The organism is Terriglobia bacterium, from assembly GCA_035712365.1.
GTDB lineage: Bacteria > Acidobacteriota > Terriglobia > UBA7540 > UBA7540 > SCRD01.
This window is the reverse complement of record DASTAW010000021.1, coordinates 1-57671: the sequence shown is the minus strand read 5'-3', so window position 1 is coordinate 57671 and position 57671 is coordinate 1. Positions and strand designations below refer to the sequence as shown.

The window sequence follows — 57671 nt, the reverse complement described above, 5'->3', positions numbered from 1 at the left end:
GATCGGGGTAGCCCTGCTGAAGCGGACGCCTACGTGGGGATCCCCTGGGGATACGAGCTCCATAGCGTATGTCGACCGATACTCGCTATTGTCAACTTCGATGGTGGCCTGAACTACTCCGTTAAATGAATAGGATTTCAGATGTCGATAGGTATCGCCGACCTGGCTGAGGATGGCTCCGGCGTCCTGCGGGTAGGCGTTGGCCGGCCGTGCAGGCAATGTGGACAGTGACCAAACGACCACCATGATTGTGACAGCGAGTATCTTCGTTCGCAGGTCCGGTTTGCCCACGGGCCCGACGTGCCCGGTTTGATCTTTTATAGTGGTGAAGGAAGAGCAATCCGGGATTCCCATTTCGGCCTCCGAACGTCCTGACACTGAAGCGCTGCAGACTCAGTATCGAGCGGCTGGCTCGCCTTGCCCGTAGCACCGGCACTCATGCCGGTGTATTTATCCCAATGCCACAGCCAGGAGTGGCTGTGCTACGCTACCGCCGCGCTTCTTCCACGGTGATCTGGTTGTGGGCGCCTTTGGACTCATTCATGATGTTCTGTTTGAACGGGCCGGTGAAGGTGTTCTGGCTCAGGGTGATGAAGTCCGTCTGGGGAGCGATGTAAATTCCGACGAGTTGCGGCGATTTGCTTTTTGCGTCGTCGGAACCGATGGTGTTGTCCAAAAACTTCAAGTTCTCGACCATGCCGTTGATGTGGATGTTGGCGGGCTTTTCGCCATTGCGTCCGTTGTCCGCGATGGTGTTGTGCTCAAAGGTGCAGCGATCGGGGGCGTTCGACCTCGACTGTTCGCGGAAGTAGATTCCGGCGCGGCCATTGCCGGTCGAAGTATTGTTCACAAACAGGTTGTCGGAATCTTTGTGGCCCAGCGAGATTCCGTCGCGGCCGTTGTTCCAGCTTCGGTTGTCGGCGTAGCGGGCGTGCTGGACGCGCCAGCAGAGATAGATGCCGTCCTCGCCGTTTTGGTGGGCCTGGTTGTGTTCCACGATGCCGCGCAGCGCGCCGGTGCCGAGGTGGATGCCCAGATAGGCGTTGTTGTAGGAATCGCAGTGGTCCACGATCGGGTCTTCCACAAACTGCAGGCTGATGCCGTCGCCGGGATAATCGCGCGCCACCGCATTGTGAACGGTCATGTGCGTGGAGTGGAAGAAGTAGATGGCGCCTGTCTGGCAGCCGTCCAGAATGCCGCTGCCTTCGCGGCTGCCGTCTGCCGTCAGGTCTTCCACCTTCACGTCCGTCACCTCAAAGCCGGCGATCAGAGGGAAAGTGTTGAAGACTTCGCCGTCCAGCGCTACGTGGTAATCCATCTGCAAAAAGTTGTTGAAGTAGAGCGTATCGCCGTCAATGCGAGTGATGGTGCGCACGCTGGGCGTCCAGCCGCTGCGCTGCTCTTTGTCAACTACAGTCACGCCCATGCCCGGACGGAAGCCGCTGGCGTCTTCCACCGTGGCCTTGTATTCCCCGTAATCGGCATCAAGCTTCAACTTGCTCTCGACGCCCGCCGCTTTCTTCAGGATCGTTTTGTCGGGGCCTTCGCCGCGCAGAGTCACGTGGCTTGCCAGGCGCACGGAGTTGGCCAGAGTGTAGGCGCCGGCCTTGACGAGCACCGTGCCGCCGTCGGCCGCAGCTACGCGGTCAACGGCTTTCTGGATGGCGAGATTGTCCGTGCCAATCACGTCCGCGTTTGCAGGGCCGACGGTGACGGTCATGCCGGCCCCTTTATTGGAGCTGCAGCCCGGATAGAGCACAACTCCCAGAAGAAATGCCGCAGCAACGACCAGCGGCCCCCGGTAGATTTTCCGGACGGATGGCACAGGCATAAGCCACTCCCTGTTGAGAAAGAATTGAGACGCATTCGCAGCCGCAGTTTACCATGCCTCGAAGACCATGAATCGGATTTATTCTTCCGGGTCATTCATCAGCGTCATCAATCTGCTGCCGCCGTTACGGGGTAACTCTCGATATGCCGCTTCCTGAGCCGGCTGCCCAGCAGGGCCAACAGCACGAGGGCAGAAATCATGCTGGCAAGGCCGTCAGTAAGCAGAAGCCCACGCACGCCAAAATGCTTGAAGCCAAGCCCATCAGCCCAGGTCATGTAATCGATCGCGAAGTTGGTGGCCGCGGCAAACAGACCCAGTTGCGTACTGGCAACGGGGCTTTCCTGGCCCACGAGCTGAAAACCCAGCGCGTTGAACGCCGCATAACAGACTCCGGCGAGGCCGTTGTAGACGAGTGCTCCCAGAATAAAGGTGAGAGGTACGCGCGGAGCAATGGCCATGGCCAAGGAGACGATGCTGGTGGTCAGTCCCGCGCCAAGGTAGAGATAGCCGCGGGAGACGCGGTTTGCGGCGCGCCCGCCGAGCAGCGCCCCGATCGAAGCGGTTATCGCGCACCCGCCTCCCGTCACCCAGATCACCGTCGAGGCGCTGGTGTGGAAATCATTGCCCATGCCGGAGAACAGGTTGATGGCCGCTTCCGCGCTGGCCGGCACCAGGAAAAGACAAAAGCCCGTCAAGACCTCTTTGGTTTTGCTCGCCTGCCACGTGGTCTTCAGGGTATCGGTGAAAATCTGCCGTAATCGGAACGACGATTTGACGGCTTCAGGAAAAAACAGAATCGGCAAGGTGCTAATGATGATGCAGACGGCCAGCCCCAGCCCAAGCCAATGCAGGGCGACGTGCGGCGCCAGAGACATGACTGCCAGCGAACCCAATGCGCCCCCGCCGAGATTGGCGACGTTGGTCCACCCGCTCACGGAACCGCGCAGGTGATCGGGCGTGAATTGCGCAGTCCAGCCGCCGATCGCGCCTGAGTAGAGCACGATCGATAGCTCCCCGATCAGAAGCAGCCCCGTTGCCGGCCCTAACCGAACGGGGGATAGAACGAACAACGCTGCCGCAAGACAAATCGCCGCACACGCGGCTGTGATCCAGGCATAGGCCCGGCGCGTCAGTCCAGTGTCCATGAGAGGCTGCAATAAGAATCCCCAGAAGGTAGGAGTCATCACGGTGGCGCTCATCACGGCCACTTTGTCGAGGGAAACGCCAAGGTGCGTCAGCAGGAACGGCAAGGCGGTGATGGTGAATCCTACCACGAGTCCAAAAGGGAAGACCGCCATGCCCACGATCCACGGCGCAGGCATGGAGGAACGACTGGCTTGAAGTTCCGTCGTGTCTGCCAAGAGATCCTCCACGAGACTGCAATGTCGAACGACCAGCTTGCCCGACTGCACGCCCATCGTAGTCTGATTGGGTAACTGCCGCCAAAGGTTTTCTGGGACAGAACGGTCGCTGGCTGAACAATCTCGTGATTGAGATCAGAGGCCGTGGGTGTAAGATAGTGCGCAAAAGGAGGACGACCTTGGAAGCCGCAATCGATGCACATCAAGCGCGACAATCAAGTTGCAAATCCACAGTCTTCCGGGCGGGAAGGGCGGTTTGCGTGCTGGTCGCCTTCGTTCTTCCGGTCCTGGCAGTTGCCGCTCAAGAGCCATCAAAGCAGCCGTTCAGCGTGAAGGTTGAGACGCAACTCGTCCAGGTGCGTGTGCGCGTTATCGGGCGTGACGGCAAACCCGTCAACGGCCTGGGAAAATCCGATTTTAACGTCCGGGAGAACGGCCGCCAGCGCCAGGTGGAGACGCTGGACTACATTCCAGTTCCGGGATCCGTCCAGAAAGTGCCGCCGGAAGTGAAAACTGCTACGGCCACCGGGCAGCTTTCCCGACACCGTGTGTGGGTCTACATTGACAGTGAAATTGACTCCAGCGAAGTCCCCGAAGCGTACCAGGCCATCAAGCAGTTCGTGTCGAGCCAGGTCCAACCGGATTTTATGGTGTCACTGGACGGGCTGCCCTTTACCGACGACGGGACGAAGCTGCTGCGAACGCTTGAGCAAATGCATCAGCACCCTTACGGGCGACTGCCCGAAGTGCCTCCGCTGATCAATTCAACGCTGGACATGGAGAAGCAGGCCGATTACGAATGGCTGCTTTATTCGGCCTTGCTTTGGGGCGGCAGTGGTACGGCGCCACCGCCGGGCTTCGGCAGTTTGACGCTGAGGCCGGGGCTTGTGCCTGCCGGCCGCGCAGACATCTCAATGCGCGAGGCTGATCTCAAACTGGAGATGAGCGAGACGGAGCGGGAGATGTCGTTTTACGTCCGATCGGCCCTGTTCCGGTATCTTGACGTCATTTACCGGCTCGAAGGCCTTCAGGGCGAGAAGGTGGTGGTTGTTCTCCGGTCCGGGTTGCGGACTGACCCGGAGAGCATGTCGCTTTTGCACCAGTTTGCGGCCGATGCCATGCGGCACCAGATCGTTTTCTACACCGTTGACACCCGAGGCCTGATTAATATCGATCCTACGACCAATCGCTCGAAGCTGCTGCGTTACGGGGTCCCCATTCCAACCTGGAGCATGGGCTCGCCGCTGCAGTTCCAACTGGCCCTGAACGACTACACGCGAACCGAAGAGCTGGAAAATGGACGGAAAGAAGGGCTGGTAGATATTGCCATGCTGACCGGGGGCAAATCGGTCACCGATACGAATGACCTTCACGAGGTGTTCAATGACGTAGTGGAAGCCGCGAGCGGGTATTACGTCATCGGTTTCTATCCGGCAGACCAACGGCAATTGGGCAGATTCAGGCAACTGAAGATTTCTGTGAACGTGCCGCAGGCCAGTGTCTTCGCGCCAAAAGGCTATTATGAGCCGCGGCCCTACGACAAGCTTTCCAAAAGAGAGAAAGAAATTGTGCTGTGGCAGGCCCTGCAGTCGGAAATGCCGCGCGACCTAAACGTTGCGGCCAGCGTGAACGTGTTCCGCGGAGCTAACGGACAATCTGTGGCCCTGATGAGCACCGGCGTCCATCTCGGCTCGCTTGCCGCTACCCGGAAGAAGGATTCCTCCCGGATCCACGTGACCGAATTGGCAGAGATTGCAGCGGCTACCGGCGGAACGCTTCCCCTCTATCACGGACAGGTTGCGAACATCACGGTGGCAAACCCGGCGTTCAGCCGCGCGGCCGCCAGTCCAACGGAATTCGTGACGTTCAATACGAGGATGTTTGTTTCGCCGGGGAAACACATCTGCAAGGTGGTGTTCCGGGACGACAACACCGGCAAGCTGGGAGCCGAGGAGGTGCGCTTTGAGGCGCCGGATTACGAAGGCGCCCCGTCGGCAAGCACGTTGCTGGTGACCTATCACGCGACCCCTGCTCCTGCCGGCGCTACGGTAAAGGTGAATGGAGAGGCTATGCATCTGACCGGGACGGTGCGCGCGGGGCAGATGGACTTTGTTCCCCAGCCCGACGCCACGTTCTACGCGGGCGACCGGATTTATCTGCTCTATGAGCTTTACAACCCGCCGTCGTACGATTTCAACGACCTTGCTGCTTCCACGCGGACCGAATTGCTGAGAAACCACATTCCTGTCCGCCACTTCAATATCAACTGGAAGATCATCCCTGATCCGGCAGAGAAAGAGGCCGTCCTGATTGGCACGCTCGACACGCACGATTTTTTGGCGGGAAGTTATCAGGTTGTACAGTCGGTGCCGCGGGATGCCCAGGCAGAGGGGAAGCTATTTGCAAACTTTGTTCTATTGCCGGGTCAGCCGTGAAGTAGGGGGGAGGAATCTGACAACTCGGTTGTGGGCGGTGGAGGGGCAATGTGCGATCAGGCCGTGGGGCGTGCGTTGGATAAACCGTCCAGCCGGATGTACTTCCATGCGACTCATTTATCAGCGACTCATTTATCGGCTTGACTTAGCCAATCACTGTGTTACGATACAGTTGATTGAGTGTGCGAAATTGTTTTTCGGAAAGGAGGTCAGAGCACTCTTTCCGGGTCCTTTCTTGCGCTTCATCAAGCTCGTTTCCTCAGCGCCACTCCTTAAACGGAAGGCCCATCCTGCAGCAAGTTCATCAAAGTTTTCATCGGGTCTGATCAACACGTTCAATCTCCGGTTCAACATCTCCACAGATTCTCAAACTGGCTGCTGAGTCAGGTTTGGGAAAGTTAAAAACGGCCGCTCAACGAAGGTCCTCGGTGCAACCTTCTGACGTTCGAAGTCTCGGGTTGCGCCACGGGGAAGGCGAAGACAAACCTTATCCCGGTTTCCAGGTGATGGGGCCGGGAGATTGCGGAGGGTCATATGCCATACCATCTCAGCGTGTCGAAGAAAGACAACCAGTGCCGGATTGCGGCGAAAGGCAACGCTCTCGTCATTCACAAAGACGCTGGCGATCTGGTTTATTATCGCACCTTACTCCAGCGCGCGGGATGCGCGGTGGTGACGTGCAACTCGTATGACGACGCCCTGGGCTGCCTTGAGGCCGAGCATTTCGACCTTGTCGTGCTGAGCCAGGGCAGTTCCGCTTTTGAGGGGCGCGGCGTGCTGGAAAAAGCCATCACGATGGGTCGGGACAGGCAGGTGCTGGTGGTGGCGCGGGTCCTGAACATGAGTTGCTATCTGGAAGCAATGCAGCTAGGCGCAAGAGACTACCTGGAAGAGCCGGTTCGGGAACAGGAGATGGTCCGCGCCGTGGAGACTTGTCTGGGTGCCCGAGCGGTGGCAGCCTGAATCTCATCCCGCAGTAAGCCTGCCTGCGATCTCAATTCTGATGCGGCCAGCGTTCTGATTCGTGTGCCGGTTCCACTAAACGACGGGCTGATTGAAGCAAACGGCCACTGGACTTGAAGCGGCAACTGGCTTGCCGTCAAGTTCAGTCGGCTGAGTCCTCCACTTTCTGACAGATTCAATCGCCTGCTGCAGATTCTCAGGTTCCCGGCATCGCAGTGGGCGAGGTACTCTGTACCGGCAGCGAGCTGCCTTCCGGAATTGGAGCGATTCCATGACTAGTGAACGAGCGCAGGGAGAAGACCTGCCGCACAGACCGGCGGTTTTGCCAGATCAGTTTCAGCCAGGCGCGGGCGGTCATCTGGCGGAAATAAATGCCGCGGAACGCCAGCGTAGCGAACACATAGATCAGCTTGGAGACGAACCGCATCTGCTTCATGCGGCTGACGCGTCGGTAGACTCCTTCGGCACTGTAAGCGACGCCCCAGGCAGTCCGCACCTCGCTTTCGAGTTGCGCGGGCGTCATATGTTTGGGAGTAAAGGCGGCGCCGTAGGGGCGATACTTGAGCCAGTGGCGCTCCTCCAGCCGTCCCTGCTCACGCAAAGATTTGTAGAGTGGGGTCCCGGGCAGCGGCGTAAGCTGGCTGAACACCGGAAAGAACCCGGGTGGCCAGTTCCGGACCACTTCCCAGGTCTTACCCGCCACGCCGGGACGGTCACCATCGATGCCCATGATGAATGCCGTGACACAGTAAATGCCCCGGCGCTGGAGCTGGCCGATGATCTGGCCGTACTCTTCCGGCTTGTTAAAGGTCTTGCTCACTTCCTTCAGGCTTTCCGGCAGCACTGATTCCAGCCCGATAAAGACACAGATGCACTTGGACTGCTTCATCAGGTCCAGCAATTCCTGATCGCGCAGAAGGTTCATGGAGATCTGTGCGACCCAGGGAATACGGACGTCCGCTTCGATCATGGCCCGCATCAGGGATTTGGCGCGGCGCGGATTGATGGCGAAGTTGTCATCAACAAAGAAAACCAGGGTGCGTCCCAGGCGCTTCAACAATTTAAGTTCTTCAATAACGTTTTCATTGGTCCGAAAGCGGATTTTCTCCCCGAAAAACGGGCTGACGGTGCAAAAATCGCAGCGGTAGGGGCAGCCCCGGCCTGTTTCGACCGGGGAGATGCTGACGTCAAAGCGTCCCCAGCCGAGCGCCCGCAAAAGCTTGGAGGCCCAGCGTGGCAGCACACTAAACTGCCTGAAATCGGTCTGTTCCCAGGGAACGCGCGGGTAGTTTTCCAGGCTGGGCTTTTCGCACGATCGGTAGACAGGTTGAAGACGGCCTGCCTCAAAATCCTGAATCATCTGCGGCCAAAGGTCATCAGCCTCGCCGCAGGCGACGCTGTCGGCGTGTTCGAGGGCCTCCTCGGGCTCTTCGGTGACATGTGGGCCTCCCATCACCACCGGCACTCCGAGAGCGCGGACGCTGTCGGCAACCGCGTAGGAGCGGTGGATTGTCCGTGTCATACCTCCAACTCCGACGAGGTCAAACTTTTCCCGTCGGACATACTCAGCAATTTCTGCAGGATCCATTCGGACGACGTTGCCGTCGAGGGTTGTGACGTTGTGGCCGGGAGGAGTCAGCGCCTTGAGAACGTAGGGCCACAGAGTCGGCATGTAGCTGTGTGTGATTCGATTGTCGGGAACGTAGAAGAGAACACGCAACATTACCTCCGCTTGATTTGGATTAGCAAATGAGGAAGCACGAACACAGAGTACACTGTTCTAACGGGCCCGGCCCCTAATTTCCCATCGTACGCTCCTGATCGAGCGATGTCAAAACGAAGGGACCCATCGTGGAAATTTGCCGTGCCACGGATAAGGTGAACGCGCCCCTGCTAGAGCAGAACCGATTTGTGAAAGCGAGCAGCCATAATCGAGGTGGACGCAATGACACCTCTGTCATTCCGCGGGAAGGTGTGGCTGGGTTATTCGGAACCGGGAGTTAAGACCTTTCGTGGTTCCGAGGACGCGTTTCTCACAGTTCCTGCGCGTGGCTGGAGCGAAGTGGAACGCGCGAGCCACGACTTTGCAATATTTATACCGTCCAGGTGCGCGGCGCGCTCCAGGAAGTCTCGCGCATAGAGCGCCACGGCCTCGACACCGGCGGCATACTGGTAATTGGGTCTTGCAAGGCTGCCGTTATATGCCCCTACAGCTTTGGCAATGTCGCCATCGCTCCTGTCCAGGAGATGACGAAGCAGCAGCCCGGCATAAGTAGTGAGTACTTCGGAATTGTCCAGATCGAAGCTGAGTTTTTTTGCCGGCCGGAGCCGCGGCGGCAGAGCGGAGTAATCCCGCTTGTCTTGCAGATAGAGATCGTGCGCGCGCCGCAAGGTTTCGCGGGTTATCTGCCACACGCCCATGGCGTAATCGCTGACCAATACCCGCGAGCGCGTGCGCCTCAGGACGATGTCACCGGGCTGCGGCCGCCTCTTCCAGACGGCGTGGTCCAGATCGCCACGGACATTCATATAGTTGTTCTCCATGGCTCCGATGCCCAGAAAGACTTCCAGCGGCAGATCGTAAAAATGCACCACGTCAAGAATGTCTGCTGCCAGCTCGTTCGCCTGGTCCGTGGAAATCGCGGTGGGAACGGGCTGGATGTTCTCCCTGATGCGGCGGTCGGTCCTGGACTTGAACACCAGGAAGCTGGCCAGCGGCTCTAGAAGGCGCGCAGGGGGCACATCAGCCAGCCGCAGCGTGTGAGTGGGATTGTAGCTGCCCAGAAACACAGCAGTTTCGAGGCGCTGGCGGGCGAGGCGCTCGAAGCTGACCGGGTAAATTTCAAAATCGGGGATGTAGCCGTTGCCCTTCAGGCCTCCCAGGTAGGTAACGTCGGAAAGGAGGTTGTTGTCGAGCACCAGAAAGAGCTGATACCGCGGGCCCGGTCTCGCGTTGGTTACGGTAAGCAGGACACGCGAACCGTCAAGGCCGGCGTGCGTCTTCAAATACTCGAAATGGAGATAGGCCTCAAGCTCTGAGCTATAGTCGCCCACTTTCGCAACCAGTGCGTCGGCGCGGAGTTGCACAGCTACGGCGCCGCCCTCTACTTTAATAATAGGCAGCACCGGCTGAAGCGTGAAGTCAAGCTTCAGGGGCCGGGTACGATATTCAACCCAGGCGGAAAGGGCCGCAAGTGCCCCTATCCCCGCCAGAAGCAACAGAAGCGCGCGAGAGGATTTCGGCCTCATCTTGCCCACCTGATGGATATTATAACCCCTGACGAGACCAGGGCTCCTATTGCCAGCTCGGACGCGAGGACTGGCGCTGGCTAATGCCAGAGTGTGTAAGGCTTTACCCGCAGGTTACGCAGATGCGCGACCTCTGGGGAAGAGGCCGTTCAGGCGGGTAGAAGGAATTCGATTCGGCGGACCCGCCGGAAACCACTGTGAAAATATTAAGTGCTTTATTATCAATATCGCAGCCGATAAGCCATGCGTGTGGGAAACCGTACATGGCAGGCAGTAGGCGGAGAGACGTCCTCAAGGCAGATCCTGCCTTAGGACTTTCAAATACGAACGGAATTCCGTGTTATGATTGGGGCGTTGCAGGTGGTATTTTGGGAACGCCTGTCCCGGGCGCTCCTGCTCAAGTATTCGGCTTCTTGTGGATTTTGCCGGGCTGCCAGATGACAGGACCATGATAGCGGGTCTTGCCGGTGTCCGGCGCGGGACCGTTGTGCTGGTGGAGGGGAGAAATACGAATTTTGACGGAATGGAGAATTACGATGTCACATCGACTTTGGGTTGTTTGCGTTTGTGCGGTTTCTTTCCTCACGGTGGCGACGCTGACTCAGGGGCAGAACGTAAGTGAAGTGGGTGGTCTGGCTCCCGTTCCCGGCCATCATCCCGTTTACCAGCACTCGGCTGCTTATCAGGATGGGGGTTCGGCCTCCCATTATGTCTATGCCCCCACTCCAAAAACACAAGATAATGGCCAGCAGCAAACCAATGGAACCCAGGCGCAGGGTCAAAACGGGACCCAGACCCAGGGCACTAATGGGACCCAGAATCAGAGCCAGAACCAGACCCAGCCTCAGACACAGAATTCAACTCAGAATAACCAGGGGCAGACCAAGGAAGAAGCACCTCCTGAAAAACCTCAGTACCTGACTTACTCGACCCAGAAAAAGTCCCTTGAAGAGCAGGCAAAGTCCGGCAAAACTCTCGCCGTGGATTTCAAATCGGCCCCAGCAGGCGCCACCATCACAGTTGACGGTTATTTTGTTGGCAACACGCCCGCCACGGCGCAGATTCCCGTTGGCAAGCATCTGGTATCCGTCACGAAGTGGGGCTATGACACTTGGTCAAAGGAACTTGACATCAATAATGGCAAGGACCTTAGCGTCAATCCCACACTGCACAAAGACTGGTAACCGAGACAGCCACGCCGATCTATGCCGTTTGCGGCATTTGGTCTCGTGACGTCGCAGCAAAAGCAAAGCTAATGGACAAGGCGAGATACCGGGGATAGCTGGCCCGCGGGTATCGTCCCCATCGCTCCATTAGTCTGTCTAAGGGCCTTTTCAGGGGCCGCTGATTTGTGCTTCTGATTTTCCACAGGACCTGAAGCGCTTCTGCGCCGCAAGCCTCCCGCTTGCCCTTTTAATGATGTACCCCTGACCTACCGGTCGCAGACTGGGGTTTTTCTTTCCACGCATCATCGACGCATTCATAGATAAACTGGTGGGATGATCCGCACACGGCGCCAGACGAGGTGTACGGCTTGCATTCTGCTCCTGCTGCTGTTCATTGGAGGGGCGGGAGTATATCCGGCGGCGCCCATGGCGGCCGCAAAGCCCGATACCCGGCAAGGCGGCGAGGCGTTGTCGAACGCACAGGAAGTGGAAACATTCTTTGACCGTTTCTTCGCGCGGGAAATGCCCAGGTGGCACATTCCCGGCGCTGCTTTTGTGTTGGTGAAAGACGACAAGGTGGTATTCAGCAAGGGCTATGGGTATGCGGACCTGAAAAAGCAAACGCCGGTGGTTCCGGGGCAAACCGTCTTTCGTGCAGGGTCCGTTTCAAAGGTCTTCACAGCAACGGCGGTCTTGCAGCTGGTGGAGAGCGGCAAGCTCGATCTCGATGCAAATGTGAATCAGTATCTGACGAATTTCAAATTGCAAGATCCATACCCGCAGCCTGTTACTCTGGCCGAACTACTGACGCACTCGGCGGGTCTTGATGCCAGCGTTATCGGGATCGCTGCGAGGAGCCCTTCGCAGATGACTCCGATTAAGGAGTTCCTGGCAAGAAAGATGCCTCCCGTGATGATGCCGCCGGGAAAGATTTACAGCTATTCGAGTTTTGGGGTTGCGTTGGAAGGTTACCTGGTGCAGAAGATTTCCTGCGAGCCTTTTGACGCTTATATCGACAAGCACATCCTTCTGCCGCTCGATATGCACGACAGCAGCTTCCAATTGACCCCGCAACTGGCCTCGCATCTCGCCACGGGTTATGAATATCATCGCGATCACTACACTGCGCAGCCAATCGACTACTTCAATATTGCTCCCGCGGCGGGACTTTATTCAACAGCCACCGACATGGCGCACTTTTTGATCGCCCAATTGGACGATGGACAATACGATGGCTTACGAATTCTGAGCGAAGCCTCCGCGCGAGAAATGCATCGCAGGCAGTTCACCGATGACCCTCGGCTGGCGGGACGCACCTTCGGCTTTTACGAGCGTTTTGTTAATGGACGCCGCGCGATTGGCCACGGTGGCAACATCCGTGGCTTTGCAAGCCTGCTGATGCTGGTGCCGAAGGAGCATCTGGGATTTTTCCTGGCCTTCAATCGTGACGAGTCGCGGTTTGAAGATTCCCTGATCAACAGCTTCTTCGCCCGCTTTTACCCGGAAGCCAATGGCGATGCGCCGTCGGAGCCAGTGCGCTTGTCCCCAGGCGATCTCAATAAGCTAACTGGCAGCTACAGGAGCAATCCCTATTCCCGCCTCACGTTCGAGAAGCTGCTTACGCTCTACTGGCAGTTTCGCATTACGCCGAACCCGGATGGGTCACTGGAATTCCATTATCCTCATAACTTCAAACCTTCGGCGCGCTGGACGCCGCTGGCGCCGGACTATTTCTTGTGCAGCGACGGCCAGGGTCATGCCGTATTCGACCTGGATTCAGGTGATAGCGTCGTTCACCTGTTTACGGATCGCGACAGCTACGAAAGACTGCCATGGTACGGAGTGGCGGCGTTCCAGGTTGCGCTGGTGAAGGCGTTGATGCTGATTCTCCTTTCGGGCTGCGTCTGGTGGCCGCTCCAGGCATTGGTTCGGCGATTGCGCAGGAGACCCCAAAAAGTCGCGTGGCGCTGGGGACGTTGGTGCGCCGCCGCGCTGGGCGTTTTGAATGTGTTCTTCATCGTCGCGATGCTCCACCTGCTGACGCGGATGGACGACTGGAATTTTGTCTACGGAGTTCCAACTGCGATCAAGGCGCTGCTTTGGATTCCTATCCTCACCACTCTACTCGCCGTCGTTGTGCTCTACTTTGCTGTGCGGGCGTGGAGCAACCAATCGTGGTCCGTGTGGGAGCGCGTGCACTACAGCGTGATTTCCGCAGCGGGCTTGATGTTTGTCTGGTTTTTTGTCTATTGGAACCTGCTGGGCTTTCGCTATTGAGCCGACTGCATCCAGGTGGCAGTGGGCGCCGGGATGCAGATGGAATGATGCCTCCCTTTCATTCCGCCCGCTCGCATGCCTTTGTATTAAAATAGTCAGAAGGAGATTTTGGATCCATGGACAACGACGTTTTGCGGATTGCGGACCGGGAATTCCGCTCGCGATTATTTGTGGGTACGGGCAAGTACAAGAGCTTTCACGAAATGGTGCGCGCGCACGAAGCTTCCGGCGCCGAGGTCGTGACGGTGGCCGTGCGGCGCGTAAACCTTACAGACAAGAGCAAGGAATCGATGCTCGATTATATCGACCGGAAAAGGTTCTTCATCCTTCCCAATACGGCCGGCTGCTACAATGCGGATGAGGCGGTGCGCGCAGCTCGGCTGGCACGTGAAGTTGGATTGTCAAACTGGGTAAAGCTGGAGGTCATCGGCGACCAGAAAACTTTGTTCCCGGACAATTTCGAACTGGTGAAAGCAACTGAGACTCTGGCGCGCGAAGGGTTTGTGGTGATGCCTTACACAAACGACGACCTGGTCACTGCCCGTCGTCTGATCGACGCCGGCGCGGCGGCCGTGATGCCGCTGGGCGCCCCCATCGGGTCGGGGATGGGAATCCAGAATACTGCCAATTTGCGGATTCTGCGCGAGATGATTACGGAGGTCCCCCTCATCGTGGATGCCGGGGTCGGCACCGCTTCCGACGCAGCGCTGGCGATGGAACTGGGAGCGGACGGCGTGCTGATGAATACAGGAATCGCCGGCGCGCAGGACCCGGTCTTGATGGCCGAGGCAATGAAGCAGGCGATCGAGGCGGGGCGCAAGGCCTACCTGGCCGGCCGCATACCGAGGAAACTCTATGCAACCGCATCCAGCCCTCTGGAGGGCGTGGTTCGCTGACTGGCGGAAGACGGCTAAAGGGCGACTTCGCGAGCTGAAGATACCCTGACTGTGATCAGCCCACAACGATCTGTGATGTGGCGGATTTAGCGGCGGGTGGGGGTTTGTGCGGGTGGTCCCTGCCGTGGACCGGCCGACGACTCAGCCAATCCCTTGTCAGGCAGCGTGTAAATGATTTCGCCGGGCCTGGCCAGTCGCAACTGGTCGCGGGCCTGTTTTTCAATGGCTTCGGGATTGTTCTTCAGAGCATGGATTTTCTGCTCGAGTTGCTGGTTCTCAATTGAAACTTTTTGAATCTGCCGCTGCAGAGCGGTGTAGTCCTTTTTTTCCCGCCGCAGCGTCATATACCCATTACTGCCAAAAATCTCATGCATCAGCAGGACGAGGCTGAGCAAGGCCATCGCGAAGAGGGCATTACGCCTGAGCGTTTTGCGGTCCCAATTAAGGAGATTCATAAAGCAGTTAGAGCAACCTCATCCCATCGGGTTCCGAGCCGCCTGGAACGCGCCTTCCCAAGGCGTGCAAGCCGACGCAGTTGCCAGAATATCACTGTTTGCGCAGAAAGTTGCAAACTATTGCTTTCCGGTTGCGTTTCATCGGCCTAACCACTCAAGGGGCACGCCGGGATTCCCGGAAACGATTCGGGTGGCGGCTGTAGAGTGTCTGGTGTATCTTGAAGATGAGGTCTGCAAAAGAGCGAACAACATCGGGATCTCCAGGGAGCCTACCCTGTTGACCGGGCGTTCGACGCATGACAGGTTGCGAGCAGCGCCCTCTCCGTCCACGAGGAGGTCACGTGACCGATAAAGTTGTCATTATGGTAACGGCTTCCAGCCGGCGGGAGTGCCGCAGGATTGCCCGACGTTTGATTGAGGAGAAGTTGGCGGCCTGCGTCAACATTACCCAACCCATCCAGTCCGTTTACCGCTGGGAAGGGAAGATCGATCACGGCAGGGAATTCCTGATGTTCATTAAGACAACCCGTGATCTGTTCCCGCAGATCAGATCAGAGATTGCGCTGATCCACTCCTACCACACTCCAGAGATCATTTGCCTGCCTATCATTGATGGGTCCCCTAACTATCTGCAGTGGGTAGCTGATGCGGTAGGACCCTCCGTACAGAACATAGCCTCAAAGGAATAATTCCGAGCGGATACAGGTTCACACCAGAGTCTTTCCAGGCGCGAAGCTATGAAGCGTTTACTATATAATTAATCACTGATCCGGACTTGACATTGCAACCAACGCATCTTAGAATCCCTTCATCGGCGGCATGTTCCGCTGACCAGGTGGCCTGTTTTCAGTAAGATAACGATTGGCCGCTTGTTTGAAGATTTTGAATATCGTAAATGCAAAGGTTCGAGGGCAAGTTGCTACCCGGCCAGACCAGTCGCCCCGGGCCTGCTCAGTTCGAGCGCTTTACCAGACTTGAGCGGAAGCGCGTTAGCTGTTTCCCAATCACCGCTCTTTTCCTTCAAGTTCTCTCCAGTGGATTCAGAGAATCCAGCCGGGGGCCGGGGTCCAGAAGTAAGTAAGCCGCTAATTGAAATTCAGGAGGGGGGCATGCCAATGCTGAAATCCATGAGATCGTGTGTCTGGATTTTTGCCCTGTTGGTTGTGTTTTCGACTAGTCTCTATGCTCAAAATTTCGTTTATACGAATAACGACCTTGCGAGCGCCAATGCTAACTCTGTTTCTGCCTATTCGGTGGATACGAATGGCGACTTGAGTCCTATTCCTGGTTCGCCCTTTGCGACCAACGGCACCGGCAACGGTGGAGGTCTTTCCTCTGCCAGCCGCATTGTTGTTGCTGGCAACTTCCTTTATGCTTCGAATGCCGCCAGCAACAACGTCAGTGCTTTCACCGTTGATACAGGCACCGGCGTTTTGACCGCCGTAAGCGGAACTCCATTTCCCACAAATGCTTTCGACGATCCGTCCAATTCCGGCATTTCGCTGGCGGCTACGCCGGGCGGGAATTTTCTCTATGCGGGCAGCACGGGTTTTGGCGGGCAGATATCGATCTTCAGTATTAACTCAGCGACAGGCGCGCTAACGATGCTGGGAAGTCCGATTTTTGCGGGTGGGGCGGTGTCTGGCCTGAAGGTGAGCCCTGACGGTAAATTCCTTGCGGTTGCCCTCTCTCAGCTCGGTCAAATAGCGGTGTTCGCCATTCAGTCCGATGGGAGCTTGCAGGCAGTTGCCAATTCTCCATTCACGCTGACTTCGGGTTCTGCCACCGGCGTCGATATCAACTGTGCGAGTAATCTGCTCTATGCCGGCGGGCCATCGGGGAATATTTACGCATTCAATATCGCTTCCGATGGACAGCTCACAGCAGTTACGGGTTCGCCCTTTGGTACGGGGCATGCCAGCAACCAGGTGGTGACCCTCAGCACCGACGACAAGACGCTCTTTTCCAGCAATCAGGGTGACAATACGGTAACGGCGTTCGCCGTGGATTCAACTGGCGGCTTAACGCTGCCAGGAACTTCGGTCAACGCCGCTGGGACCGCTGGGGTGGACACTCTTCCGGGCGGGCTGTCGGTCAGCAACGATGGCACTCTCCTTTTCGCCGCTGATACGTTCAGTGCGGTTTCGTCGTTTGTCCTGGGAGGATCATCGCCGCTCATCTTCGGCACGCTGACTTCCACGATATCACCGTTGCATTCCCTTGCCGCTTTCCCTGCAAAAGCCTGCTCGTCCGGATCGACCTCGGCGGGCCTGTCTGCAACCCTGCAGATTTTGGCCGGACCGCCGCCCGGATTTGACCTGGAAGCAACGCTCAGCCTCGACTCAAGTATTGTAGTCAATCCGCTGACGCAAGTGGTTAACATTCAGATTGGAACTCTTTCGACCAGTTTGCCTGCAGGCTCGTTCAAGTTCGCCCAAAACGGAAAGAATTCAGGAAGCTACGTTTTCCAGGGTACACTCAGCAACACCAACCTGAAAGTGCTGATTAGGCCGCTCGGCCAGAATCAGTTTCAGATCTCCGTCTTCGGCAAGCAGATTGACTTGTCGGGCCTCCCCACCCCCATAGCGGTCACTGTTGGTATTGGAGGCAATTCCGCCAGCGCCAGCGTAATGCCAATTTCAGGGCCTCAGCGCTTAAACTCGCCCGTGAAGTGACGCCCCAACAGGTCCTGCAAAGGGCCGGATGCTCACTACTGCTTTTTTCGGAGAGTTTTTCGCGGCTGGCCAGCTAGCTGGCCGTATTGTGACAATTTAAGTCTTTGGCACGGGCAGGACTACTACGCCATAATGACCCGCTTTCTCGTGTTGAGACTTGCTACCCCCCCGTATGTCCAGTGTGCTAATCTAAGAAACACGCATTTAGGGCTGAATTTTCGTCTTCCTTGTGCCACTCGGGAAGCCGAATCTACTGCTGGGGGGACGCAAACGCCATGACGAGGTGGAGAAATGCGGTTATCCAGGCTGGGTTTAATTTTCATGTTCGTTTGCATGTCTGTAATTGCCAAGGCTGAAATCATTCAACTAAAGAACGGTGACCACCTGAACGGCACCTTCCAACGGCTGCTGGGTGGCAATGTCATCTTTGAAACCGCTAACCTGGGCACCCTGACCATACCTGCCGCCAACATCACGAATTTCACTTCCGCGGCAACGGTCGTTGTCCTTCTCAAGGGCGGGAAAAGAGCGGACGGAATTTTTTCGGTGACCGGCTCAGGCGCCTGGCAACTGCAATCCAACAACGCTACTACGCCGCTGTCGCCGGGGGACGTGGTGGCGATCTACCCGTCCGAGGTTTTCATGAAGGAAAACCCTGAAGGGCATCGACTGCCGTGGCAGGATTGGAAGGGAGGAGGGGCTTTGGGCTACGTCCTCCAGCAGTCCAGCCAGGATTCCAGGTCGCTTTCGATAATTTTTGCCAGCAAACGTCAAGAACCACGATTGGAAGGGCTCCCGCCTCGGCAGCGCACGAGTTTCGGCTTCAATCTGGCCAACGCCACCATTACCCAATCGGGAGTGACGACCCGGGCCAATACGCTGACCTCCGTTCTTCGGCAGGACTTTTTTATCGGTGGCGATGCGCGCAATTTTCTTTTTGTGCAAGGCCAGTGGGACCACCTCCAGCCACAGGAATTGGACCTACGACAGAGCTACGGCGGCGGCATTGGAAGAGACCTGATCCGGCACGCCGCTTTTACTTTCAGCATCCAGGGGGGGGCCACCTACGTCAGAACGAGTTTCGCAACCGGGGAACTACGCAACGAAATGGAAGGACTGGCGGGGGAGAAGATCGTCTGGGCCGGTTTTAAACATCTGAACATCGACCATGAATTTGACTTTTTCCCCAGCCTGACGTCCGCTGGAGACTACCGGTTCAACTCACTGACCGCGCTGAACGCACCCATTTCGAAGCATTTCTCCTTCAACGTCGGCCTCACCGACCAGTATCTCAGCAGGCCGGTGCCAGGAACGCAGGGCAATGTCCTGATCTTGAGCACGGGCCTGGGCGTCAACTTTTGATCGAATGATCTGCAATCATCGATGTGGCACGCCATTCCCGCTGCCTTCCTGCGGCGGCCACATCGAGCCTTTCCCGTGTTCACTTAAACCGCTTACGGAATTTCAGCTCCAGGCCAAAAATGCCGTTCTGGTCACGGAAGCCCCGCACGGACATGCGAGGGTTTACGGTGAACTCGAATTCGATCACGCGGTATTGCGAGTTGGCCGTACTGGTTTCATAGGTGAGGGTCAGGGCTGGGGAAAGTTGCTGCTCGACGGTGAGGACGGGGCCGCTCAGCGTTCCGAGTTCAGTGCTGGCGGGCGAAAATTTGATGCGGCTCACCCCGAACAGGCGCTGGATTCTTCCCGTCATCTGGCTTGAGAGCGCCTGCGAAAGCAGGGCGCTTGCGCCGGTCGTGGAGAACGGGTTCCTGCTTTCGGGAGCGAATTCTTCCAGGCGCCTGGAGTATCCGAATGCCAGCAGTGAGAGTATGTCCGAGGTTGGCAAGGGAGGATCAGACCGGTAGGAAAATCGAATCCGGTCAGGCGGTCCGGAGATTTCAAGGGTCAAGTCGTACTTCTCGACGCGTGTCTGCGCTTGCAGGTCAAGGACGGGCTCCGTCCGAAAAGGGTTGCTCATGGAAATATCGCCGCGGGTCAGCGTATAGCGATTGCCGCGGAAGATGGCATCACCGCTGCGCAGATAGACGTTGCCCACCACGACGGGATTGGCAAGGGTGCCTTGAACATGGAGATCGATGTCCGAAACAAGACGGAGGTCATGGGTTTCAATGCGAACGGGCCGGAGCGAGGCGAGCCCCACGTTCAGGCTGATGCTGGAAGCGAGCGATGAAGGGTGGCTGACAGACGTTCCGCCAAACGGGCTGGGTCCGGAGATGAAGTCTGCCAGGTTCAGGCTTTCACTGGCAAAAAGGTTGCGCACCACGACATTGCCGTTGAGCTGACCTTGCGCAGTGGTCCCGGCGAGCGTGAGGTTGCCGTCCAGGACGGATGTGAATTCAGCCGGATAGCGCACGCGAACCTGGGAAAGTTCCGCCCGGATCTGATAGCGAGGGGCGTCCTGCAGGACCAGGAATCCGGAAAGGCGGACGGTCCCGCCACCGATGGTTCCTTTCAGGGCAGAGATGACTGCCCGCTCTCCTTCCAGCTTGATGGCGCCGTTCAGCGCATTCAGCCGGAAGGGGAGGTCTGTGTAACCGAGCCCAACGTCTTTAACCTGGATCTCGCCGCTCAGTTGCGGTTCTGACAATGGGCCCCTGATCCTCAATTGCAGGTCTGATTCTCCGGTAGCCTGGACATCACTCGCCAGCAGGCCGATCAACGTCGCCGCCGCTTTGCCCTTGGCGGAGATATCAAGCGTCGCGAGGCGCCCAAAACGGACCGACCCTCCCGCTTCAAAATTAGTGGACGGCCCCTCCAGTCGAAGCTGTTTAAGTTTAAGACTTCCGTCGGCGTAGCTGATCTCGACAGGCCCATCGTTTGAAAGGCTGAGGGAGGGGAAGTTGATCCGGAGCTGCTGGACTTCGCTGCTTCCGGTCAACTTACCGATCTGCCTGAACGGGCCTTCCAAAGAAAACGCGCCGCTGGCGGAAACTGCGGCCGCCATCGAGTGGCCCGAAAGCTCCTGGATCCAGGGGTCCATGCGCATTCCGGAGTATTGTCCCGAAAGGTGCAGGGGCCAGTTGTCTCGCGTCTCGATGTCTCCGGCCATCTGGAAATTGCCAGCCTGTCCGCCCCCGCCCTTGACCTGGAGCTTTATCTGCCGGTCCTGCCAATCGCCGTCGGCGTGCACGCTTCCGAGTTGCTGCCCTCTCCACGCGAGGCCCGTGATATCAATTCCCGCATGCAATTGCGCCCTGTCAAAAGCTCCACCACCCTGGAGGTCGAAACCGACAAGGCCGGAAATTCCGCCACTCGTTTTTGTGCCGGCTGTTTGAGGATTGAGGAAGTGGATGTGCTCGAGTGGAAAATTCCGGCCACGCACGCTGGCGGAAAACGTGCGCTCCACCGGATCCACCTGCATGGTTCCGTCTGCACGCCCCTGGCCTTCCGTGAGCTTAAAGGCCCGGATGTTCCAGTTGGATCTGGTGGCGATAATTTCCGCCGACAACGAGTCAAACGGGACCCCAGCAAACTCCCCTTTGTCGATCGAAACCTGACCGCGCCCGGAGAGGCTTTCAACTGTGCCTTCCACCTGCACCTGACCCGAAAGCAAGCCCTGCATCGAAGGCTTCAAACTCAGGGCGGCCCGCAGGCCTGCGACAGGAGTTTCATGGGCTGCCGCATCGAGACGCACGGTGCTGTAAGGTTCGAGTTTCCAATCCACCAAGCCGATGTCGGCATTCAGAGTGAGCAAACTCCTGCCCAGCTTGAGCCGCCCTGACTGGATTCGTGTCTCCAGGGGCGAGACGACGACGTTCGCATCGAAGCTGTCCCACAGCCATCCTCCATAATTGAATTTCCCGGTGCTGATTTGGCCTGCGATTTGGGGCTTCGATAAAGTTCCGGATAAATGACCTGTGAACACGGCCTGGCTGTGGAGCGTGACTGGAAGTGGGTTTCGGGTTTCGATCATGATCCGGGCGATAGGGCGCCATTCCTCGAAATCTGAAGTCACGAACCTGACCGCCAACGATGATCCGGCATCGCCGAGTGTGCCCAGGGCGTCCAATGTCGAGCGGGGAGTCGATATCTCTGCGTGGTCGAGAGTCAAGAGGACCTTTTTCCCCACGTCAAACGATCCTTGCGCCTGTCCGCTCAACAGAAGTCCTGAAATCTTCGGCCGTTTTGGAGGACCGAATCGAAGCTCGAACTGGCTTTTCAAACCGGAGGGCCCTTCCCAATTTGCCTTGACAGTTCCGTTGATAACAGCCTGAGGATGGAAATCCCCAATGGAGGCCAGCGCACGGGGCGCCGCTTGCATTAAGACGCCAAGATCCAGGTTCTTTACTTGACTGCGCAGAACAACCCGCCGCCGGGCTTTGAGCAGATTCAGGGTGGCGTCGCCGTCTGCCCTTGCCTTCAGGCCGGTGAGGGAGAAGCCTGGGACCCTCAACACGTTCCCGGCAAGCTCGTAATCGGAAGTGAAGTTCAGTTTACCCGGGTTGACTTCCCGCGTCCTCAGCTTCAGATCGCGCGCGCGGATGCGGCCCTTAGCCGAAATCCCCTTTGGGTTATAGCTCCCTGTGCCGTCCACGTAAAGGTAACCGCTTTCGAGTGGTGTGATTCTGAGGGCGCGGGCAAATTCCTGAAGACCGCCGTTCATGCGGAAGTCAAAGTTTGCGGCAAATTCTGGCGTCCAGTGGAGGGTGCCGGCGAGATGTCCGCGAAAGTTTGCGATTTGCCAGCTTAAACCGGGCACGTCAATCTGCTGGTCTGAGAGCTTGAATGTAGTGGCAAAGGAGAGGTGCGGCCAGGTATGTCCCTGCCAGTCGAGCGCGGTGTCGGACGAGGCGATCGAGCCAGAATAGCGGCGGTCCTGGCTGAGGTGCAACTGGATGGCGACGCTGTTGCCGCCCACCTCGAGAGGGATCCGCTGGTTATTCCATTGCAGGGTGGTGCGGCTCAGCGTCATGCGCTTGATTTCCAGATTCAAGAGGTCAGCCAGGGCACGTCCGTTGCGGGCTACTGCAGTGGCGCCAGGAAGGTTCGTTGAGCCGTCTGCGTAGGTGTGGACACAGATTTCAGCCTGCTGCCACTGTAGGGTCCGAAGCAAGAGCCGGAACTCCACGAGCGATTGTGGACTGACATTCGCCACCACATCACTCGCTGAAAACAGAGGTTGTACAGTGTCTTTCTCAAGCCCGTGGACCACCAGCCGGTCAAAACTGACCCTGAGGCGGAGAGGGCTGAACTTCATTCCTGCAATTTCGACTAGTCCTCCGGTGACCTGCGTCAGGCCTGCCTCAATACGCTGCTGAAGGATATTGCGAAACCACGCCGTACTGGCAAGGCCGATGATCACGGCCACGAGAACAACGATAATCCCGGCCGAGTAAATCAGCCAGCGTACCAGTCTCCGCAATTTCGAATCCTTCGAGTTCAACCTTCGGACCCTCACCATCTCATTCTGCGTGAATGGTCACCCGATGGGTTGACTTCAGCCGATCGAGCCAGTTGTCGAGCAACCCGTTCATTTTCTTCTGCACCAGAATTTCACTGATCTGTTCTCTAACGTCGTCCAGAGCAGGTGGCGGGCCGCCATGGGCCTTCGCATACTCAGGGACAAAAGTGTTTTTGTAGTAGTCTTCCACTTCACTGGGATCCGGCGTCGCCGCGGGCCGCAATCGGTTGTTAATCATTTGCAGGGTACGCTGGTAAAGCTCAAGCCGCTTCAACACCTGCGGTTCTGTCATTCCCAGTGATTGGAGCGACTCGCTGTAGGCTGATGGGTCGTGAAATTTCTCGCGGACGCTCTTCAGCGTATCCTCGGCGTTTTTCGTCCCGTCCTTTGAGGGTCCCACTGACCGCTGGATCTGTTCAGCGAGCAGCCTTTGACTGATGAGCCTGCTGAGAGCGTCTTTGCTCTCTTCAGGGGTCGGCCCGCCCGCCGGCGTTTTCCCGTCCAGGAAACGTTCGAATCGGTATTCCTCGGTAACGTCGCGCTGGGTGATGGCGTCATCGCCAACCGAGGCGACCACGCTGTTGAGCGTCTCAGCTCCCGCAGGAACGGGGAGGAGACCCGCTATCACGAGCAGCATGCAGGAGGCGATCAGAAGCTTTGGCCGATGCTTAAAAAATACTGTATGCGTGGTAATCGGAGCACCTCCAGGCCATTCTGGCCGGCAACCTGGTACTGTGTCGGGTTCAGAGCATAACCCACGTCGAACCGCAGCGGGCCGACGGGTGTTTTATAAAGCAGTCCCACACCCACCGCGTGGACCGTGTAATCCAAATCCGTTGGAGAACTCTGCGAGACCTTCAGCAGGCGCATTCTGCGGACGGTGGAGTATACATTCCCCATGTCGTGGAAAAGCACCACGCCCATGCGGTCCTGAGCGACAGAAAAGCGGAGTTCGAGTGAATTCAGAAAAAGGGCGTTTCCGCCGATCGGAAACCCGGTTTGCGGGTCGCGCGGCCCAGCCTGGTTGATGGAAAATCCGCGGAGTGAATCGCTTCCGCCCGAGAAGAGCCGCTCTGGGAGGGGAATCTCATGGGTCAGAATGACCTGCTGTGACCCGTCAGGATTAGTGACAGTCACCTGCCTGAGACTGCCGTAGGGCGACTCAATTGCCAACCGCGTATTACGTGCGAAAACCAGGAATGGAGTCAGGCGGTAGTAGGTGGCGTTTTGAGTTACAAGCCGAAGGAAGTTGGCTGCTGACCCCAGGCCGGACCAGGAGATGCCTGCGTCAGCCAGCGAATACGACCCGCGCGTAGGATCGACCGGATTGTCACGATGATCATTAACGTAGCTGAGCGCAAACATGCCGATCCGAGCCGCACGGCTGGCAAGCGGGATCTGTTCAGGTGAGATCTTATTCGACAGGTCGAGCGCCTGGACGTTGCGAAAAGAATAACGCGCCGACAGGAAAGTAGTCTGGCTCCAACGCTTTTCCAGGACCACCGACGCTTCCTTTCGTCTTGCCGTAAAGGTTAAAACATTGCGGCTGGAGTCGGCATTGGCGATGAGCCGCACACTGATGTCGCGGCGCGTCGGAAATTTGGGGATGAAGTAGCTGACGTCAGCCCCCTTGTCGAGGGTTGAAAACCTGCCACGAAAGCTCAGCGTCTGGTCGCGGCCGCCTACGCCGATGCGCGAGACCTCCAGAGAAACCCGAGGGCTGGCTTTCAACTGGCCCTGGGGTTCGTTGCTGCCCAGCCGCTGGACTTCGACGCCGCCGCCATATCCCAGCGTCCAACGGGGCGCCTCTTCCATGCTGACCAGAACGGTCTTTTGGGTCTCTTCCGCCTGCGGGTTCTGAGGCGCAATCTGCACCTGGTTAAACAGTCCGAGATCGTAGAGCTTCCGCTGAGACTCCAGCAGGGCGCTATCATTGATCGGCTGATTTCTTCCGAACGTCAGTTCGCGCCGCACAACTCCATCGCGCGCGTGCTTGTTGCCAAGCAGAACCACCCGCTCGATCGTTTGCTGGTTTCCAGGGACGACGGCGTAATTCACGTTCATCAGATGGTCCTGCCCCGCCGCGGCACTGCTGGTGTTGACGCTGGCGTGAGAATAGCCATGGTTGGTGAAATAGCGAAGGATCGAGTCACGATCGTTTTGTTCGTTTTCGGGCGAGTAGAATGAGCCGGGTCGATTGGCCAGGCGCGCCATCAGCAGTTTACGCTGGTCGTCGGTAACGCCCTGGATTTCAACCTTCCCCACCATCGTTCTTTCTCCTTCCTGAATATCGAGCGTGACGAAAAGATGCTGCGGCAAATCCCGATAGTAGAAATTGAAACGGGGAGTTATCTTTGCGTCCAGGAAGCCCTGCGATTCGTATACACCCTTCAGGGCTTTGATGTCATTGTTGAGCATTTTATTGCTGAATGCGGCGCTCTGGAACGGGAATTCTGCTCTGCGGACCGTCATGGTTGGCGCGAGGGTTGCATCGGGAAGGTGGCTATTCCCGGTGAACTTGTATCCTTCAAAGCTCCCGATCGGTCCTCGCGCTACCTTGTAGGTCACCCGCATGTGATCGGCCGTGACGTGTTCGACGGGTTCGACGGTGACCTTGGCCCGCAGATAGCCTTTCTGCTGGTAGAAGTCGGTCAACGCTTCGTTTCCCCTTTCGAGGGAAGGCTGGTCAATTACACCGTCCTGGTAGAGAGGAAGTATATCCCGTAGTTTGCGACGGGAGATGTCCGCGCCTCGGACGTGGACCTCGATCACCGGCCCGGCTTCGCACTGGACAAAAAGGGTTTCCGTGTTCGTTTTGGGAGCAAATACGCGCTTCTGAACCGTGGCGCTGGCCTGGATATAGCCGCGTTGCAGGTAGAAATTATGGATCTTATAAAGGCCCTTTTCGATGTCCGCTGATGTGATCTGATTGCCCGGATGCCAGCCCGTTACCGACCGAAGCCGGTCGGGAGAATAGGCCGAATGACCATTGAAGATTACGGCCTTCAATCGGGCCTGAGGTCCCGGCGTTATCGCAACCAGGATATTGGCTTCCTCGGTGGCTGGATTCGGCGCGACTGAGTTCTGAACCTTCGCTTGATAGAACGCGTTGTCGTGAAGTACGGCAAGGATGTCTTGCATGGCCGCTGCAAGCTCGTCCGGGTAAAGAGGATGTCCCAGCGGCAGGCGGGCGGAGGCTACGAGGGTGCTGGCGTCCAGCGGTTTGGGCGTCCCGGTGACTTGCACAGAACCAATATAATACCGTGCCTTGCCTGCAAAGGTGAGCACCACGCCGCCTGCTTCCGGCTCCGCGTCGGCGCGAAGGCTGGCAAAGCGGCCGGTCGCGTAAAGATTTTTCAGGCTTTCATCAACTTTCGCCGGATCGAGTAACTCCCCGATTTGCTGCACAATCTGTGTCTTGAATTGGTACAGATAAAGCTGCGCGTCCGTCTTCAGCTCAATACGTACGACCCTTTGGCCCCACTCAGGGGACTGGGCAATTGCGAGAACAGTACATCCCAGCCAGATAAACAGCAAAAGAAATCCAGCGTGAAAAATGTACTTGCGGGGGGAAGTCGAAGCTGAACGGAACCCGTGGCGCTCGCTGGCTGTGTCCGCCAAAGTTGGGGGATACGATTGCTTGCCGCAATTCCTTTTCCAACAGATCAGTCGTTGCTCCCTATCGTTTTTCGCCGCCTAAAACAAGTCCTATTATATATTTCTTTTCAGGGGAGCACCGAGAAGGCCCACTTCGCACGGGATGGGCCGTCTGGCCTCGGTGGCCTCCGGTCCCTGGACTGACTGTTACTGCCCAGTCCGGTCCCGTCCAGGGAAGGAACATCCGGAGCGCAGCGGTCAGCAGCCGGTTAGCGGACGATACCCCCCAATAGCTCCTTCAGCAGGTTCGATGCCGGAAACCCCTGGCCGAGATGCTGGCGGAAGCCTTCCGCCCAACGAAAACCGGCCCGCTTTCCTGCCGCCTTCGCCATCTTCCTCATGGTGGCAATTGTTTCAGGTATCCCCTGCTGCGATTTGAGCCATGCCTGCTGGCTCTCATGGCAGGCGAGCATTTCTTCCTTGCGTTTGAGCGTTGTGCTGATATCCACGCAGATTGTGGATTCAATTTTGTGTCCGACAATGTCGCGCCTGCCAAACGCCTCGGCGTAGTAGAGGTGGGGCACGCTCTTGAGCGGTGGAGCCGGACGCCCGGTGCCCGTCTTGAAATTGGGGGCCATCGCGCCAAAGCAGGCGCTCTGGCAGAGGTGGCTCACCATTTCGTGGTCAATCATGTAATCAACCGGAGAATGCGTCAGCACCAGAGCGGGATTCGTCTGCCGGACAAGTTCCATGACTTTGTTCAGGTGAGGACGGTCGTAAAAAACCAGAAGGTCCTTGCTCTTCAGGCAGCGGTACCGTGCGCCAATCAGTGTGGCGGAGCGTGACGCTTCCTGCTGCCGCACCTTCGAAATCCTGGCTGCCGGAACGGTCGTGCTGCCACAGTCTCCCGCCGTCAGGGTTGCCATCTGGATCCTGGCGCCGCGCGCAGCGAGAAGAGCCAGCGTTCCCGCACAAAGGAACTCCGCATCATCGGGATGCGCGAAAACCGCCAGAACGTTGATGGCCTTGGGCATCAGGTCGGAGCTCCGTTAGTGGCACAGGCGGACATGCTCCATCTCCGCCGGCCCGGGCAAAAGATCAGACGGTTTGCCGTCGCGGCTACTCAGCCACGCTGAAGGTTGCTGCCAGGCGGGACGTCCCCCAGGCAACTTCAAGATCACCATGGCTCCCGTTGGCGGAAAGTTTGATGGTCATCTGGTCCACCGAGTCCTGGCCATTTTCCACTCTCATAGGTGTTTCAGCGACCTTCGCGCTGGAATCGTATTCGTCATAGGGCTTGGTGGACGCCACCAGGACCCACTTACCGGGTTCGGCCAACTCGGCCAGTAGAATATGTTTTCCCTTTGGGACTCGCGTATTTCCGAACAGCAGGTCGTGGTCGGATTCGATGGTTGTAGGCGTATTTGCTCCCATACGCCATACCTGGCCGGGCTTGAGCATGCCCAAAGGATCGCGACCTTTGAGCATTGGGCGACCGTAATCAATCGAGACATGGGCGGAGCCGATGGTTGCGGTGGCTTCTCCTCGATCGCCGCCCTGCGCCAGGAGCAGAGCAGCTCCGAGACTAGCTATCGCGATGGCAACGATGCTGATACCGGTGCGTTTGAGGCACTTCATCGATGTACCCTCCTTTAATCTTGTATTCAGGATCGCTGATGAGACCCGTTGAAGTTAGATTAATGCTTTCCGGATGATCCAGCTATGGCCTTCGCGATGGCTTCCCGAAGCGTTGCCGGGCTTGTAAACCCAACCCAGTGGCCTGTAATCGTGCCTTGCCGATTAATGAGAAAAAGCGTGGGATAAATAGAGATGCCGCCGTACGACTGGTTGCTTTCCTTGTTCCAGCGAGCAATGGGAAAGGTGATTCCTTCCTTCTCCGCATACCGCTGGCGGGTCTCGTCGCTGATGCCGAGCCCCAGTAGATCATCAGCGTTGGCCCCCACCACTTCAAACACTTTGGATCCAAAATCGCGCTGAATCCGGGCAAGCTCCGGCGCCTCTTTCATGCAAGGCGGGCAACCTGTGAACCAGACGTACAGCAGAGCAACTTTTCCGTCGAGCCCAGCGGAGGTGAGTTGCTTGTTGCCGGCTGCCGCCAGACTGAAGGAGGGCGCGGTCTTCCCGACCCAGCCGCCGAGTTCGTGCTTCGCTCCCGCTGCAAACCGGGGATCGTCCCGGATCAATTCCGCGTCTACTTTGGTGATTTCTCCCGTCGCCGGATCGCGCGTGATGAATTTCGGTACGCGAGGATCAGCTTCCATGACGCGGAGCAGCGTGTCGGCTTCCTCCGGATTCTTCAGCGAAAACTGTTCGGCAATGGTCTTCAGGTTTGGTGGCGCGGAAAACCTCTGCTGATACTGGACGACGAAGGTTGGAATCCGGAAGAAATCCTTATAGAGCTTGCCCAGCGCCGCGTGATCTTCAGGGGTCGTAAACACCGTGTTGTACAAATCTGTCACGCGTACCGGCTGACCGGCCTTCAGGTGGTCACGAATATAGCTGAGGATTTTTGCCTGGGGATCGGCCTGCGCCAGCAGGCAGCCGACGCCGAGGCCCAGGGTTGCGGCCGCAACCACCACAGACTGAAGCAGATTCTTCAATGGCTGCGGGCCTCCGCAGATGATTTTGCCGCTTGCGTTGTTTTTTCGAACGACTGCCATTGAAAGCCCAGCGAATACTGGATGTACTGGTCGAGGAATTCCCATCCATGGCCACCCTGCCGCAGCGCGTAAGTATGAGGGTAGTTTTCCCTGCTGAGAATTTCGTCCAGGATGCCGGCGCCCTTGTCAAACCCAAAACGGTCCTGGTCTCCGACGTCGAAATAGATCTTGAGGCCCTGGAATTTTGAAGGATCTTTGGCCAACGTCAGCGGGCTGTTTTCTTCCCAGTACGCCTGATTGAGCGGCGAACCGAACGCATGGCTCAGGATGCGTGAGTAGAATTGCCAGCGGCCCTCGGCAGGAAGAGGATTAGGCAGCTTATCGATCAGCACAGCGCTGGTGGCCGCCACGGAGCCAAACAGATCGGAATGGCGCATGGCCAGGTGCAGCGCGCCATAGCCACCCATCGAGAGGCCGCTGATGCCCCGCGCTCCTTTCGTGTCAATGGTCCTGTAGTGGTGATCGATAAACGGCACAAGCTCCTGAATGAAGAAATCTTCGTATCGGTCCTTGCCATCTTCTGAATTGATATAGAAGGTCTCTCCTCCATTTGGCAGCACCACAATAAATTGCCCAATGGTCCCATCGGCCGTCAGGCGATCGAAATTCTCCTTGCCGCCGCGGTCAATCCAGCGATGGTCGTTTTCGAACAAACCGTGCAGAAAATAGAGCACCGGGTACCGCCGGCTCGAGCTCGCATAATCAGCCGGGAGGTCGATGCAATAATCTACCGGATGGTCCAGGATTTTACTTGGGACAGAGTCGCACTGGATCGTGCCTGGCGCGGCAGCCAGAGCGACGCTGCCAGAGGCGAGGGCCCACGCGATGAACAAGATTGCGGCCGCGTACTGGCCGGCGCCGTGCAGTCGTCCACAAGCGGAACCACGGTCCTCAAAACAAATTGTTCTGCTCATAGATTAATGGGGTGCAGGCGTGCTGGCATGGGTACGCTCGCCTTCCACATAGATGTTGATCTTGCCGCCGCGCGATTCGGCACCGACGTCTCCACCCTCGCCGTTTGCGCGCCCGGCAGCGGACGCCGCCGCCCCGTAGGCGCTTCCGTGAATGTTCTTCAGCACCGATTTACTCTGGTCTTTTTGCTGGACCCGGCCCTTGACCGCATCTTTTGCAGGCAGGCTGTCAGTCGGGTGGAACTCAAGCACCGCACCTTCTGCGGCCTTGCTGGCTGCTCCCTCTTTTGAAGGCTCGGAAGACAGCTTGCTCGTTTGCGCCCGGGCCCTCACTTCCTCCGCCGCCCTGCGGGCTGCTTCTTCAGTGCTCACCAGAGTCACGGACTGGAGCGGCAGATTGGCCGCAGGCTTCACAGCTTTCCCGCTCTGGGAATCTGCCGCATGCGGGCTGGCAGTCTTCTGCTCCTGCGCGGTGGCTGCCGGGGACAGGGACACGCACATCACCAGAACAAGCAGCGCAGTTTTCCAGTATGTTCTGCTCATGTTTTGTAGCCCTCGAATGCTATCATTCTGGCCTTCTTCAAGGGCCGAGTCAAGACACGGAGGCCTTTCCGGCTGCCCTCGCAAAAGGCGATACGAGATTGCCGGCATTGTCAAAACGCGCTGAGAATCCTTCGGGCAGCATTCGCCAGCCGGTAAGCGCGCCAGCCTCCTCCGTAAAGGATGAGGAAACGGCCACACGGTTGAGTTCAAGAGTGTTTCGAATCCAGACGACGCGTTGCTCCTGCTCACCAGGTCCGCCGAGCGTGGCCAGCATATAATCGAGGGCCTCGCGGTCGGTAGCCAGATACATTGGCACGCGTGCCATGAATGGGTTTAGCGAGGTCCGGGCATTCATGTACGTTTTGCTGAGATCTATTTTGCGGTAGAATCGCTCGTGTATGGCATCCGCCATGCCGACTCCGATCGAGTTTCCGTCGCTCTCAGTGGTCAGGTCGCGCACGTAAATCAGCCCGATCTCAGGGCTATCAGCCGGTATCGGCCGCGCGCCCCGTCCCACAACCTTCGTGTCCAGGCCGGTCCCGCTGATGTTCTTGCCCATTTCGTCCACCACCAGTAGATGGCATTTCGCAAACGGCAGGCGCGGAACCAGGTTGCGCGCGATAGGCAGCGTCGCCTCCTCGACGGCAGCGATTCCTCCCGGGAGCGCGGCGCGCACGAGGGCTATCTGGTGCATCTCATTTTCCACGACAGCCAGCCCGCAAAGAATTTTTCCCGTGTCGAGTATAACGCCGGCGATTGACCGGATCACCCGCTCGTTGCCGTATCTGCGGCTCCCGCGATGCGTCACCGCCGCGCCCTCGCGCTTGCCCAGGCCGACGGCAATCATTTTCAGCAGGCCGCTCTCGATAGTTCCGCTGAAATCGGTGTGGGGCTTGATGCGGTTCACCACCAGGATGCTGTCGGCCTCCCACGCGTTCCTGTCCACGTTCGCCTCGAAGCCTTCTGCCGTCCGTCCTACTTCCACTGTGGCCATGTCAGATATGACCTCGGCGCCGACAAAATCAGGAGTGACGCCGTACTCCTCAAGGATCAGGCGCTGGCCTTCGGCGGTGGCCCCGCCGTGACTTCCCATGGCGGGAATCACAAAGGGCTGCGCGCCCTCGGACTTCAGCCAGTCGCATGACGCCTTGATGATCTCCTTCAGATTGGCGATGCCGCGGCTTCCGGCCGTAACGGCAATACGTCGTCCGGCCAGGCGGTCCCGGGGAATGGCGAGCCCGGAGAGCGACTGCCGTATTTCGCCCTCGAGGTCTGAGACCCCGGGCAAACTCGGCGAGGTGCGCTCAAGAAGTTTAAAACTGCTCAACGGAACGTGACCATTGTTCGCCATATAAAACCCTCAATGTGAGCTTACGGACGGTCGGGCGGTCCGGTCAAGTCCAAAACTTGCAACACCTTGCGCCTGGGGTGGCTTCGTCTCCGGCTGCTTGTTCAGTCAGCCTTTTGTTGAACTCCAGCCGGAGACGATCTTTCAGTGCCCTGGCTGGCCGGCCCGTCGCGGGATTTCCGACTTTCGCCGACAGTTCGATTCCGGGTCGTGGGGGTTGCAACGGGGGATATTCTGCTGCAAGGATGGAGCCAGAGGTCGCAGCTTCGATGGCCGCCAACCACGCAGACCCTGGCAGCCGTAAATGCCGCGCCTGCCGCTGGTCTGATAGGATGAACGCACTGGACAAATGCTCGAGCGGGCTGATCTCAACCTGCGGGCTGCTGCATCCTACTTGCCGGGCGGAATTGCCATTCGATTATGCGGCCGTTCACTTGGGAATTCCAGAACGCTCGGAGGATTGATCGGTGAGTGACGAATTGCACCCGAACAGCTCCACACATGAAGGCAGCCGCGCGGGAGCGGGCGCGGAGTACAAGGACCCCGTCTGCGCCATGGATGTGGAGCCTTCCACCGCGGCTGGAAGCTACGATTACAAAGGGACCACCTACTATTTCTGCAGCGAGGCGTGCCTCGAAAAATTCCACGCGTCGCCCGAAGATTACCTTGGCGCAGCCAACGCAGCGCCCAAACCCGCCGAAGCCGTCCGCGGCGCTGCCTACACCTGCCCGATGGACCCGGAAGTCCATCAATCGAAGCCCGGCGCCTGCCCCAAATGCGGCATGGCGCTCGAACCCACCACGATTGCGGCCCTGCGAACGAAAACGCAATACGTGTGCCCCATGCATCCGGAAATCGTCCGCGATGCGCCCGGTTCATGTCCCATATGCGGCATGGCGCTCGAGCCGCGCACGGTGACGCTGGAAGAGGAAGCCAATCCTGAATACGTGGACATGAAGCGCCGCTTTTGGATCAGCGTGGTATTGACCGCACCGCTGATGGCCCTTGAAATGGCGCACATGATTTCGGGCCATTCGATGGTTTCACGCGGAGCAGCGAATTGGGTCCAGTTCGCGCTTGCCACGCCGGTGGTGCTCTATTGCGGCTGGCCGTTTTTTGAGCGCGGCTGGGCTTCCATTGTGAATCGCAGCCCCAACATGTTCACGCTGATCGCCATGGGCACGGGCACGGCGTTTGTTTACAGCGCGATCGCAACCGTCGCGCCGGGAATTTTTCCTGTGTCTTTTCGCGGCCCGGCGGGGACGGTCGGCGTTTACTTCGAGGCGGCCGCCGGCATCACGGCGCTGGTGCTCCTGGGGCAGGTTTTGGAATTGCGCGCCCGCAGCCGGACTTCAAGCGCCATCAAGGCGCTGCTGGGACTCGCTCCGAAAACTGCGCGGCGCCTCGCCGAAGACGGCACGGAAGCGGACATCCCGCTCGACCGCGTGATTCACGGCGACCGCTTGCGCGTGCGTCCGGGAGAAAAAGTTCCGGTGGACGGGGAGGTGCTCGACGGCGCGAGTTACGTGGATGAGTCGATGATCACCGGCGAGCCCACGCCGGTTGAAAAATCGGCGGGCGGGCGCGTCACAGGCGGAACGGTAAACGGGAAGGGAAGCCTGGTGATTCGCGCCGAGCGCGTAGGCAGCGAGATGCTGCTCGCGCAAATCGTGAAAATGGTGAGCGAGGCGCAGCGCAGCCGCGCGCCCATCCAGCGCCTGGCAGACGTTGTGTCGTCATATTTTGTTCCAGCGGTGGTGCTGGCGGCCATCGTGACGTTTATCGTCTGGTCGATTGTGGGCCCATCGCCGCGCATGGCCTACGCGCTGGTTAATGCCGTCGCCGTTCTGATCATCGCCTGCCCCTGCGCGCTGGGGCTGGCCACGCCCATGTCCATCATGGTGGGCACGGGCCGCGGCGCCACGGCGGGCGTGCTGATCAAAAACGCGGAGAATCTTGAGGTTCTTGAGAAAGTTGATACTGTGATCGTCGACAAGACCGGCACGCTCACGGAAGGAAGGCCGCGCCTGGTTACCGTCGAGCTGATGGAAGGCTGGAACGAGCACGACCTGCTCCGCCTGGCCGCCAGCCTCGAGCTCGCAAGCGAGCATCCGCTGGCGGAGGCAATCGTCGCCGGCGCACGCGAAAAAGGCGTGGAACTTGCGGAAGCGCGCGATTTCGAATCCGTCACGGGCAAAGGCGTCATCGGTAAAGTGGACGGCCGCACGGTGGGCGTGGGCAACAGCAGCCTGGTGGAAGAGCAAGGCGCGGACGCGAGCCGGCTGGAGCAGCGTGCCGAAGCCCTGCGCAGGGACGGCCAGACGGTGATGTTTGTCATCGTGGACGGGCAGCCCGCAGGCCTCCTGGGCGTGACCGACCCCATCAAGCAATCGACGCCGGAAGCCATTCGCCTCTTGCACGAAGAAGGCATCCGCATCGTGATGCTCACCGGCGACAGCCGCACTACAGCGGAAGCCGTGGCCAGGAAACTCGGCATCGACGAGCTGGAAGCGGAAGTCCTGCCGCAGCAGAAAAGCAAATTGGTGAAGCGGCTGCAGAACGAAGGCCGCATCGTTGCCATGGCAGGTGATGGCATCAACGATGCTCCGGCGCTGGCGCAGGCGCAGGTGGGAATCGCCATGGGCAGCGGCGCCGACGTGGCCATCGAGAGCGCCGGCATCACGCTGCTCGGAGGCGACCTGCGCGGCATCGCCCGGGCCCGCCGCCTGAGCCGCGGCACTATGAAGAATATCCGCCAGAACCTTTTCTTCGCGTTCGTCTACAACGTGCTCGGCATCCCGCTTGCCGCCGGCGTGCTCTATCCGTTTTTCGGCCTGCTGCTCAGCCCGCTGGTCGCTAGCGCCGCCATGACCTTCAGCTCCGTCTCGGTGATTTCAAATGCCCTGCGGTTAAGGCGGCTGGCGCTTTGATGAGCTTGTGGCATGGCCCTCTGGGCCATGAAGCGTTTGCGTGGAGTGTTCAGCTGGTTTTCATGGGCGAGACGCCCATGCCACAAATGAGAGCTGCCGCTGTAACATGGGTTACGCTTGACCGCATACATTGAGCACGCCGCGACGTATGCGCGACCCGTGGGGTGGTTCGTTTCCTATCCCTCATATCGATATAACGCTGAGCACTTTTGGGACAGGATGTTCGTAGAGCCAGATTCTCGAAAAAGACGTGGATGAGCGGAGTTGTTCGAATACTGGTCGGAGCTTGGAAACTGTGTTTGTCACATCCGCTCTGTGTGGCGTCTGTTTCCAGTAATAGAGGACCAGGTCGATGGGAGCACCTTTTGTCTGATAATTCTTTTGCGACTTGAATGTAATTATCCGTTTGATGAGCGGCTCGTCGTGGCTGTAAGATCCTCCAGTTATCTTTCTCGTCCTAAGAGACTCGTTGTACCGCCGGGCGAGATTCTCATCCGTGACCTCGGCCAGTTCGAAAAAGTACGGAGACCCGCTCAGATTGCAACGGATGTCGGGAAACGGTGAGTCGATTGATTCCACCGAAGACAGATCGATTGAGAGGCCGGACACGCTCGCGAAACCCATGAAAACACGTAATTCACCCATTCGCTTGCGGTCGTTGCTTGACATTCTCTCGTACTCGCTCCGTCGCACTCGAATTGGGAGTTCGTCATAGTCCTTCACATCCGACCAGTTCTTGAACTGTTTCATATTGAGATACACATTAACGTCTTACTCGCATGCGTCTATTCCTTGAGACGCCGCCCGCTCAAGCCTCGTATGAATTTTACATCAAGGAAGGTGGTATCGCAGACCTCGGGGTTTGAGTGCCACGACGGTGCGAACGCAGCCCCCGGAGGGGGCGGAAGACTTTAGCCCATCCCGCCTCGCGGGATGGGAAAACGCGCCATCAAAACACTATAAAGCCCCGGAGGGGCGAAAGAATTCATTCCCCGATATACCGCTCGTCGTAGCGGACGCCGTTCTTCCTGAGAAAGCTGATGAATTCTTCCTGAAATGTAATATGGCGGTCGTGCGTCTCCTGCTCGCGAATGTATTTCGCCACCGAAGCGGCATTCGACTGGCTGACGCTGAAAGCGCCGTAGCCTGTTTGCCACGCGAAGCCGCGCAGCCGGCTTCGGGTCTGATGCACCCAGTGGGATGAATTGGTTTTCACGACGCGCATCGCCTCGGCGACGGGCACGCCGGGCGGCAGCCACAGGAGCATGTGAACGTGGTCAGGCATGGAATTTGCTGCCGCAGCTTGCCTTGAAGCTCGCGGACGATCCCGCCCATGTAGGCGAGCAAGTCAGGCTTGAGATCCGAGGCGATGAGCGGCTCGCGGTCTTTGGTGCTGAAGATGACGTGAGCCAAGAGGTTCGCGAAGGTATGGGCCATATCTTTCGCCCCTCCGGGGCTCTGTGGGATTGTAGCGCGGATCGAATCCCACGGCTCACGACGTGGGCTAAAATCTTCCGGCCCTCCGGGCCTCAGGAAGCATAACGCAGAAGGCAGGAGGCAGGAGGCAGGACGCAGGAGGCAGAAAGGCCTGGCGCTCGCAACTCAGCCCTGCCCGCTTCGCTGCTGTTGCAGGCCCTCGATGATGTCGCGGATGCGACAGGCGTCTTTTTTCCGATGGCCATTGCTCATGATGGGATCGGTGCCGCCGCTCGAATCAATCCGGATTGCTGACCAGAGGATACCGGTCCTTATGCGGACCGAGGCAACTTTGGAAATCGCTATGCTTTCTTCATCCGAACCGATCAGGTGCGGTTTAATGCGGGTGACGTGTTCCGGTGTAATTTCAATTCGGACCGGGAAGAACAGATTCCCGTCCGTCCATCGGCTGGCCGTGAAAACGTGTTTCTCGCTGGCCATAGCTCGAGCCTCTCCGTGCCGTGCGATTCTACAACCCGCCGTGAAATTCTACAATTGTTCGTCATCAGGGTGTGGGGCTGGCCCCGTGGCTCGGACTTGATCCGCAAACATCTTCGGCGGCTGAAGCCGCGCGGTTGGGTGGCCTTTTTCGCCACGGATGAATCCGTGGCCTTTTGCCCTTTCGCGCACACTCTTCAGAGGCCGCGATGGATGCGCCACCCGCTCGACCCTGTTATCTGACCAAGCGACCCTTTGCATTCGCCTGCGGCGGGATGTACACTGCCGGACGGGCCAGATTCGTTTGGGTATTCTTCCCTGGGTAAGTCACACGCGATAACCAAAAATAAAAGGAGGGGGACATGAAGAGCAGGTTAATTGTTCTGGTCATGGTGGGTGTGTTTTGTTTTCTGGGTGGCACGATGGTCCCTTCGGGGCAGTCGGCGCCTCCGGCTACGGCCGAGTCGCAGCCGCTGAAATACCGCATCATCAACTGCATGAAAGTGAAGGCCGGCAAATACCAGCAGGCCATGCAGAATGAGAGTGAATGGAAGCGGATTGAGCAGGCATACAACGCGGCGGGCAAAAGGAGAGGTTGGGCGGTGTTCCAGTTTCAGTTCGCTGGATCAGACGACAGGTGCGACTATGTGACCGTGGACGCTTTTGAAAATTGGAGCGACCTCGAAAATCCATATCCCGACTTTCAAAACGTGTTCAAGAAAGTCTATCCGGATAAGGATTTCAATGAGTTCATGCAGGAGACGGCAGCCTCTCATGAAATAGCCCATCGAGATGTCATGGTTTTGACCGATCACGCGGAATGACGCACAGGAGCCAGGAGCCAGAAGTCAGGAGCCAGGAGCCAGGAGCAAGGCGCCGGAAGGTAGAAGGCAGTAAGCAGGCGCCGGAAGGAAGAAGCCAGGAGCCAGAAGGCGGAAGCCGGGGATCAGGAGCCAGAGGCCAGAAGGCAGCGGAGCAGGACACGTATTTGAAATTTCAGATTTGAGATTGCAGAGCAAAGCCGGCGGTGAGGATTCGGCCACAGTGTCCGCATACGCAAACGGCGCGATCCCGCAGGGCGGGACGCGACCCGCCGGAACTCGATGTTTCGCCTTCTGGCTCCCGGCTCCTTGCTTCTGACTCCTTGCTACTATCCTTCTGAGTGCTGATGGCTGCGTGCTTATCGCGATGCCTGGGTGTTGCCGGCGAGGGATTTGATGAACGTAATCATGCGGGGATCGGTCCAATTGATATCGCTGATGATTTTTTCCGCCACGCGGCCGTCGCGCCCGATGATATAGGTTTCAGGAAGCTTGTAGGTGCCGTAGCGGTGGGCGAGCCGGTAGCTGGGATCGCGGGCCACGGGATAGCTGAGATGATAGTACTGGATGAATTTCGAGAGGGCCTGCGGGTCTTGATCCATGCTGACGCCGATAACAGTGACGCCCTGGGATTCCATTTGGGCGGCAAACTGTTCGAGGCTGGGCGCTTCCATGATGCAGGGCGGGCACCAGGTGGCCCAGAAGTTCAGGACGACCACTTGTCCCTTGAACTGCGACAGCGATAATCTGCCCGACGGCGTCTGCGGCAGCGTGAATCCGGGCGCGCGATCACCCAGGCTGACCGGGTTCTGCTGCCGGGGACGCAGCGCCAGCCACAGAACGCCAACCGCCGCGGCGGCAACCACAATCCATTTGGCAAGGGTGACTCTACGCATAATTCAGACATCTATTATAATCGCGTGGTTGTTTGAAAGTGGACGGTTTGATGTAGCGGCGGCTTTATGCCGCCATGTGGCGATCCCGTCCCCGGCGGGATCGCCGCTACGAGTTGCTGAGCCATTGTCAGAATGATGCCGGGCCGAAGCCCGGCGCTCCTAACCACCCCTCACCCGCCCCGTCGCGGCGGGGCACCCTCTCCCCTCGGAGAGGGCTGGCGAATTTTGGGGGAACACCGGTTATGGCCGGGCTGAGACCCGGCGCAACGCAAAAGGACTATGCCGCAACATGCCTGGATCCGATGAAGGCACCGTGTCCGTCATCATTCCCGCCCGCAACGAAGAGCTGAACATTGGGCGCGTGGTGCGGTCGATTGCACCGCAGCGGCGCCTGCGGGAAATGATTGTGGTGGACGATGAATCCACCGACCGCACGGCGGAAATCCTGGCCGGGCTCGAGCATGAGGTTCCACTGCTGCGCACGCTGCGGATAAAGGCGCTGCCGAATGGATGGACCGGCAAAAGCCATGCCGCGGCGGCGGGAGCGGAACAGGCCACAGGCGACTGGCTGCTGTTCACCGACGCCGACACCGAGCACCTGCCGGGTAGCCTGGAGGCGATGCTCGATCGGGCCGCAGCGGAAAATGCCGCGCTGCTATCGCTCTCGCCGGGGCAGCAGACGCCGACCTGGTGGGAGAAGGCGATCATCCCTTTTGTGTTCGTCCAACTGGCGCGGATTTTTCCATTTGAAAGAATTTCAGACCCGGCATCGCCTGAGGCCGCCGCGAACGGGCAATACCTGCTGGTGCGGAGAAGCGTTTACAATGAAGTAGGCGGATTCGAAGCTGTGCGGGGCGAAATCCTGGACGACGTTGCGCTGGCCCGCCGGGTGAAGCAGGGCGGAGGGCGGCTGGTTTTTCTGCCGGGCGCGGAATGGGTGCGTACGCGGATGTACTCGAATTTTCGCGACATGTGGCAGGGCTGGAGCAAGAACCTCTATCTGCTCTATGGACGGAAGCTCGCGCCGCTGCTGGCGGCTTTATGCGCGGCGCTCCTTCTGGATTTCCTGCTGCCGCTCGGGTTCCTTGTGCTGGCGGCCCTGATTGCGCTGGGGCAGGACGGCGGCTGGATGGTGATGGCGCTTGTCGTGTGCTTCACGGGCTCGATTCTGCGAGAATGGAATTATGAGCGCAGCCTGATACAGCTTGGTTTTGATTCGCGGCTCGGGGCTTACCAGATGCCGGGCGCCGGGCTGTTTGCGCTGCTGTTGCTGAATTCTGTGTGGGCGCACCGGGTGGCGGGCAGCGTCCGGTGGAAGGGCCGGAAGTATCGGGCGTGACCCGAAAAGCAGATTCCTCGCTGCGTGTGACACGGGCGTCCTCGCCCGTGCTGCGGTCAAGAGACACGGCCAGGATGGCCGTGCCACAAGATAGCAGTCTGAAAACTAGCAGGAGCCTGACAGGGGGACGGAAAACATAATGATCTACCTGACGCGGCGCGCCGAATTTTCGGCTTCGCATTACTACCACAATCCGGATTTCAGCCCGGAAGAGAACCGGCGAATCTTCGGCAAGTGCAACAACCCGCACGGCCACGGGCATAACTACACGGTTGAGGTGACGGTGGCGGGCGAGGTGGACGAAACCACCGGCATGGTGCTCGATCTCAAGGACCTCAAGGCCGTGCTGGAATCGGAAGTCATGCAGCGGATGGACCACAAGTTTCTGAACAAGGAAGTGCCGGTGTTCGCCACCACGATCCCCACCACGGAAAACATCGCGGTGGAAATCTGGAACCTGCTGGCGGCGAAACTTCCGAGCGGCCGATTGCATCGAATTCGCTTGTACGAAACAGACGACTTGTTTGTGGATTATTACGGAGACTGAATGGTTTCACTCACCAAACGATACCGCTTTTCAGCGTCGCACCGCCTGCACAACGAGGGGCTGAGCGCGGAAGAGAACAGTCGCGTGTTCGGCAAGTGCAACAGCCCCTATGGGCACGGGCATAACTACATTGTGGAAGTGACGGTGCGCGGACCGGTGGATGCGGCGACGGGAATGGTGATGGACCTGGGGGTGCTGGACCAGGCGGTCGAGCAGGAAGTGCTGGAACCGTTTGGCCACACCTATCTGAACCTGGACGTCCCCAATTTTCAAGGAAAGGTGCCGACCACGGAGAACCTCTGCGTGGAGATTTATAACCTGCTCCGCCGGAAACTCGAGGGCACGAAGGGAAGCGCAGATCTCGAGAAAGTGCGCCTGGAAGAGACGAACTCTAATTCCTTCGAGTACTCGGGCAGGGATTCCACCGCGGCGGCAACGAGAGTAAAGGAATGAATATCAAGGAGACACCAACCGTTGTAGAAGCGGGACAGGCGGTGAACCTCGATCCGCTGGAGGAAGCGGTGCGCACCACGCTGCGCGAACTGGGAGAAGATCCCGGTCGCGAAGGAGTGTTGAAAACGCCTCAGCGCGTGGCCAAATCGCTGCGGTTCCTCACCAGGGGTTACCGTCAGGACGTGAAGAAGGTGCTGAACAGCGCCATCTTTTCCGTCGCCTATGACCAGATGGTGATTGTGAAGGACATCGAGATTTTCAGCATGTGCGAGCACCACATGCTGCCGTTTTTCGGGCGCTGCCACGTGGCCTACGTCCCCACGGAGAAAGTGATCGGGCTGAGCAAGCTTCCGCGGCTCGTGGATGTTTTTGCGCGACGATTGCAGATCCAGGAACGGCTGACCACGCAGATTGCCGAGACCATCATGGAGGCGATCAAGCCGCAGGGAGTGGGCGTCATTATTGAAGCCCGACACCTGTGCATGATTATGCGCGGCGTGGAAAAACAGAATTCCGTGGCGGTGACGTCGTCGATGCTGGGCGTCTTCCGCGATTGTGATCAGACGCGCGCGGAATTCCTGCGGTTGGTGAGGGAGAGGAGTTAAAGAATAGTGACTAGAAGTCATTTCAAAACCCCATGGAACCTATTGAAATGCTTGACCAGACGCGAGCAATTCCAAACGAGGGAGTAGACGTTCGGATTAAGTCTTTTATTTTCAGTACAGGCATGCCTCGTGGCTCCTCCAAATTGGGAATGGTCATGCCAACTAACCTCAGTTCAATGGACTTCAGGGGGTTTTGAAATGACTTCTAGTGATTAGTGAATAGTGATTAGTCGATGAACTTTCACCTAAGGCGGTACCTTTAGCACCGGTCACCAAAGGATTAGGGAACGGGAATTACGAATTGCGAAGAAACTCTATACAGCGCTAATCAATGGCCACATTGAAAAATAGAGTTGCTGTTGTGACCGGCGCCAGCCGCGGCATCGGCCTGGCGATTGCGCGGGGGCTGGCGCGGGCGGGCGCCGAAGTGGTGCTGGTGTCGCGCAACCGGAAGGCGCTGGAGTCGGCCAGGAAGACTCTGCGGGCGGGCGCGAGTGTTGTTGTAGCAGACGTCGGCAAGCCTGCCGATGTCACTCGCCTGTTCGCGCAGGTGAAAAAGCGCCATGGCCGGCTGGACATCCTGGTGAACTGCGCGGGCATTTTCACTTACAAGCCGTTTACCGAAACCACGCTTGAAGACTGGCGGCGCAACATCGAAACAAACCTCAGCTCAATTTTTCTGACGTCGAAGGCGGCGCTTCCGCTTTGGGAGGGCAGCCGTCACGCGCACCTGGTGAATATTCTCTCCACTTCCAGCCGGAACGCCTTTGAGAACTGCTCAGCGTACACGGCGGCAAAGTTCGGAGGGCTGGGGCTGACGCGGGTGCTGAGGAAAGAGTTGCAGCCGAAGGGCATCCGGGTGACGGCCATTCTGCCGGGATTGACCGACACCGAGATGCTGAAGGAATTTGGATTTGAGATTTCGCGCGACAACGTTATGCAGCCGGAAGACGTCGCCGCAGCGGTGATTTCCGCTCTTCAGCAACCAGCGCGGACGGCCGTCCACGAGGTGGTGCTGATGCCGGCGGCGGGCGCGGTTTAGCGCTTTTCGGAAGCTTGCCGGCCAGCCGTCCTGCCCGCAACCTGTCTGTGTCTCTACAAGGCCGGATTCTAGTGCCAAACTTTAGTAGCATCCTATATTTGAAATTTCCGGAACTGTACACTTGAGAAACACGCGTCTGAGTGCCAAAATTACCATGTTGATGGAGGTGGGTGATGAGCGCGAATAGCTTTGCGAAGGGTCTCTCTGCCGCGATAGCGCTGGTTGTCGAGTTCGCTATGATTACGCTAGCTGGTTGCGCGCGTCCGTTTGGTGACCTCAACAAGTCCGCGCGTGAGTTGCTGGGAAAGAGACAGCAATAATATCCATGTCAAAAAGGAAAGCCCGCCAATACCTAAACTTTTGCCAAAGGGACGGAAACAATGCTATGCTAATCGATGAAAATGTGGGAAATAGTCGGAGACGAGGAGAATTAGCGGATGGCGTTAAGTCCGGATTCAAAGTCAAAAATTATCTCAAGCTTTAAGGTTCATGCTTCGGATTCGGGTTCGCCTGAGGTGCAGGTCGCTCTCTTGACCGAGCGCATCTCTTACCTGACAGAGCACTTTCGTGTGCACCGTAAAGATCACGCTTCAAGACGCGGCCTGCTGACCATGGTCAGCAAGCGCAAACGGCTGCTTGAATATCTGAGGCGGCACAGTGCCGACCGTTACAAACAGGTGATCGATCGGTTGGGAATCCGCAAATAGCGGCTGTGAAGCAAAGCGAGAAGACACCGCGTCAAACTGCCCCTACTGGATTGAGCGACCCCCGGCAGGAGTGCCTCGGGTCGCTTTTTGCTTAATGGGGCATTTGCGGGCGTCGATGGGGTTTGAATTTTTTGATCAAAGACCTGCCTCGGTCCGTGGTTCCCACAACCAAACTTAACAAGGCTATCTGAAGTCCCTGCCGCCAAAGGCTGGCGCCGGAAGCGAATCCGGAGCGTTCTCATGGCACAAAGTGGACGGGGCAGGCGAGCCAGCGAAATTCGGAGGATAAATTAATGGAGCAAGTCAGTATTCCACTGGGAGGAAGCACCCTATCAATTGAGGTCGGCAAACTGGCCAAGCAGGCGGACGGCTCGGCCTTTGTGCGTTACGGCGACACAGTCGTGCTGGCGACGGCATGTTCAACCAAACCGCGTGAAGGAATCGATTTCTTCCCGCTCACCGTGGACTATCGCGAGTATACCTATGCGGCCGGGAAGATTCCCGGCGGCTTTTTCAAGCGTGAAGGACGCCCAACGGAGAAGGAAATTCTGAGCAGCCGGCTGATTGACCGCCCGGTGCGGCCCATGTTTCCCGACGGGTTCAAAGACGAGACCCAGGTGATCGCCATGGTGCTTTCGGCGGACACTGAAAACAATCCGGACGTCATCGGCCTGGTGGCAGGCGCGGCTGCGCTTTTCCTTTCAGACATTCCGTTCCCAACGCCGGTGGCGGCGGTGCGCGTGGGCCTGGTGGAAGGACACCTGGTTACCTATCCGACTTATGCAGAAGTGAAGTCAAGCCTTTTGAACATGGTGGTGGCGGGCAGCGAAGACGCCATCGTGATGGTGGAAGCCGGAGCGACGGAAGTTTCCGAGGAAACCATCAACGACGCCATCCAGTATGCGCACGGTGAAATCAAAAAGATCGTGGCGGCCGAAAAGGAGCTGTTCCAGAAGCTGGGAATTAAGAAGCGGGACTTTGCCGCCCCTGAATTCGACAAAGCCATCGAGGCTGAAGTCCGCCAGAAGGTGGAGGCGAACCTCCGCGAGGCCATGGACACCTCGAAATATCCCAAGCTGGAAAGCCAGGACAAAATTTCCGAGTTGAAGAAATCGCTCGAGGCGAGTTATCCGGAAACCGACGAGGAAAAGCGCCGGAAGGTGGGCGAAGCCTTCGAGCGCCTCGAAGAGCGCGTCTTCCGCGAGGACACTCTGCTGAAACGCCAGCGGCCTGACCGGCGGGCTTTTGACCAGGTCCGGCCGATCACCTGCGAAGTGGGACTGCTGCCGCGCACGCACGGCTCCGCGCTGTTTACGCGCGGCGAGACGCAGGCGCTGGTGACGGCGACGCTCGGCACCGCTGAAGACCAGCAGCGCCTGGACGTGCTGGAAGGCGAGTCGTTCAAACGCTTCATGCTGCACTACAATTTCCCGCCCTTCAGCGTCGGCGAAGTGGGATTTCTGCGCGGGCCCGGACGTCGCGAAGTGGGGCACGGCGCGCTCGCCGAACGCTCCCTGATTTCCGTGCTTCCGGACGAAGCGACATTCCCCTACACGGTGCGCGTGGTTTCTGACATTCTCGAGTCCAACGGATCGTCATCCATGGCCAGCGTCTGCGGAGGTTGTCTGGCCCTCATGGACGCCGGAGTTCCCATCAAATCGCCCGTTGCCGGCATCGCCATGGGACTGGTGAAAGAAGGCGACAAGTACGCCATCCTCACCGACATCGCCGGCGCCGAGGACCACTACGGCGACATGGACTTCAAAGTGGCAGGGACCAGGGACGGCATCACGGCGCTGCAGATGGACATCAAGGTGACCGGCATCACGCCCGAGATCATGGCGGAAGCCCTGGCGCAGGCCAGGGCCGCCCGGCTGCACATCCTGGAGAAGATGCTGGCCGCGATTCCTGAGCCCCGCGCCCAGATTTCGGCCTACGCGCCGCACATTCACACCATCCACATCAACCCTGCCAGGATCGGCGAACTGATCGGTCCCGGTGGCAAGGTGATCCGCGGAATCGTGGAGCAAACGGGCGCCAAAATCGACGTCGAGAACGACGGGCGCGTGAACGTGGCGGCCGTGGACGAGACTTCGGCGAACAAGGCCCTCAAAATCATCAAGGACATGATGACCGAGGCCGAGCTCGGCAAGACTTATCTGGGCAAGGTGGTCCGCCTGGCGGACTTCGGCGCCTTCGTAGAAATTTTCCCCGGCACCGACGGCCTGCTGCACATCAGCGAAGTTGCCGAACATCGCATCCGTGATATTCGCGACGAGCTGAAGGAAGGCGACCAGTTGCTGGTGAAAGTGATTTCGATTGACGGCAACAAAATCCGTCTGTCACGCAAGGCTGTTCTGCGCGAGCAGCGGCAGAAGGCGGGCAAGGAAAACTAGCGGCGTTAAGCAAAAGGGTGAAACCCATAACACGCCCGCCGTCATGATGGGCGAAGCGAAGCATCGCCGCATTTCGCGAAAAGAAATGCAGGGACCCTTCGCGGTGCTCAGGTGACGAGCTATCGGGCGGCTCCTGTAATTTGATTCAACAACGGCTGCCGGCGCGGAGATAAATGCTTCGCGCCGGCATTTTTTTTGCTGCGCCGGCCGGCTGGCTGGCACTCTACGTGCAAGCTTGCGGTCGCTGCTTTCAGTAAATCGACGGCTTTTGGAACCTTTGGAGCGCCGTGGGCGTATTCATTAATAGGCTTTCCTCCGTGTCCTCTGTGCAGGGAGAAAAGCGAAACACGGAAAGCACAGGGCCTCTGTGCTGTCTGTGGTAAATCTTTGAAGACACAGAGGTCGCGGAAATGCTGAATGCCTGCGAGTCAAGGCGATCGCCGTGGGCGTTCAGAATGATGGTTGACACCCCTTTCGAGGTTCCCTAGCATAGGGGTTGAGAAAGCAGAAGAAGCCATGGAAATAAACATCGATTCGCGCGACGACGTGACGATTCTGCGGCTGCAGGGGAAGTTCCTGGCAGACGGGGACGGGCCGCAGTGCCGCGAAAAACTGACAGAATTGATCCAATCGGGCAAACGGAAGTTCCTGTTTGATTTTTCCGGCGTGCCTTACATTGATTCGACGGGCCTGGGATTTCTTGCCGGCTGCCGCGCCGCAGCCCAGAAGGCGGGCGCTGGACTGGTGTTGGCGTCGGTGGATGAACGTGTCAGGCGCGTGCTGGATGAAGTGAAGCTTTCCGATTATTTCGTGATTGCCGAAGACGAAGCCGGGGGCATGGCCCATCTCAGCGAGGCGGCGCCTGCCCTACCAGCGGCTTCTGCGAAATCTTCCTGACACCCTGTAGAAAAAGGCACCCGTCATGCTGATCCCGCGAAGCGGGAGAAGCATCTGCTGTACCCTCCTGCGAAACGAATAAAGCAGATCCTTCGCTTGCGCTCAGGATGACACTGCAGCGGGAGCTAATCCTTTTTCCCGAACCAGCCGATTTCTAACTCATCAGGCCAGAAGGTCTCGCTGTAGGGGAGTGTTGAGCGAGGGGAGCGGAGGTTGTCTCGACTGACCGATGCCGGATGAGCACAAACGACGGATCGATCGCGTGCTGGCGCCCGTTCGCATTCGAGTGATCGGGAATGATGTTTCCGGCGTATCGTTCAGTGAAGAGACCATCACCGTAAGCTTCAGCCCGGGCGGCGCCCGCATCAGCCTCACTCATCCACTTCTACCGGACGACATCATCCTCATCAAAAACCTGGCGAACAACATCGAGGAGGAGTTCCGCGTGGTGGGCGCGTTCCAGCAGGTTTTTGGCGACCGCCGCGAGTGGGGCGTGGAGGCGCTGAACCCCGGGAGCGGAATCTGGGGCATCGATTATTCGCCGCCGGCGGATGGCGTGCAGCCCAAGGTACTGATTGAGTGCGCGGCCTGCAGGAATGCAGCTCAGAGTCCACTTTCCTCCATCGAATACGATGTTCTGCTGGCCACCGGGCTGATTTCCCGCCACTGCGACCGCTGCAGAGAAACGACGCGCTGGAAACCGAGTGACCAGCCTGTCACCTCTGAAATGATTCAGCAGGGCAACCAGGCTGCTCCGGCGAAGGAGCGTCGCAGGTCCAGGCGCCTGCAGCTCGTCATGCGGCTGATGGTCCGCAACAGTTGGGGTGTAACGGACATTGCTCAAACCTGCAACGTCTCAAAAGGCGGGCTCTGTTTTGTGAGCACAAGGGTCTATAACGTAGGCGACGAACTCTTCATCACCCTCCCCTTCGCCGACAATCAGGCGCCAGTGGAGACCCCGGCAAAGGTCGTCTGGACGCGGATGGCCAAATCAGGACGCTATTATGGCGCCTGTTACCTGAAATAGGCTGCGGATTGCGCTACCTAATGAGGATTGCATAATCGAGGGACGGCCTTCCATAGCGCCGGTCCCGCCAAGCGGGACCGGCGCTGAAAATTGCCGCCGGGACGGCGGCGCTACAAACGATCTTGTCACCATATTTTGTAATCCTCAGTAATGTGGCGTCCCGCATAGCTTTTTAACAACACGGGGCGCCGGTCATTCCGAGAAGGCGGTGCTCTTCCGGGCCGGGGAATCTGCTTCTGGGCCGGAGCAACAGCAGATTCCTCTCCCGCTCTGCGGGACCGGAATGACCGTATGCGCCGGCCATCATCCTCAACATCCTGATTTTTTAACCGTTAGCGCATTCCGGGAAGTTTTTCTGGACGGGTGGCCTATAATGCTGGTGCGGGCAGCGGCCCGGCAGGCCGCAGAGGCCGCGGGTGAGATATCGGGGAATGGGACCTGGGAGGAAACAGCAGATGGGGAAAACGCGCCTGAGACTTATGGTCACGGCTGGGCTGTGCGTTGTGCTGATGGCATGGCTCGCGGCGCTCCCTGCCCACGCCCAGGTGAGCGCGCGGCTGCTGCTGGTGAGCGGCTCGGAAGTTCCCGGCCATGCCGGTTTCACCTTCGGCCCGTTTTACGACCTGGCCATGAATGGGAACGATCAGATCGCGTTCCGCACCACGCTCGAAAGCCCACGCAGCACGATGCGGGCACTGGTAAGGTCACAGGGAGTATCGTTTTCAGTGATAGCCTTCGAGGGACTGGTTTCGCCCGCCTCGCACGAACAGTATGAATCCTTCAGCGCACCGTGCATCAATGACGCTGGAATTGTGGCCTTCAGGGCGACCCTGAAGGGCGGCGGCGGTGATGCGCCGACGGAGGCCATCGTTCGGGTGGACGGCACGAAGGCGGAGCTGGTGGCTGACAACGCCAGCGGAGAACAGAATTCCGGCGCCGGTTTCCAGGCGTTTTCAGCCCCGGTGATCGGGTCGAGTGGAGCGGTCCTGTTTGCGGCCCGCACCGGGGGCGCGAGCCCGCATTCGGGACTTTACCTCTGGGCGGCGGGAGGAATTCGCCAGGTGGCGCTGCCCAAAGATTTCCAGTTGGGGCCCCGCGACATTCTGGAACTGCTGTTTGCCAGCCGCGACGAAGCCGTATTTGTGCGGCACGGCACGGACATGGCGGCGGCGCGGGAACAATTCTTCCGCGCTGTTGCCGTCCGGAATTTTGAGCAGCTCAACCCACCGCCCCAGCCCTCTGCCACCGCCCAGGTGCTTCCAGCGCGGCCGAACCAGAAGCCTGTGCGGTTGCTGCTGATCCTGCTGCAAGGCAATGAGGCGCAAACTGCGGAGCTGGCCGGCGATCCTTCTCAGCCAGTCAAAGCGCAGATCGCTCCCGGCGGGGGCGTGGCAAGCGGCTCTTCCTTTGAGGTCATCCAGGGCCAGGCGGCGGGCCGGGAGGCGGGGAGTATTATCTTTGCGGGAGTTCCCTCGGGCCAGGCGGACGGGTTCGGCATCTTTTCCATCCGTGACGGACAGGTGGTCCGCCTCACCACTCAGGCGGATTTCGGCCTGCTCCTCGGCAATCTGGCCGGAGACCCGATCAGTTCTTTTGCAGGCGACGGGCAGGGAGCGGTGGCGCTGATCGCTCCGGTCGGAACGCAGCGCGGCTCGAACGCCATCTTCCTGTGTGATACGCCCTGAAGCCTGCTTGATGTTGCTTGTCTCCGCGTTCTCATTGGATTCGAGAAAAAGCCGGAACATAGTCCTGAAGGGTGAAGCGTGGAGATCGACAAAGCCAGATGTTCGGGTATTCTGTAATTGCATGGAGTAAAACGATGAAAACGTCACTGTTAACAACAATCATAATTCTTCTCATGGCCCCGCTGGCCGGTTTCGGCCAGTCGCCCGGTGGGCAATCCGCGCTGCTCGTAATCTATCGGCACGATTACAAGCACCATTGGGAACCCGCAAATCTCAATCCTGTCGTCGCAATCGATGGAAAAAACCTAGTGAAAATTCCCGACAAAACGTATTTCCAGATGCCGATAAAATCCGGCGAATATGTTTTTGACGCAAATCCCTCGAAGGGTGGAACGTATTCCGGCGACCACGCGCCAGGCGAACATGGCAAACTCGGGAGTACGGTTACTGTCATTATTCAGCCTGGAACAACATGTTATCTATCTGTGCGCCAGATCAAGCCGCTGATGTTTGGAATGTGGAGCAATCACATTGAGAGGGCGGCTCCTGACAGTGCGTTAGAGGACCTTGCCGGGTTGCGCCGGTCGAGTCCCAAATTCTCAGATCCCGGAGTGGTTTATCAATTCGAGCCGCGCTGATGCGCACAATTGTTATATTGATAAAAGCTCCGGCTGGACCTGCGGTAGGCGTTTTTTGGCCAAGCCGTGATAGGCCAGGTCAATTGATGTCGCTCTGCGGTTCAGCCTCAACGCCACACGCGATGAAAGCAAATTCCGAATTATGAATTACGGATTACCAGGCACAAGCCGGACGCGCGACGGGTACTGTAATTCGTAATTTACACCCCGATTCCTGGGTGGAAAGAGACGGCGAAGGGGCGGTACGGTCACACCGCCAGCTTCCAGGGCGCGCGATGACGTTTAATGCTTGACGTGTGACGCGCGACGTTATACTCTGGCATTGTGATTAAATCGTTCCGCTCGAAGCAGACGGAGCGCCTTTTTAACCGCGAGAGAGTGCGGGAGTTTCAGTCCATTGAGCGGGCAGCGTTGAGAAAGCTCGTGATGTTGGATGCAGCTAAGGAATTGCTGGACCTTGCAGCGCCACCGGGCAATCGGCTTGAGCCGCTGCGTGGGGACCGCGAGGGGCAACATAGCATCCGAATTAATGATCAGTGGCGCGTCTGTTTCGTCTGGCGAGATGGCGACGCCTACGGCGTCGAAATAAAGGACTATCACTAGTGAGGACCAAAATCATGGCTGCAAAATTGAAGCCGATCCATCCTGGAGAGGTTCTTCGTGAAGAGTTCATGGGACCGCTCGGCCTGAGCATGAACAGGCTGGCGCTTGACCTGCACGTGCCGGTGACGCGAATAGCTGAAATTGTGCATGAGCGCCGGGCCATCACCACCGATACGGCGTTGCGTCTGGGCAGATTTTTCCGCACTTCCCCGGAATTTTGGCTCAACCTTCAGACCCGCCACGATCTGGAGATCACCCGTGACAAGGAAAAGGCCAAAGTCGAGCGGGAAGTAAAGCCGATCAAGGCCGCTGTGGCCTAATAGACATTAAGGCTGGCCTTTCGCTCCATACCGGATTGCCCGGTATTGATTCACGGCTGGCGTGGCCGCCGGCAACTTCCCGATTTCAAGGAAACCCAACCTGCACTTGCTATGGTTTGCACCCTGTCACGACAATGAGGGATTATCAGCCCTTACACCGCCAGCTTCCAGGGCGCGCGGTAATCGCGGGTGACGTATTGCTGGGCCTTGCTGCCGCCGGCCAGGAGCTTCTGGTTTTTCACGTCCCACTCGATCCGCTCCTTACTGCGCAGTGCGACGTTGCCCAGCAGGCAGGCGCTGGTGGAGCGGTGCCCGATTTCAATGTCAGAAATCGGCCGCTGGCGCGACTTCATGCAGTCGAGGAAGTTCCGCACGTGATCGGAATGAGCATTGTTGGCGGACTTCATCTGCATGGAAGCGGTCCTCGGCAACTCAAGCGGTGTTCCTCCTGCACGCCGTGAAGGTTCGGCGCGGTTTTCAGGAAACACCTCGAATCCGCCGCGATCAACGAACAGGGTGCCGTCGGTGCCGTGGAACTCAATTCCATAGCTCTTGCCGTACATGGAATTGGCGTTGTCCCAGCGATTTTCATAGACGCAGACAAAATCAGGATTGCGGTATTCATAGGTCACCTGAAGCGTGTCGGGCGTTTCGGCATTGTCCTTGATGTAGTATTTCCCGCCCAGGCTGGCGATCACTGAAGGCGCTTCAACCTGCATGGCCCATTGCACGATGTCGATGAGGTGGACGCCCCAATCGGTCATGAAACCGCCTGCGTAGTCCCAGAAATAGCGGAAGGTTGACCATCGCGGCGGAATCGCGGGATCAGGGCCGAAGCGGTTCCAGTTGAACGCAACTTTGGGTGCCGGGCCGAGCCAGGCGTCCCAATCGAGGCTGGTTGGCGGGTTCGAATCGGCAGGATCGCCGATGCCTTCCGGGCAGGAGTTGCCGTAGTTCCAGGTGCGGACAAAACTGACCTTGCCGATGAATCCGTCCTGCACCAGCTTGACGGCTTTCTGGAAGTGGATGCCGGAACGCTGCTGGGTCCCCACCTGCACCACGCGGTTGTATTTTCGCGCCGCTTCCACCATCAGAATGCCCTCGTCGATGGTGTGGCAGATGGGCTTTTCCACGTAGACATCTTTGCCGGCCTTGCAGGCTTCGATCATCAACAGCGGGTGCCAGTGGTCGGGCGCGCCGACGACCACGGCGTCGATGTCTTTGCGGTCGAGAACCTGGCGGAAATCGGTGTAGGTTTGGGCCTTGCCTCCGGAGTCCTTCAACCCCTGGTCGAGATTATCCTTGAAAACATCGCAGACTGCGGCGATTTCAACGTCCGGCTGCTCTCGAAATGCCCTGAGATCGCCGCGCCCCTGGCGGCCCGTGCCGATGACTCCCACAATCACTTTGTCACTGGGAGCCGTCTGCGCCGCTTTGCCGAGGGCAGGGAAGCTGAGTCCGGCTCCGGTCGTCGCGATGGCAGCCTTTTTTATAAATTCACGTCGGTCAACTTGTTCGGCCATGATGTATTAGTCCTCCATGTTTTTTCTGGGCGGAGCCATAGGATTTTTTTCGTCATGTGACTGCCTGGCGCTGGCCATCACCCGTGGCGGCATGAAGCCGCCGCTACATTGCGCAGCAATTCTTATCACATTGCGGCAAAGAGTGAAAGGAAAGTTCTTCGAGACCCTCTTTGCCCACAGGGCCGGGCGCGCGGGAGGGCGATAGCTTGATTTCAAGTGGGGCTCGTTATAACGTGGTTTTTCTGCGAGAATCAGGTAGCAGTAGCGCCGAGCTTTAGCCCGGCGCCTGCCCTCCTGAAGGTCGGCGCTACAAGACCGCGAATGAAAACGGAGACGCACCATGTATGATCCGCAAACCATGCTAATGATCGCGGCCGTTATTTCCCTGGCTTTTGTTGTCGTCGTTATCTTGTGCTTGTTCTACGGTTTGTATCTGCTGGGCAGGATCCGAAGACAGGCGGTGGGCATCAATCAGCGCCTGGACCAGCTTCTGGCGAGACGGTTCTCAGGGGGCGAAGGCGCGGCTGGCTCCGGCATGTCCCTCTAGGTGCGCTCCAGTACACTTCAAGCTCCTGTTATTGCCGGCCGCGCTTTCCTTGCAGGCCCTTCGGGTGGTTATTCCTTGTTCAGCTTGCTGGCAAGTGTGAGGATCAGCTTGCGATTGGGGGTGTTCATGTCTTCGAAGTACTTGATCAGCTTGCGGACCGATTTGGATTGGCTTGCCTGCGGCGGAACACGCGGCGCTGTAGGATGTCCAGGTCCTCGAAACAGCAACTGATACGGTTCAACCTCGAGCGCCTTCGCGAATTTGTCCAGAGTTGCCAGAGAGGGCGCCGTGTACCCTCCCTCGACCCGTGAAATATATGATCGGAGCAGCCCTGACCGCTTTTCAATATCGCCCTGCGAGAGGCCTTTTGCTTCACGGAGGCTTCGTATGCGTTTTCCTATCTCCATATATTTATAAAATCAGAACTGCCGTTTCTTGTCAATGATTGTTATAAAATTCTATGTTTAGAGATATGTAATACGATTTAACAGTATGTAATAGACGGTTACCGGGGCCCGATTCTGCGTTTACATCAGGTCCCCGCCGGACGCCGGGCAGGCGGTCCCGCGTAAGAGGCTGCAAGCTCAAGAAAAACCAGTGAGAGCAGTGCCGCGCCGGCTTCCGTGAGGATGGGAAGCAAAATTGCCATGTCCGCCCGCTCCGACAATTGATGGTCGTTGCCATCGGTAATCGCAAAGATCTTCCGGCTCCCATCCTGCCTTGCCTCGCGAACCAACCGGTGCGCCTGCTGCTTCAGTCCGCAGCGTGACGACGAAAGGTACACGATTCCCGAGCCGGGCTGCGGAATTGCCCTAAGGGACTGCTCAAAATCCAGCAGATCAATGCCCTGGGCGGAGAGGTTTCCCAACCGCCGCAGCCGGTTGGCCGCCTGAAGCGCCACGGAATAAAACGCTCCGCCTCCGATTAAGTAAAGCCCCGACAGCGAGCTCAACTGCTTTGCCAGCGCGGCGGCTGCGTCAGAAACCTGACCCAGCACCCAATCAACGTGGCCCGCAAGTTTTGCCAGTTCCTCTTCCTGCGCGTTCGGTGATTTTGCCGGCGCTTTCAACACCCGTGCCGCCGCTACGGCCAGAAAAAGCATGGCTGCGTGACGACAGAACATGGAGCTGCTCGCATCGGCGACGGGGCTGACGGAATAGTCATTCACGACGGCATCAGCCAGCGCCGCCAGTTCGCTTGCAGAGTCCGGGGCGACGGCCCAGACGACCGCGCCATGGCTGCGGGCCTTTCTGGCTGCCGCCAGGGTCTCTTCGCCTTCCTGCGGGCCGGCAACCACGATCACCAGCGAGCGCGGGGCGAGCGCTCGGAAGGTGTAAGCGTTGAAATCCCCCGGCCGCTCGACGACCACCGGCATTCCGAGCAGCGACCGAAAAGCCCAGGCGCCGGCTAATGCCGCTGGATAGGAGGGTCCGTCACCCAGCATGAAGACCGGCCTTTCGCCCCAGCCGCCACGGCGGACGAGGGCATCGTAAAGCGGCAGCCCTTCCTCGCGCATCTGCCGCAAAGCGTTGGGGATTTGCGAAAGATCATTCCTAAGGTTCACGGCGGCCTCAATTCTGGATTAGGTGGCCGGGCGTTGTCGCTCCCGCCTGGGCGGGACCAGGATGGCCGTGCCACAACCCGCAAGAAAACAAGTCGCCACCCGTGGAGTATCAGCCGGTCCGGTTTTCAATTATAATGAGATCGAGCGCAAACAGGCGATCAGTTGTTGGAGGAGGGTTTGCGAGGTCTTCGTTTGACTCGTTCCTGAGTCTACCTATTCCCTTGTGATGCCCGAACGGGCCACGCGGTGGGTCCACTTGCGCCTCTGTGCGTGTTCGAATGTTGTGAGAGACGTTTCAGCAGCTACTCGGGGGCGGTGGCCGGCGTGGTTTCGTAACTGTTTGTTTGTAACATTTCGGCGTCTCGATACGTCAAAACGTGAATGGAGCGAGGCTTGGTAGAAGTGCGTCTTTCCACAAAAAAACTCATAGGGCTCCTCGTGACATTGTCCGTGGTTGCCCTCGTGTTCTCTGGCTGTTCTGAGAAGAACCCTGCAAACGCCGCGTCGTCTTCATCGATGGCAACGGCCGCCGTGCCCGTGGTTGTAGCCAAGGCGAGCCAGCGGGACATGCCGGTGCAGGTGACCGCCATTGGCAACGTGCAGGCGTATTCCACTGTAACCGTGAAATCGCTGGTGGACGGCGAAATCCAGAAAGCTTATTTCACCGAAGGGCAGGACGTCCGAAAAGGAGATTTGCTGTTCACCATTGACCCCCGGCCGTTCCAGGCGGCGCTCCACCAGGCCGAAGCGAACCTGGCGCGGGACCAGGCGCAGGCCGAGTACGCGAAGGCCGAGGCCAAACGCTACACGGAGTTGGAAAAGGAAGGCATTGTTTCCCAAATCCAGTTTGAGCAGTTTTCTTCCAACGCGCAGGCGCTGGATGCTGCCGTCCGCGCCGACCAGGCCGCCGTGGAAAATGCCAATATCATGTTGGGCTATTGCTCCATTTCGTCCCCCATCGACGGGCGGACGGGAAGCCTTCTGGTCCATCCCGGCAATCTGGTGAAAACCAACGATACCAGCCTGGTGGTGATCAATCAGGTGAGCCCCATTTACGTGGATTTCTCCGTTCCGGAGCAGGACCTCCCGCAAGTGAAGCAGCACCAGCAGCAGGGAAAGCTGCGAGTGCTGGCCTATCCGTCAGGAGACAAGGCCAACGGCTCGAAGGGGAATTTGACGTTTATCAACAACACAGTGGACGCCAACACCGGAACCATTGAATTGAAGGGAACGTTTCAGAACAGCGACCGGAAATTGTGGCCCGGGCAGTTTGTCAATGTTGTGGTCGATCTCACTGTGCAGCGAAACGCGACGGTGGTGCCTTCGCAGGCGGTGCAGAACGGAGAGCAGGGGCAGTACGTTTATGTCGTCAAACCGGACCACACGGCTGATTTTCGTCCCGTGACGGTCGGGAACACTCTCGAGGGCGTCACGATTGTGGAAAAGGGTGTCCAACCCGGAGAAACGGTGGTAACCAACGGGCAGCTTCGGCTTTATCCGGGCGCCAAGGTTTCGTTCAAGAGCGAACCCGCCACCCAGCAGGAAAGTAGCTCATGAATCTCTCTGAACTTTTCATCCGCCGTCCGGTCATGACGACGCTGATCATGCTCGGCATTCTGCTGTTCGGCATCATGGCCTATCGCTTCCTGCCGGTCAGCGATCTGCCCAGCGTCGATTATCCCACCATCACGGTGAGCGCCAGTCTGCCCGGGGCCAGCCCGGAAACGATGGCCTCATCGGTGGCGACGCCTCTCGAGCGGCAATTCTCAACCATTGCCGGCCTCGATTCGATGTCGTCCACCAATACCCAGGGAGGCACACAGATCAGCCTGCAGTTTGACCTGAGCCGGAATATTGACGCGGCGGCCCAGGACGTGCAGTCGATGATCACCCAGGCCCAAGGGCAACTTCCCCCGAACATGCCCTCCCCGCCGACCTTCCGCAAAGTGAATCCAGCCGACCAGCCGATCATTTACATGTCGGTCTGGTCTGACACGCTGCCGCTGTACACCACCAGCGAATACGCGGACACAATGATGGCGCAGCGCATCTCGATGATCAGCGGGGTGGCGCAGGTCCAGGTTTTTGGTGAACAGAAGTACGCGGTGCGCGTGCAGTTTGACCCCAAGGCGCTGGCCGCGCGGCAGATTGGAATCGATGAAGCCACCCAGGCCATTCAGAACGCCAACGTCAATCTGCCGACGGGCACTCTCTACGGCGCCCACAAGTCTTTTGTGGTGCAGGCCGAAGGGCAGCTTACCGACGCGGCCGCCTACCGGCCTGTGATTATCGCCTATCGCAACGGCGCTCCGGTCCGCCTGGATGAAGTGGCCAACGTGGTCAACGGAAGCCAAAGCGACAAGATCGCGATGTGGTTTGGCCAGCATCCGGCAATGGTACTGGCCATCCAGCGCCAGCCGGGAACGAATACTGTTGAAGTTGTGAATAACATCAGGAAGCTGCTGCCCAGCTTCCGGTCGGAATTCCCGGCCTCCATCAATTTCCAGATTCAATACGACCGGTCTCAAACCATCCGGGACTCCATCAATGACGTCAAGTTCACGCTCTACCTGACGCTCTGCCTGGTCATCCTGGTGATATTTATTTTCCTGCGCAACGTGTCCGCCACCATCATCCCCAGCCTGGCGCTTCCCATGTCGATTATCGGCACCTTTGCCGTGATGTACCTTGCGGGCTATACGGTGGACAACTTATCCCTCATGGCCCTTGTGCTCGCCGTGGGCTTCGTGGTGGACGACGCCATCGTCATGCTCGAGAACGTGGTGCGGCACCTGGAGATGGGAAAGCCGCCCATGCGCGCCGCCGTGGACGGCGCGCGCGAGGTGGGCTTCACCATCATCTCCATGACGGTGTCGCTCACGCTGACGCCCATGCTCAGCAGCCGCTTCCTGCGGCCCGAGGCGAACGAGCGGCACGGGCGCTTCTACCAGGTCACCGAGCGCGGCTACGACTGGCTGCTCGACCAGTACCGCCGCACGCTCGACTGGTCCATGGAGCGCCGCGGGCTGGTGCTGCTCTTCTCGCTGGTGATCCTGGTGGGCACAGTGCTGCTCTTCCGGCTGGTGCCCAAGGGGTTCATCCCCGACCAGGACACCGGCTCGCTGAACGCCTCGACTCAGGCGGCGCAGGGCATCTCGTTCGACGAGATGGTGCGCCACCAGCGGCAGGTGGAGGCCATCGTGCGGCGCGACACCAACATCGCGGCCGTCATGTCGTCGGTGGGAGGCGGGGGCGGGGGAGGCGGGTCCAACTCGGGCCGGCTCATGCTGACGCTCAAGCCGCGCGGGCACCGGCTGTCGGCGCAGGACCTTTCCAACGAGCTGCGCCGCAAGCTCTCGCGCGTGCCGGGCATCAACGCATTCGTGCAGGTGCCGCCGGCCATC

47 protein-coding genes and 1 pseudogene (1 of these 48 running past the window's edge) are annotated in these 57671 nt (G+C 58.4%); 26 read left to right on the top strand and 22 right to left on the bottom strand.

Going from position 1 to position 57671, the window contains the following annotated elements:
• From VFQ24_06285 to VFQ24_06275, 3 genes are all read right to left on the bottom strand, one after another.
• A protein-coding gene (locus VFQ24_06285) for a TlpA disulfide reductase family protein (GenBank protein ID HET9177949.1) crosses the window boundary here: on the bottom strand, positions 1-354 show its 5' portion. Its footprint begins 858 nt before the window's first position; 354 of the gene's 1212 nt are visible here — the first part of the coding sequence; the start codon lies at positions 352-354; its stop codon lies off the left edge, out of view.
• Between the two features lie 133 nt (positions 355-487).
• Complete coding sequence (locus VFQ24_06280; protein ID HET9177948.1) at positions 488-1831, bottom strand: right-handed parallel beta-helix repeat-containing protein; 1344 nt, start codon at positions 1829-1831, stop codon at positions 488-490.
• Between the two features lie 107 nt (positions 1832-1938).
• The gene (locus VFQ24_06275) at positions 1939-3192 is read right to left on the bottom strand and encodes an MFS transporter (protein HET9177947.1); all 1254 of its coding nucleotides are present in this window, start codon (positions 3190-3192) and stop codon (positions 1939-1941) included.
• A gap of 179 nt (positions 3193-3371) precedes the next feature.
• On the opposite strand from VFQ24_06275, the gene VFQ24_06270 reads away from it, so the two are divergent.
• Together VFQ24_06270 and VFQ24_06265 are read left to right on the top strand one after the other, a co-directional pair.
• Positions 3372-5627, top strand: coding sequence for a VWA domain-containing protein (locus VFQ24_06270; GenBank protein HET9177946.1), 2256 nt, complete (start codon positions 3372-3374; stop codon positions 5625-5627).
• A 534-nt stretch (positions 5628-6161) separates the two neighbouring features.
• A complete protein-coding gene (locus tag VFQ24_06265; GenBank protein ID HET9177945.1) occupies positions 6162-6590 on the top strand; it encodes a response regulator in 429 nt (142 codons plus the stop codon).
• A gap of 196 nt (positions 6591-6786) precedes the next feature.
• On the opposite strand, the gene VFQ24_06260 is transcribed toward VFQ24_06265, so the two are convergent.
• Both VFQ24_06260 and VFQ24_06255 read right to left on the bottom strand, forming a co-directional pair.
• Entirely contained in the window at positions 6787-8313 is a 1527-nt protein-coding gene (locus VFQ24_06260; protein HET9177944.1) for a radical SAM protein, read from the bottom strand.
• A gap of 260 nt (positions 8314-8573) precedes the next feature.
• Positions 8574-9839, bottom strand: coding sequence for a hypothetical protein (locus VFQ24_06255; protein HET9177943.1), 1266 nt, complete (start codon positions 9837-9839; stop codon positions 8574-8576).
• 536 nt (positions 9840-10375) lie between these two features.
• Between VFQ24_06255 and VFQ24_06250 the strand changes: the two genes are divergently transcribed.
• The 3 genes from VFQ24_06250 to VFQ24_06240 all read left to right on the top strand — a co-directional run bounded on the left by VFQ24_06250 (position 10376) and on the right by VFQ24_06240 (position 14178).
• Positions 10376-11023, top strand: coding sequence for a PEGA domain-containing protein (locus tag VFQ24_06250; GenBank protein HET9177942.1), 648 nt, complete (start codon positions 10376-10378; stop codon positions 11021-11023).
• 408 nt (positions 11024-11431) lie between these two features.
• On the top strand, positions 11432-13282 hold the full coding sequence (locus VFQ24_06245; protein HET9177941.1) for a serine hydrolase domain-containing protein: 1851 nt from the start codon (positions 11432-11434) through the stop codon (positions 13280-13282).
• Positions 13283-13398: 116 nt separating this feature from the next.
• On the top strand, positions 13399-14178 hold the full coding sequence (locus VFQ24_06240) for a thiazole synthase (GenBank protein ID HET9177940.1): 780 nt from the start codon (positions 13399-13401) through the stop codon (positions 14176-14178).
• An 86-nt stretch (positions 14179-14264) separates the two neighbouring features.
• On the opposite strand, the gene VFQ24_06235 is transcribed toward VFQ24_06240, so the two are convergent.
• Positions 14265-14633 carry a septum formation initiator family protein gene (locus VFQ24_06235; protein ID HET9177939.1) on the bottom strand — a complete coding sequence of 123 codons (369 nt, stop codon included), beginning with the start codon at positions 14631-14633 and terminating at the stop codon, positions 14265-14267.
• A gap of 341 nt (positions 14634-14974) precedes the next feature.
• Between VFQ24_06235 and cutA the strand changes: the two genes are divergently transcribed.
• The 3 genes from cutA (at position 14975) to VFQ24_06220 (ending at position 18670) form a co-directional block, all read left to right on the top strand.
• On the top strand, positions 14975-15322 hold the full coding sequence (cutA, locus tag VFQ24_06230; protein HET9177938.1) for a divalent-cation tolerance protein CutA: 348 nt from the start codon (positions 14975-14977) through the stop codon (positions 15320-15322).
• Between the two features lie 420 nt (positions 15323-15742).
• Entirely contained in the window at positions 15743-17308 is a 1566-nt protein-coding gene (locus VFQ24_06225; protein HET9177937.1) for a beta-propeller fold lactonase family protein, read from the top strand.
• Between the two features lie 291 nt (positions 17309-17599).
• The gene (locus tag VFQ24_06220) at positions 17600-18670 is read left to right on the top strand and encodes a DUF481 domain-containing protein (GenBank protein HET9177936.1); all 1071 of its coding nucleotides are present in this window, start codon (positions 17600-17602) and stop codon (positions 18668-18670) included.
• Between the two features lie 79 nt (positions 18671-18749).
• Here the strand turns inward: VFQ24_06220 and VFQ24_06215 are convergent, their stop codons facing one another.
• The 9 genes from VFQ24_06215 to VFQ24_06175 form a co-directional block, all read right to left on the bottom strand.
• Positions 18750-22694 (bottom strand): translocation/assembly module TamB domain-containing protein, encoded by a 3945-nt coding sequence (locus VFQ24_06215; GenBank protein ID HET9177935.1) that lies wholly within the window; start codon positions 22692-22694, stop codon positions 18750-18752.
• 40 nt (positions 22695-22734) lie between these two features.
• Positions 22735-23370: a hypothetical protein gene (locus tag VFQ24_06210; protein HET9177934.1), complete on the bottom strand. Its 636-nt coding sequence runs from the start codon at positions 23368-23370 to the stop codon at positions 22735-22737.
• A gap of 11 nt (positions 23371-23381) precedes the next feature.
• Positions 23382-26270: a POTRA domain-containing protein gene (locus tag VFQ24_06205; GenBank protein HET9177933.1), complete on the bottom strand. Its 2889-nt coding sequence runs from the start codon at positions 26268-26270 to the stop codon at positions 23382-23384.
• 329 nt (positions 26271-26599) lie between these two features.
• The gene (locus VFQ24_06200) at positions 26600-27364 is read right to left on the bottom strand and encodes a PIG-L family deacetylase (GenBank protein HET9177932.1); all 765 of its coding nucleotides are present in this window, start codon (positions 27362-27364) and stop codon (positions 26600-26602) included.
• Between the two features lie 85 nt (positions 27365-27449).
• Entirely contained in the window at positions 27450-27968 is a 519-nt protein-coding gene (locus tag VFQ24_06195) for a DUF2911 domain-containing protein (GenBank protein ID HET9177931.1), read from the bottom strand.
• Between the two features lie 59 nt (positions 27969-28027).
• Positions 28028-28951 (bottom strand): TlpA disulfide reductase family protein, encoded by a 924-nt coding sequence (locus tag VFQ24_06190; protein ID HET9177930.1) that lies wholly within the window; start codon positions 28949-28951, stop codon positions 28028-28030.
• Positions 28948-29925, bottom strand: coding sequence for an alpha/beta hydrolase-fold protein (locus VFQ24_06185; protein HET9177929.1), 978 nt, complete (start codon positions 29923-29925; stop codon positions 28948-28950). Before VFQ24_06185 ends, VFQ24_06190 begins: the two co-directional genes overlap by 4 nt.
• A 3-nt stretch (positions 29926-29928) precedes the next feature.
• The gene (locus tag VFQ24_06180; GenBank protein ID HET9177928.1) at positions 29929-30465 is read right to left on the bottom strand and encodes a hypothetical protein; all 537 of its coding nucleotides are present in this window, start codon (positions 30463-30465) and stop codon (positions 29929-29931) included.
• A gap of 49 nt (positions 30466-30514) precedes the next feature.
• Positions 30515-31816, bottom strand: coding sequence for a lactate racemase domain-containing protein (locus VFQ24_06175; protein ID HET9177927.1), 1302 nt, complete (start codon positions 31814-31816; stop codon positions 30515-30517).
• 476 nt (positions 31817-32292) lie between these two features.
• Here VFQ24_06175 and VFQ24_06170 point away from each other — a divergent pair, with 476 nt between their 5' ends.
• Positions 32293-34743 (top strand): heavy metal translocating P-type ATPase, encoded by a 2451-nt coding sequence (locus tag VFQ24_06170; GenBank protein ID HET9177926.1) that lies wholly within the window; start codon positions 32293-32295, stop codon positions 34741-34743.
• A 183-nt stretch (positions 34744-34926) separates the two neighbouring features.
• Here VFQ24_06170 and VFQ24_06165 read toward each other — a convergent pair whose 3' ends face one another.
• The 3 genes and pseudogenes from VFQ24_06165 to VFQ24_06155 all read right to left on the bottom strand — a co-directional run bounded on the left by VFQ24_06165 (position 34927) and on the right by VFQ24_06155 (position 36660).
• Positions 34927-35493, bottom strand: coding sequence for a hypothetical protein (locus VFQ24_06165; protein HET9177925.1), 567 nt, complete (start codon positions 35491-35493; stop codon positions 34927-34929).
• Positions 35494-35728: 235 nt separating this feature from the next.
• Positions 35729-36031: pseudogene (locus VFQ24_06160) on the bottom strand (transposase).
• Positions 36032-36345: 314 nt separating this feature from the next.
• Complete coding sequence (locus VFQ24_06155; protein ID HET9177924.1) at positions 36346-36660, bottom strand: hypothetical protein; 315 nt, start codon at positions 36658-36660, stop codon at positions 36346-36348.
• A 359-nt stretch (positions 36661-37019) separates the two neighbouring features.
• Here VFQ24_06155 and VFQ24_06150 point away from each other — a divergent pair, with 359 nt between their 5' ends.
• Positions 37020-37481: a hypothetical protein gene (locus VFQ24_06150; protein HET9177923.1), complete on the top strand. Its 462-nt coding sequence runs from the start codon at positions 37020-37022 to the stop codon at positions 37479-37481.
• Positions 37482-37837: 356 nt separating this feature from the next.
• On the opposite strand, the gene VFQ24_06145 is transcribed toward VFQ24_06150, so the two are convergent.
• Positions 37838-38374 carry a TlpA disulfide reductase family protein gene (locus tag VFQ24_06145; GenBank protein ID HET9177922.1) on the bottom strand — a complete coding sequence of 179 codons (537 nt, stop codon included), beginning with the start codon at positions 38372-38374 and terminating at the stop codon, positions 37838-37840.
• Between the two features lie 289 nt (positions 38375-38663).
• Between VFQ24_06145 and VFQ24_06140 the strand changes: the two genes are divergently transcribed.
• The 13 genes from VFQ24_06140 to VFQ24_06080 all read left to right on the top strand — a co-directional run bounded on the left by VFQ24_06140 (position 38664) and on the right by VFQ24_06080 (position 50633).
• On the top strand, positions 38664-39713 hold the full coding sequence (locus VFQ24_06140; GenBank protein ID HET9177921.1) for a glycosyltransferase: 1050 nt from the start codon (positions 38664-38666) through the stop codon (positions 39711-39713).
• Positions 39714-39852: 139 nt separating this feature from the next.
• Positions 39853-40260: a 6-carboxytetrahydropterin synthase gene (locus VFQ24_06135; GenBank protein HET9177920.1), complete on the top strand. Its 408-nt coding sequence runs from the start codon at positions 39853-39855 to the stop codon at positions 40258-40260.
• Positions 40261-40713: a 6-carboxytetrahydropterin synthase gene (locus tag VFQ24_06130; GenBank protein HET9177919.1), complete on the top strand. Its 453-nt coding sequence runs from the start codon at positions 40261-40263 to the stop codon at positions 40711-40713.
• A complete protein-coding gene (gene folE, locus VFQ24_06125) occupies positions 40710-41318 on the top strand; it encodes a GTP cyclohydrolase I FolE (protein ID HET9177918.1) in 609 nt (202 codons plus the stop codon). Before VFQ24_06130 ends, folE begins: the two co-directional genes overlap by 4 nt.
• 340 nt (positions 41319-41658) lie before the next feature.
• Positions 41659-42360, top strand: a complete 702-nt coding sequence (locus VFQ24_06120; protein HET9177917.1) for an SDR family oxidoreductase — start codon at positions 41659-41661, stop codon at positions 42358-42360.
• Between the two features lie 437 nt (positions 42361-42797).
• The gene (gene rpsO, locus VFQ24_06115) at positions 42798-43067 is read left to right on the top strand and encodes a 30S ribosomal protein S15 (GenBank protein ID HET9177916.1); all 270 of its coding nucleotides are present in this window, start codon (positions 42798-42800) and stop codon (positions 43065-43067) included.
• Between the two features lie 293 nt (positions 43068-43360).
• Positions 43361-45463, top strand: a complete 2103-nt coding sequence (gene pnp, locus VFQ24_06110) for a polyribonucleotide nucleotidyltransferase (protein HET9177915.1) — start codon at positions 43361-43363, stop codon at positions 45461-45463.
• A gap of 516 nt (positions 45464-45979) precedes the next feature.
• The gene (locus VFQ24_06105) at positions 45980-46360 is read left to right on the top strand and encodes an STAS domain-containing protein (GenBank protein ID HET9177914.1); all 381 of its coding nucleotides are present in this window, start codon (positions 45980-45982) and stop codon (positions 46358-46360) included.
• A gap of 229 nt (positions 46361-46589) precedes the next feature.
• The gene (locus VFQ24_06100; GenBank protein HET9177913.1) at positions 46590-47387 is read left to right on the top strand and encodes a PilZ domain-containing protein; all 798 of its coding nucleotides are present in this window, start codon (positions 46590-46592) and stop codon (positions 47385-47387) included.
• A gap of 455 nt (positions 47388-47842) precedes the next feature.
• The gene (locus VFQ24_06095) at positions 47843-49072 is read left to right on the top strand and encodes a choice-of-anchor tandem repeat NxxGxxAF-containing protein (GenBank protein HET9177912.1); all 1230 of its coding nucleotides are present in this window, start codon (positions 47843-47845) and stop codon (positions 49070-49072) included.
• A 134-nt stretch (positions 49073-49206) separates the two neighbouring features.
• The gene (locus tag VFQ24_06090; GenBank protein ID HET9177911.1) at positions 49207-49710 is read left to right on the top strand and encodes a hypothetical protein; all 504 of its coding nucleotides are present in this window, start codon (positions 49207-49209) and stop codon (positions 49708-49710) included.
• 324 nt (positions 49711-50034) lie between these two features.
• A complete protein-coding gene (locus tag VFQ24_06085; protein HET9177910.1) occupies positions 50035-50313 on the top strand; it encodes a type II toxin-antitoxin system RelE/ParE family toxin in 279 nt (92 codons plus the stop codon).
• Between the two features lie 14 nt (positions 50314-50327).
• Positions 50328-50633: a HigA family addiction module antitoxin gene (locus VFQ24_06080; GenBank protein HET9177909.1), complete on the top strand. Its 306-nt coding sequence runs from the start codon at positions 50328-50330 to the stop codon at positions 50631-50633.
• 152 nt (positions 50634-50785) lie between these two features.
• On the opposite strand, the gene VFQ24_06075 is transcribed toward VFQ24_06080, so the two are convergent.
• Positions 50786-52156 carry a Gfo/Idh/MocA family oxidoreductase gene (locus VFQ24_06075; protein ID HET9177908.1) on the bottom strand — a complete coding sequence of 457 codons (1371 nt, stop codon included), beginning with the start codon at positions 52154-52156 and terminating at the stop codon, positions 50786-50788.
• A gap of 340 nt (positions 52157-52496) precedes the next feature.
• On the opposite strand from VFQ24_06075, the gene VFQ24_06070 reads away from it, so the two are divergent.
• Complete coding sequence (locus tag VFQ24_06070; protein ID HET9177907.1) at positions 52497-52703, top strand: hypothetical protein; 207 nt, start codon at positions 52497-52499, stop codon at positions 52701-52703.
• A 68-nt stretch (positions 52704-52771) separates the two neighbouring features.
• On the opposite strand, the gene VFQ24_06065 is transcribed toward VFQ24_06070, so the two are convergent.
• Together VFQ24_06065 and VFQ24_06060 are read right to left on the bottom strand one after the other, a co-directional pair.
• Positions 52772-53110 (bottom strand): helix-turn-helix transcriptional regulator, encoded by a 339-nt coding sequence (locus VFQ24_06065; GenBank protein ID HET9177906.1) that lies wholly within the window; start codon positions 53108-53110, stop codon positions 52772-52774.
• A gap of 125 nt (positions 53111-53235) precedes the next feature.
• Positions 53236-54267 (bottom strand): SIS domain-containing protein, encoded by a 1032-nt coding sequence (locus tag VFQ24_06060; GenBank protein HET9177905.1) that lies wholly within the window; start codon positions 54265-54267, stop codon positions 53236-53238.
• 402 nt (positions 54268-54669) lie between these two features.
• Here VFQ24_06060 and VFQ24_06055 point away from each other — a divergent pair, with 402 nt between their 5' ends.
• Positions 54670-55824, top strand: coding sequence for an efflux RND transporter periplasmic adaptor subunit (locus tag VFQ24_06055; protein HET9177904.1), 1155 nt, complete (start codon positions 54670-54672; stop codon positions 55822-55824).
• A partial coding sequence (locus VFQ24_06050) for an efflux RND transporter permease subunit (protein HET9177903.1) occupies positions 55821-57671 on the top strand: 1851 nt, incomplete at its 3' end. The genes VFQ24_06055 and VFQ24_06050, both read left to right, overlap by 4 nt.

Coding starts and splice junctions, on each gene's coding strand:
- VFQ24_06280 (HET9177948.1), bottom strand. CDS start 1,831: ATGCCTGTGCCATCCGTCCGGAAAATCTACCGGGGGCCGCTGGTCGTT.
- VFQ24_06265 (HET9177945.1), top strand. CDS start 6,162: ATGCCATACCATCTCAGCGTGTCGAAGAAAGACAACCAGTGCCGGATT.
- VFQ24_06260 (HET9177944.1), bottom strand. CDS start 8,313: ATGTTGCGTGTTCTCTTCTACGTTCCCGACAATCGAATCACACACAGC.
- VFQ24_06255 (HET9177943.1), bottom strand. CDS start 9,839: ATGAGGCCGAAATCCTCTCGCGCGCTTCTGTTGCTTCTGGCGGGGATA.
- VFQ24_06250 (HET9177942.1), top strand. CDS start 10,376: ATGTCACATCGACTTTGGGTTGTTTGCGTTTGTGCGGTTTCTTTCCTC.
- VFQ24_06245 (HET9177941.1), top strand. CDS start 11,432: ATGGCGGCCGCAAAGCCCGATACCCGGCAAGGCGGCGAGGCGTTGTCG.
- VFQ24_06240 (HET9177940.1), top strand. CDS start 13,399: ATGGACAACGACGTTTTGCGGATTGCGGACCGGGAATTCCGCTCGCGA.
- VFQ24_06235 (HET9177939.1), bottom strand. CDS start 14,633: ATGAATCTCCTTAATTGGGACCGCAAAACGCTCAGGCGTAATGCCCTC.
- VFQ24_06225 (HET9177937.1), top strand. CDS start 15,743: ATGCCAATGCTGAAATCCATGAGATCGTGTGTCTGGATTTTTGCCCTG.
- VFQ24_06220 (HET9177936.1), top strand. CDS start 17,600: ATGCGGTTATCCAGGCTGGGTTTAATTTTCATGTTCGTTTGCATGTCT.
- VFQ24_06210 (HET9177934.1), bottom strand. CDS start 23,370: ATGCTGCTCGTGATAGCGGGTCTCCTCCCCGTTCCTGCGGGAGCTGAG.
- VFQ24_06200 (HET9177932.1), bottom strand. CDS start 27,364: ATGCCCAAGGCCATCAACGTTCTGGCGGTTTTCGCGCATCCCGATGAT.
- VFQ24_06195 (HET9177931.1), bottom strand. CDS start 27,968: ATGAAGTGCCTCAAACGCACCGGTATCAGCATCGTTGCCATCGCGATA.
- VFQ24_06185 (HET9177929.1), bottom strand. CDS start 29,925: ATGAGCAGAACAATTTGTTTTGAGGACCGTGGTTCCGCTTGTGGACGA.
- VFQ24_06180 (HET9177928.1), bottom strand. CDS start 30,465: ATGAGCAGAACATACTGGAAAACTGCGCTGCTTGTTCTGGTGATGTGC.
- VFQ24_06175 (HET9177927.1), bottom strand. CDS start 31,816: ATGGCGAACAATGGTCACGTTCCGTTGAGCAGTTTTAAACTTCTTGAG.
- VFQ24_06165 (HET9177925.1), bottom strand. CDS start 35,493: ATGAAACAGTTCAAGAACTGGTCGGATGTGAAGGACTATGACGAACTC.
- VFQ24_06155 (HET9177924.1), bottom strand. CDS start 36,660: ATGGCCAGCGAGAAACACGTTTTCACGGCCAGCCGATGGACGGACGGG.
- VFQ24_06150 (HET9177923.1), top strand. CDS start 37,020: ATGAAGAGCAGGTTAATTGTTCTGGTCATGGTGGGTGTGTTTTGTTTT.
- VFQ24_06145 (HET9177922.1), bottom strand. CDS start 38,374: ATGCGTAGAGTCACCCTTGCCAAATGGATTGTGGTTGCCGCCGCGGCG.
- VFQ24_06140 (HET9177921.1), top strand. CDS start 38,664: ATGCCTGGATCCGATGAAGGCACCGTGTCCGTCATCATTCCCGCCCGC.
- VFQ24_06135 (HET9177920.1), top strand. CDS start 39,853: ATGATCTACCTGACGCGGCGCGCCGAATTTTCGGCTTCGCATTACTAC.
- VFQ24_06130 (HET9177919.1), top strand. CDS start 40,261: ATGGTTTCACTCACCAAACGATACCGCTTTTCAGCGTCGCACCGCCTG.
- folE (HET9177918.1), top strand. CDS start 40,710: ATGAATATCAAGGAGACACCAACCGTTGTAGAAGCGGGACAGGCGGTG.
- rpsO (HET9177916.1), top strand. CDS start 42,798: ATGGCGTTAAGTCCGGATTCAAAGTCAAAAATTATCTCAAGCTTTAAG.
- pnp (HET9177915.1), top strand. CDS start 43,361: ATGGAGCAAGTCAGTATTCCACTGGGAGGAAGCACCCTATCAATTGAG.
- VFQ24_06105 (HET9177914.1), top strand. CDS start 45,980: ATGGAAATAAACATCGATTCGCGCGACGACGTGACGATTCTGCGGCTG.
- VFQ24_06100 (HET9177913.1), top strand. CDS start 46,590: ATGCCGGATGAGCACAAACGACGGATCGATCGCGTGCTGGCGCCCGTT.
- VFQ24_06095 (HET9177912.1), top strand. CDS start 47,843: ATGGGGAAAACGCGCCTGAGACTTATGGTCACGGCTGGGCTGTGCGTT.
- VFQ24_06090 (HET9177911.1), top strand. CDS start 49,207: ATGAAAACGTCACTGTTAACAACAATCATAATTCTTCTCATGGCCCCG.
- VFQ24_06080 (HET9177909.1), top strand. CDS start 50,328: ATGGCTGCAAAATTGAAGCCGATCCATCCTGGAGAGGTTCTTCGTGAA.
- VFQ24_06075 (HET9177908.1), bottom strand. CDS start 52,156: ATGGCCGAACAAGTTGACCGACGTGAATTTATAAAAAAGGCTGCCATC.
- VFQ24_06070 (HET9177907.1), top strand. CDS start 52,497: ATGTATGATCCGCAAACCATGCTAATGATCGCGGCCGTTATTTCCCTG.
- VFQ24_06065 (HET9177906.1), bottom strand. CDS start 53,110: ATGGAGATAGGAAAACGCATACGAAGCCTCCGTGAAGCAAAAGGCCTC.